Annotated in this window: 53 protein-coding genes (2 of these 53 cut by a window edge); 25 read left to right on the top strand and 28 right to left on the bottom strand. The window is 71.4% G+C overall.

Features of this window, described 5'->3' with window-relative positions; translation table 11 throughout:
• The 3 genes in view from BUQ68_RS00900 to BUQ68_RS00910 are tightly spaced (at most 6 nt apart) and all read left to right on the top strand, a layout consistent with a single transcriptional unit that may run on beyond the window.
• Positions 1 to 41 carry the 3' end of a cell surface protein gene (locus BUQ68_RS00900; RefSeq protein WP_075214050.1) on the top strand. It extends 1138 nt beyond the left edge of the window, so only the last 41 of its 1179 coding nucleotides appear in the window; its start codon lies beyond the left edge, outside the window; its stop codon occupies positions 39 to 41.
• Positions 42 to 45: 4 nt separating this feature from the next.
• Complete coding sequence (locus BUQ68_RS00905) at positions 46 to 1002, top strand: DUF6384 family protein (protein ID WP_075214051.1); 957 nt, start codon at positions 46 to 48, stop codon at positions 1000 to 1002.
• 6 nt (positions 1003 to 1008) lie between these two features.
• Positions 1009 to 2427: a coiled-coil domain-containing protein gene (locus BUQ68_RS00910; RefSeq protein WP_075214052.1), complete on the top strand. Its 1419-nt coding sequence runs from the start codon at positions 1009 to 1011 to the stop codon at positions 2425 to 2427.
• A 70-nt stretch (positions 2428 to 2497) separates the two neighbouring features.
• Here the strand turns inward: BUQ68_RS00910 and BUQ68_RS00915 are convergent, their stop codons facing one another.
• Both BUQ68_RS00915 and BUQ68_RS00920 read right to left on the bottom strand, forming a co-directional pair.
• The gene (locus tag BUQ68_RS00915) at positions 2498 to 2887 is read right to left on the bottom strand and encodes an EF-hand domain-containing protein (protein ID WP_075214053.1); all 390 of its coding nucleotides are present in this window, start codon (positions 2885 to 2887) and stop codon (positions 2498 to 2500) included.
• Between the two features lie 23 nt (positions 2888 to 2910).
• A complete protein-coding gene (locus tag BUQ68_RS00920) occupies positions 2911 to 3438 on the bottom strand; it encodes a hypothetical protein (RefSeq protein ID WP_083656062.1) in 528 nt (175 codons plus the stop codon).
• Between the two features lie 237 nt (positions 3439 to 3675).
• On the opposite strand from BUQ68_RS00920, the gene BUQ68_RS00925 reads away from it, so the two are divergent.
• The gene (locus BUQ68_RS00925; protein ID WP_075214054.1) at positions 3676 to 4395 is read left to right on the top strand and encodes a response regulator; all 720 of its coding nucleotides are present in this window, start codon (positions 3676 to 3678) and stop codon (positions 4393 to 4395) included.
• Entirely contained in the window at positions 4392 to 5726 is a 1335-nt protein-coding gene (locus BUQ68_RS00930) for an ATP-binding protein (protein ID WP_075214055.1), read from the top strand. Before BUQ68_RS00925 ends, BUQ68_RS00930 begins: the two co-directional genes overlap by 4 nt.
• A gap of 154 nt (positions 5727 to 5880) precedes the next feature.
• Here the strand turns inward: BUQ68_RS00930 and BUQ68_RS00935 are convergent, their stop codons facing one another.
• From BUQ68_RS00935 to BUQ68_RS00950, 4 genes are all read right to left on the bottom strand, one after another.
• Complete coding sequence (locus BUQ68_RS00935; protein ID WP_075214056.1) at positions 5881 to 6675, bottom strand: tellurite resistance TerB family protein; 795 nt, start codon at positions 6673 to 6675, stop codon at positions 5881 to 5883.
• A 110-nt stretch (positions 6676 to 6785) separates the two neighbouring features.
• The gene (locus tag BUQ68_RS00940; RefSeq protein WP_075214057.1) at positions 6786 to 7124 is read right to left on the bottom strand and encodes a hypothetical protein; all 339 of its coding nucleotides are present in this window, start codon (positions 7122 to 7124) and stop codon (positions 6786 to 6788) included.
• Complete coding sequence (gene ctaD / locus BUQ68_RS00945; protein WP_075214058.1) at positions 7121 to 9664, bottom strand: cytochrome c oxidase subunit I; 2544 nt, start codon at positions 9662 to 9664, stop codon at positions 7121 to 7123. The genes BUQ68_RS00940 and ctaD overlap by 4 nt, the downstream gene beginning before the upstream one ends.
• Entirely contained in the window at positions 9661 to 10314 is a 654-nt protein-coding gene (locus tag BUQ68_RS00950) for a cytochrome c oxidase subunit II (RefSeq protein WP_075214059.1), read from the bottom strand. Before BUQ68_RS00950 ends, ctaD begins: the two co-directional genes overlap by 4 nt.
• A gap of 108 nt (positions 10315 to 10422) precedes the next feature.
• Here BUQ68_RS00950 and BUQ68_RS00955 point away from each other — a divergent pair, with 108 nt between their 5' ends.
• Entirely contained in the window at positions 10423 to 10908 is a 486-nt protein-coding gene (locus BUQ68_RS00955) for a DUF2231 domain-containing protein (protein ID WP_075214060.1), read from the top strand.
• Here the strand turns inward: BUQ68_RS00955 and BUQ68_RS00960 are convergent.
• From BUQ68_RS00960 to BUQ68_RS00970, 3 genes are all read right to left on the bottom strand, one after another.
• Entirely contained in the window at positions 10872 to 11369 is a 498-nt protein-coding gene (locus tag BUQ68_RS00960) for a CopD family protein (RefSeq protein ID WP_075214061.1), read from the bottom strand. The genes BUQ68_RS00955 and BUQ68_RS00960 overlap by 37 nt on opposite strands.
• The gene (locus BUQ68_RS00965; protein WP_075214062.1) at positions 11366 to 12112 is read right to left on the bottom strand and encodes a cytochrome c oxidase assembly protein; all 747 of its coding nucleotides are present in this window, start codon (positions 12110 to 12112) and stop codon (positions 11366 to 11368) included. The genes BUQ68_RS00960 and BUQ68_RS00965 overlap by 4 nt, the downstream gene beginning before the upstream one ends.
• A 168-nt stretch (positions 12113 to 12280) precedes the next feature.
• On the bottom strand, positions 12281 to 13654 hold the full coding sequence (locus BUQ68_RS00970) for a lipopolysaccharide biosynthesis protein (protein WP_075214063.1): 1374 nt from the start codon (positions 13652 to 13654) through the stop codon (positions 12281 to 12283).
• A 370-nt stretch (positions 13655 to 14024) separates the two neighbouring features.
• On the opposite strand from BUQ68_RS00970, the gene BUQ68_RS00975 reads away from it, so the two are divergent.
• The 4 genes from BUQ68_RS00975 to BUQ68_RS00990 all read left to right on the top strand — a co-directional run bounded on the left by BUQ68_RS00975 (position 14025) and on the right by BUQ68_RS00990 (position 17954).
• Positions 14025 to 14669 carry a hypothetical protein gene (locus tag BUQ68_RS00975; RefSeq protein ID WP_139315117.1) on the top strand — a complete coding sequence of 215 codons (645 nt, stop codon included), beginning with the start codon at positions 14025 to 14027 and terminating at the stop codon, positions 14667 to 14669.
• A gap of 119 nt (positions 14670 to 14788) precedes the next feature.
• Positions 14789 to 15100 (top strand): acyl carrier protein, encoded by a 312-nt coding sequence (locus BUQ68_RS00980; RefSeq protein ID WP_075214065.1) that lies wholly within the window; start codon positions 14789 to 14791, stop codon positions 15098 to 15100.
• A complete protein-coding gene (locus BUQ68_RS00985) occupies positions 15097 to 16605 on the top strand; it encodes an AMP-binding protein (RefSeq protein ID WP_075214066.1) in 1509 nt (502 codons plus the stop codon). The genes BUQ68_RS00980 and BUQ68_RS00985 overlap by 4 nt, the downstream gene beginning before the upstream one ends.
• Positions 16602 to 17954 (top strand): type III PLP-dependent enzyme domain-containing protein, encoded by a 1353-nt coding sequence (locus BUQ68_RS00990; protein WP_075214067.1) that lies wholly within the window; start codon positions 16602 to 16604, stop codon positions 17952 to 17954. Before BUQ68_RS00985 ends, BUQ68_RS00990 begins: the two co-directional genes overlap by 4 nt.
• 87 nt (positions 17955 to 18041) lie before the next feature.
• Here BUQ68_RS00990 and BUQ68_RS00995 read toward each other — a convergent pair whose 3' ends face one another.
• A complete protein-coding gene (locus BUQ68_RS00995; RefSeq protein ID WP_075214068.1) occupies positions 18042 to 18971 on the bottom strand; it encodes a ring-cleaving dioxygenase in 930 nt (309 codons plus the stop codon).
• Positions 18972 to 19179: 208 nt separating this feature from the next.
• Here BUQ68_RS00995 and BUQ68_RS01000 point away from each other — a divergent pair, with 208 nt between their 5' ends.
• From BUQ68_RS01000 to BUQ68_RS01040, 9 genes are all read left to right on the top strand, one after another.
• On the top strand, positions 19180 to 20400 hold the full coding sequence (locus tag BUQ68_RS01000) for an MHYT domain-containing protein (protein ID WP_075214069.1): 1221 nt from the start codon (positions 19180 to 19182) through the stop codon (positions 20398 to 20400).
• A 368-nt stretch (positions 20401 to 20768) separates the two neighbouring features.
• Positions 20769 to 21638 carry an FAD binding domain-containing protein gene (locus tag BUQ68_RS01005; protein ID WP_075214070.1) on the top strand — a complete coding sequence of 290 codons (870 nt, stop codon included), beginning with the start codon at positions 20769 to 20771 and terminating at the stop codon, positions 21636 to 21638.
• 5 nt (positions 21639 to 21643) lie between these two features.
• Positions 21644 to 22165, top strand: a complete 522-nt coding sequence (locus BUQ68_RS01010; RefSeq protein WP_075214071.1) for a (2Fe-2S)-binding protein — start codon at positions 21644 to 21646, stop codon at positions 22163 to 22165.
• Complete coding sequence (locus BUQ68_RS01015) at positions 22162 to 24582, top strand: aerobic carbon-monoxide dehydrogenase large subunit (RefSeq protein WP_075214072.1); 2421 nt, start codon at positions 22162 to 22164, stop codon at positions 24580 to 24582. Before BUQ68_RS01010 ends, BUQ68_RS01015 begins: the two co-directional genes overlap by 4 nt.
• 509 nt (positions 24583 to 25091) lie before the next feature.
• The gene (locus BUQ68_RS01020) at positions 25092 to 25964 is read left to right on the top strand and encodes an AAA family ATPase (RefSeq protein WP_075214073.1); all 873 of its coding nucleotides are present in this window, start codon (positions 25092 to 25094) and stop codon (positions 25962 to 25964) included.
• 1 nt (position 25965) lies between these two features.
• Positions 25966 to 27165, top strand: a complete 1200-nt coding sequence (locus tag BUQ68_RS01025) for a vWA domain-containing protein (protein WP_075214074.1) — start codon at positions 25966 to 25968, stop codon at positions 27163 to 27165.
• A 9-nt stretch (positions 27166 to 27174) separates the two neighbouring features.
• Positions 27175 to 28047, top strand: a complete 873-nt coding sequence (locus tag BUQ68_RS01030; RefSeq protein ID WP_075214075.1) for an XdhC family protein — start codon at positions 27175 to 27177, stop codon at positions 28045 to 28047.
• A 96-nt stretch (positions 28048 to 28143) separates the two neighbouring features.
• The gene (locus BUQ68_RS01035; protein ID WP_075214076.1) at positions 28144 to 30096 is read left to right on the top strand and encodes a PAS domain S-box protein; all 1953 of its coding nucleotides are present in this window, start codon (positions 28144 to 28146) and stop codon (positions 30094 to 30096) included.
• 261 nt (positions 30097 to 30357) lie between these two features.
• Entirely contained in the window at positions 30358 to 31383 is a 1026-nt protein-coding gene (locus BUQ68_RS01040) for a diguanylate cyclase domain-containing protein (RefSeq protein WP_075214077.1), read from the top strand.
• A 32-nt stretch (positions 31384 to 31415) separates the two neighbouring features.
• On the opposite strand, the gene BUQ68_RS01045 is transcribed toward BUQ68_RS01040, so the two are convergent.
• The 13 genes from BUQ68_RS01045 to BUQ68_RS01100 all read right to left on the bottom strand — a co-directional run bounded on the left by BUQ68_RS01045 (position 31416) and on the right by BUQ68_RS01100 (position 45907).
• Positions 31416 to 32069 carry a response regulator transcription factor gene (locus tag BUQ68_RS01045; RefSeq protein ID WP_075214078.1) on the bottom strand — a complete coding sequence of 218 codons (654 nt, stop codon included), beginning with the start codon at positions 32067 to 32069 and terminating at the stop codon, positions 31416 to 31418.
• Entirely contained in the window at positions 32066 to 33409 is a 1344-nt protein-coding gene (locus BUQ68_RS01050) for a sensor histidine kinase (protein WP_075214079.1), read from the bottom strand. The genes BUQ68_RS01045 and BUQ68_RS01050 overlap by 4 nt, the downstream gene beginning before the upstream one ends.
• A 60-nt stretch (positions 33410 to 33469) precedes the next feature.
• Complete coding sequence (locus BUQ68_RS24405) at positions 33470 to 33604, bottom strand: hypothetical protein (RefSeq protein ID WP_280949690.1); 135 nt, start codon at positions 33602 to 33604, stop codon at positions 33470 to 33472.
• Between the two features lie 3 nt (positions 33605 to 33607).
• Positions 33608 to 34147 carry a PepSY domain-containing protein gene (locus BUQ68_RS01055; protein ID WP_075214080.1) on the bottom strand — a complete coding sequence of 180 codons (540 nt, stop codon included), beginning with the start codon at positions 34145 to 34147 and terminating at the stop codon, positions 33608 to 33610.
• A gap of 257 nt (positions 34148 to 34404) precedes the next feature.
• Positions 34405 to 35343: a carbohydrate kinase family protein gene (locus BUQ68_RS01060; protein ID WP_075214081.1), complete on the bottom strand. Its 939-nt coding sequence runs from the start codon at positions 35341 to 35343 to the stop codon at positions 34405 to 34407.
• 184 nt (positions 35344 to 35527) lie between these two features.
• Positions 35528 to 36247, bottom strand: a complete 720-nt coding sequence (locus BUQ68_RS01065; RefSeq protein WP_075214082.1) for an EthD domain-containing protein — start codon at positions 36245 to 36247, stop codon at positions 35528 to 35530.
• A gap of 26 nt (positions 36248 to 36273) precedes the next feature.
• A complete protein-coding gene (locus BUQ68_RS01070) occupies positions 36274 to 37215 on the bottom strand; it encodes an aquaporin (RefSeq protein ID WP_075214083.1) in 942 nt (313 codons plus the stop codon).
• Entirely contained in the window at positions 37212 to 37997 is a 786-nt protein-coding gene (locus tag BUQ68_RS01075; protein WP_075214084.1) for a bestrophin-like domain, read from the bottom strand. Before BUQ68_RS01075 ends, BUQ68_RS01070 begins: the two co-directional genes overlap by 4 nt.
• Positions 37998 to 38196: 199 nt before the next feature.
• Positions 38197 to 40335 carry an AGE family epimerase/isomerase gene (locus BUQ68_RS01080; protein WP_075214085.1) on the bottom strand — a complete coding sequence of 713 codons (2139 nt, stop codon included), beginning with the start codon at positions 40333 to 40335 and terminating at the stop codon, positions 38197 to 38199.
• A gap of 89 nt (positions 40336 to 40424) precedes the next feature.
• Positions 40425 to 42578, bottom strand: a complete 2154-nt coding sequence (gene glgX / locus BUQ68_RS01085) for a glycogen debranching protein GlgX (RefSeq protein WP_083656066.1) — start codon at positions 42576 to 42578, stop codon at positions 40425 to 40427.
• 34 nt (positions 42579 to 42612) lie between these two features.
• Entirely contained in the window at positions 42613 to 43173 is a 561-nt protein-coding gene (locus BUQ68_RS01090; protein ID WP_075214086.1) for a DJ-1/PfpI family protein, read from the bottom strand.
• Positions 43174 to 43247: 74 nt separating this feature from the next.
• Positions 43248 to 44948, bottom strand: coding sequence for a thiamine pyrophosphate-binding protein (locus BUQ68_RS01095; RefSeq protein WP_075214087.1), 1701 nt, complete (start codon positions 44946 to 44948; stop codon positions 43248 to 43250).
• A gap of 125 nt (positions 44949 to 45073) precedes the next feature.
• Positions 45074 to 45907 carry a type 1 glutamine amidotransferase domain-containing protein gene (locus BUQ68_RS01100; RefSeq protein ID WP_075214088.1) on the bottom strand — a complete coding sequence of 278 codons (834 nt, stop codon included), beginning with the start codon at positions 45905 to 45907 and terminating at the stop codon, positions 45074 to 45076.
• 693 nt (positions 45908 to 46600) lie between these two features.
• On the opposite strand from BUQ68_RS01100, the gene BUQ68_RS01105 reads away from it, so the two are divergent.
• From BUQ68_RS01105 to BUQ68_RS01125, 5 genes are all read left to right on the top strand, one after another.
• On the top strand, positions 46601 to 47098 hold the full coding sequence (locus tag BUQ68_RS01105) for a nuclear transport factor 2 family protein (protein ID WP_175577704.1): 498 nt from the start codon (positions 46601 to 46603) through the stop codon (positions 47096 to 47098).
• Positions 47095 to 47688: an EthD family reductase gene (locus BUQ68_RS01110; RefSeq protein ID WP_075214090.1), complete on the top strand. Its 594-nt coding sequence runs from the start codon at positions 47095 to 47097 to the stop codon at positions 47686 to 47688. The genes BUQ68_RS01105 and BUQ68_RS01110 overlap by 4 nt, the downstream gene beginning before the upstream one ends.
• 20 nt (positions 47689 to 47708) lie before the next feature.
• Positions 47709 to 49208, top strand: a complete 1500-nt coding sequence (locus tag BUQ68_RS24410; protein WP_075214091.1) for a GMC oxidoreductase — start codon at positions 47709 to 47711, stop codon at positions 49206 to 49208.
• A 91-nt stretch (positions 49209 to 49299) separates the two neighbouring features.
• On the top strand, positions 49300 to 50763 hold the full coding sequence (locus tag BUQ68_RS01120) for an ankyrin repeat domain-containing protein (protein ID WP_075214092.1): 1464 nt from the start codon (positions 49300 to 49302) through the stop codon (positions 50761 to 50763).
• Positions 50760 to 51236, top strand: coding sequence for a VOC family protein (locus BUQ68_RS01125; RefSeq protein WP_095407249.1), 477 nt, complete (start codon positions 50760 to 50762; stop codon positions 51234 to 51236). The genes BUQ68_RS01120 and BUQ68_RS01125 overlap by 4 nt, the downstream gene beginning before the upstream one ends.
• A 48-nt stretch (positions 51237 to 51284) precedes the next feature.
• Here BUQ68_RS01125 and BUQ68_RS01130 read toward each other — a convergent pair whose 3' ends face one another.
• The 5 genes from BUQ68_RS01130 to BUQ68_RS01150 form a co-directional block, all read right to left on the bottom strand.
• Positions 51285 to 51932, bottom strand: coding sequence for a TetR/AcrR family transcriptional regulator (locus tag BUQ68_RS01130; protein WP_075214093.1), 648 nt, complete (start codon positions 51930 to 51932; stop codon positions 51285 to 51287).
• The gene (locus BUQ68_RS01135) at positions 51929 to 53455 is read right to left on the bottom strand and encodes a tripartite tricarboxylate transporter permease (protein WP_075214094.1); all 1527 of its coding nucleotides are present in this window, start codon (positions 53453 to 53455) and stop codon (positions 51929 to 51931) included. The genes BUQ68_RS01130 and BUQ68_RS01135 overlap by 4 nt, the downstream gene beginning before the upstream one ends.
• Before the next feature lie 116 nt (positions 53456 to 53571).
• Entirely contained in the window at positions 53572 to 54093 is a 522-nt protein-coding gene (locus tag BUQ68_RS01140) for a tripartite tricarboxylate transporter TctB family protein (protein WP_075214095.1), read from the bottom strand.
• Positions 54094 to 54254: 161 nt separating this feature from the next.
• Entirely contained in the window at positions 54255 to 55274 is a 1020-nt protein-coding gene (locus BUQ68_RS01145) for a Bug family tripartite tricarboxylate transporter substrate binding protein (protein WP_075214096.1), read from the bottom strand.
• 260 nt (positions 55275 to 55534) lie between these two features.
• Complete coding sequence (locus BUQ68_RS01150; RefSeq protein ID WP_075214097.1) at positions 55535 to 56236, bottom strand: GntR family transcriptional regulator; 702 nt, start codon at positions 56234 to 56236, stop codon at positions 55535 to 55537.
• Positions 56237 to 56410: 174 nt separating this feature from the next.
• Between BUQ68_RS01150 and BUQ68_RS01155 the strand changes: the two genes are divergently transcribed.
• Positions 56411 to 56498, top strand: partial view of an ABC transporter substrate-binding protein gene (locus BUQ68_RS01155; protein ID WP_075214337.1) — the 5' end (the start) only. The gene runs 1526 nt beyond the window's last position; the window shows 88 of its 1614 coding nt (coding positions 1-88); the start codon lies at positions 56411 to 56413; the stop codon falls past the right edge of the window.

A 56498-nucleotide genomic window follows, 5' to 3' on the forward strand; every position in this document is an offset into this window, starting at 1 on the left:
GTCTCGCGGCCGAGGGCAATGCCCTCCTGATCGATGGCTGACGGGATGACGGCGCCCACGGCGGACGCGGCGGGCACGGCGTCCGAAGGCAAGCTCGACGAGTTGATGCTGGCGATGGACGTGGTCGACACGCTCCGCCACCAGGATGGGCTCGTCGCCAAGGAGCTCGGCCAGGATACCCGCGACGCGGCCCTCAAGGCGCGCCTCCGGCAGATCTACGAGGCCCAAGGCCTCGCGGTGACCGACCGCATCCTCGACGAGGGGATCCGGGCGCTCCGCGAGAGCCGTTTCACCTACGACCCGCCGAAGCCGAGCTTCGCCCTCACCCTGGCGAAGGCCTGGGTGAACCGGCGCAAGGTGGCCGGCGCCGTCCTGGTTCTCGTGCTCCTGGTCGGCGGCGTCGCCGGCTGGCAAGCCTGGCGCACGGAGGCCAACCAGGCCGCCGCGGAGGCGGCGCGTGTTGAGATCGCCGAGACTTTGCCGCAGGCGATCGGAACCGCCGAGGCCCTCCTTCTCGCCGAGGCGCGCGACGAACGCGCCCGGACCACGGCCGCGGCGGCGATCGCCGACGCGCGGGCCGCCCTGGCGCGGGGCGACGCGCCCGCGACCCGCGCGGCGCTCCAGGCCGTGGAGGCGCTGCGCCAGCGCCTCGTGCAGACGTACGCGGTGCGCATCGTCTCCCGGCCCGGCGAGAGTTCCGGCGTCTGGCGTGTGCCGGACGTCAACACCAACGCGCGCAACTACTACCTCGTGGTGGAGGCGATCGGCCCCGACGGCCGGCCGCTCGCCCTGCCGGTGACGAGCGAGGAGGACGGCAGCACCGCCACCGTCCCGGTGTGGGGGATCCGGGTCAGCGAGGCGACCTTCGACCGGGTCCGCCGCGACAAGCAGGCGGACGGCATCGTCGACGACGACCTCGTCGGCGAGAAGCCGCGCGGATCCCTCGACGTGGTCTACAGCATGCCGGTGCTCGGCGGCGCCATCACGGACTGGAAGGAATGACGGTTCATGATCTCGGCCCGTGAAGCCCTGACGTCGATCGAACGCGGCATCCAGACCTTGCGCCGGGACGAGGACCGGATCCTGGCGCTCCTCTCCGAGACCACCGCCGAGGGCGACCGGCTGCGCACCGAGCGGACGGATGGGTTCCGGGCGCTCGCGCGGCTGCGTCTCGACGCGCTGTCCCGCGACGAGGTGGTGGGCCAGCTCGACAGCGCCGAGCGCCGCGCCCTCGACATGCTGGAGCGCCGACGCGGCACCATGGACGCCCTCGCGGCGCGCCGGAAGGCTCTGCTCGACCGGCTGGAGACCGCCGAGGAGGACCGGGCGGCGCGCGCCGCCGCCCGGGACGAGGCCGTGGAGGCGATCGACGCCCTGCAGGCGCGCGTGGAGGCGGAGATCGCCGACGATCCCGCCTGGACGGCCGCCGAGGCCAGCATCGGCCATGCGCAAGCGACCGCCGCGGAAGCCGAGCAGAAGGCCGTGCAGGCGGAGGCCGATCGGGAGGAGAAGCGCAAGCCCTTCGAGGCCGACAGTCTCTTCATGTACCTGTGGACCCGCGGCTTCGGCACCCCCGCCTACCGGGCCGGCCCGATCACCCGCTACTTCGATGGCAAGGTGGCGGCCTTGATCGCCTACGAGGCGAACCGGCCGAACTACTTCATGCTGAACGAGATCCCCAAGCGCCTGCGCGAGCACGCCGACCGCGTGGCGGCGATGGTCCCGGCAGCGGAGGCCGCCCGCGAGGCGGTGGAGCGCGCGGCGCTGGAAGCTGCCGGCGTGGTGGCGCTGGAGACCCGCGCGACCACGATCGTGAGCCATCTGGCCGAGGCGGAGGCGGCCGAGGCGGCGATCAAGGCAGACCTCGACCGGCTCGACGCGGAGGCCCGCGATGCCCTCGACGAGACCACCAGCCCGGACGTGAAGGCCGCGCTCGACGATCTCGCCGCCGCCCTGTCGCGTGAGGATCTCCGCGCCCTCTACCGCGAGGCGGAGGCGACCCCGACGCCGGAGGACGAGCGGATCGTCCAGCGGCTCCAGGACATCGAGCGGTCGCTGGTGCGCGTCGAAGCGCAGATGGAGGAGTTGCGCAAGGCCTCCCTCGACCTCGCCGGCCGGCGCACCGAACTGGAACAGTCCGGCGACCGCTTTCGCAAGTCCGGCTATGACGACCCGTTCGGCGGCTTCGTCAACGAGGCGGTCATCGGCGGCCTCGTGGAGGGCATCATCCGCGGCGTGCTCACCTCCGGCAAGCTCAACGACGCCCTTTCGGACGGCTTCCGCCGCCGCACGCCGAAGTCGAACCGCGGTGGTTTCGGCGGTGGCTTCGGCGGAAGCGGCCGCAGCGGCGGCGGCTTCCGCACTGGCGGCCGGATGGGCGGCGGATCGGGGTCGAAGGGCGGCTTCAGCACCGGCGGCTCGTTCTGAGCCTCTGGCCGACGCCGCCCCCCGGCCGCGCCGGTTCACACCCGGACGCCGGCCTCTCCGTTGCCTTCGGTCAGAGCCTTGCCATTTCGTAGGCGTCGACCACGCCGTTGCCGTCCGTGTCGGCGCGATCGAACAGAGGCGTCGGCGCGGCCGCGAACTCGGCCCTCGTGATGCGCCCGTCTCTGTTCCGGTCGGCGCCGGCGACCGCGTCCCGCAGCCGGGCCGGGACCGGGCGCACGCCGGCCCGGTCCGCGCCGTCCAGCACGCCGTCGCGGTTGCGATCAAGACGGTCGAAGACCGCCTGGCGGCTGGACGCGAACTCCGCCCGCGTCACCATCCCGTCCCCGTCGCGGTCCGCCGATTGCAGCATCCGCCGCGCGTCGGGGGCGGCGGAGGCCGTGCCCGTCGCCGCGACAACGCCCGCCAACACCGCTGCGATCACCCATCCATGCGCTTTCATGAGGTATCCTCCGGTGTCAGCGATCAGCGGCTCGGGCAGGCGATGGCGGCGCCGGAGGCATCCCGGCAGCCGCCGCTCCGGGCAAGGCCCGTGGCCGGGTCGTAGGCGACCGTCCCCTGGTAGCTGTTGCCGTTCGCCGCCGTGACGCTGGTCTGGCGCGACCCCGCCATGGTGCCGTCGGCGGCGCGCGTGGCGCTGCCGGAGCTCGTCACGGTGCCCTTGGCGCCCGAGGCGGCGAACCCGCCGCTGTGGGCAGCGCTGCCGTCCGGCTGGACGGTCGTGGTGGCGGCCCGGGCGGCGGTGGCGCCGTTGCCGAGCCGGATGGCGCCACCGCTCGCCGCGGTCCGTGAGCCGTCCGCGTTCTGCCGATGGGTGCGGCCGCGCACCCAGGCGTTGCCGTTGGCGGCGCCGCCGGCGACGACGCCCTGCTCTCCGCGAACGCGCAGACGGCCACTCGCCGCTTCCGCAGGGGCGAGCGACAGCAGCACGGCGCCGGCGGCCGCAAGGGCAAGAAGCGTCCCGGTCCTGGTCCCGGTTCTGGTCATGATCATGATCGTCTCCTCGGCACGGGGACCGATACGGTCCCGACCGGGATCGGTGTGCGCCGGGGCTGTTACCGGGTTGTGGCCCGGTCGGGCGAAGATGTTTCAGGGTCTTGCGCCACGGCCGCTTCGTCACGGCCTGTAACATCTTCCAGCAAGACCCGGACCCCGGGGCGCCCTAACCTCTGCCGGACGGGAGCCGACCGCGGAGCCGGCGGCGGGGCATCGTGAATAAGGGGAAACGGCGTGTCGAAGTCAGGCGGACGCGTGATCGTGGTCGACGACGACGCCGAAATGCGCGCCCTGATCCAGCGCTATCTCGGCGAGAACGGGCTGTCGGTCCGTGCCGTGCCGGACGGTACCGGTCTCGACCGGGCGATCGCCCGGGAGCCGGCCGACGTGATCGTCCTCGACCTGATGATGCCGGGCGAGGACGGTCTCGCCATCTGCCGTCGCCTGCGCGCCGGCGGAGAGGAGACGCCCATCCTGATGCTGACCGCGCGGGGCGACCCCATCGATCGCGTGCTTGGCCTGGAGATGGGCGCCGACGACTACCTCGCAAAACCCTTCCTGCCGCGCGAACTGCTTGCCCGTATCGGCGCCCTCACCCGGCGCCGCGGCGGCGGATCGCCCCTCGGGCTGCCGGCGGAGGGACAGGTGGCCTTCGGGCCGTTCGTCCTCGACCTCGACCGGCTCCAGCTCACCCGCGCGGGCCTCCCCGTCGAGCTCACCACGCGCGAATTCGTCTTCCTGAAGACGCTCGTGCTCCATGCCGGCCGGCCGCTCTCCCGCGCCCAGCTCATCGACCTCGCCATCGGTCGCGACGCCGCCGTGACCGACCGGGCCGTGGACGTGCAGATCGCGCGTCTGCGCAAGGCGATCGGCGACGACGCGGACGAGCCGGTCTGGATCAAGACCGTCTGGGGGCACGGCTACATGGTCGTCAAACCGGGCGAAGCGCCATGACGGGCCTGCGCACCCTCTGGGGCCGCACGCTTGCCATCGTGGTGGCGGCGGTGATCGCAGCCGAACTCCTCACGGCCGTCTTGTTCAACGCGCTGGTGCTGCTGCCGGAGCTCAACCGCATCGCGCGGACCACCGCCGCGAGCGTGGCCGCGGTGGCCGACGCGCTCGCCGAGGTCGACCCGGAGCACCGGGGCCGGCTCCTGGCCCGGCTTCCGGAAGCGGGCTGGCTTGACCTTCGGCCGGACACCACCCCGCCGGACGCCGACGGCGGCCGGCCGCGGTTTCTGGAACGGGTGTTCATGGCCGCCCTCCTGGAGGCCCTCGGCGACCGGGCGGACCTCGTCTGGCGGACCGACGGCCGCGGCCGCCTCTGGGTGCACCTCACCATCGGGGAGGACGGCTACTGGATCGGCGTGCGGTCGCTGCCGCGCCTTTCCATCGTCGGGTTGTTCGCGCTCTGCGCGCTGATTTCAGCGGCCCTCGCCGCACTCGTCGCCACGCGCCTGACCACCGGGATCCTCAGCCCGCTCGCCGCGCTCGGCCGTGCCAGCGAGGCCCTCACCCTGTCGCGCCTGCCGGATCCCCTGCCGGAGGTCGGTCCGGACGACCTTGCCCGGGTGACGCGGAGCTTCAACCTGATGACGGCCCGCCTTCGCGCGGACGATGCGCGGCGCCGCACCGTGCTGGCCGGCATCTCCCACGACGCCCGCACGCCGGTCACCAAGCTCCGCCTCGCGCTCGCCCTGATGCGGCCGGAGGACCCCGCCCTGATGGCGAGCGCCGAGCGCCAGCTCGACGTCATCGAGCACATCCTCTTCCAATTCCTGACCTTCGCGCGCGGCTTTGAAGCCGAGCCGGTGGCGCCCGTCGCCGTCGAGAAACTCCTCGGCGATCTGGCGAAGCGTTTCGCGGCCGACGGGCTGGTGGTGACTCCCTCCGCCGCCGGCCTCCGTGCGCCCGGCCGGACGGAGGCGCTCCACCGGGCGCTCGCCAACCTGGTGGAGAACGCCCTCCGCTACGGCGCCCCGCCGGTCCGCCTGGAGGCGGTCGCCCGCGACGCTCGCGTCGATTTCGTCGTCACCGACGCGGGCCCGGGTCTCGACCCGGCCGACGTGGAGCGCCTGCGCCAGCCGTTCGCCCGCGGCGACGAGGCACGGACCGGCGATCGCGACGGCACCGGCCTCGGCCTTGCGATCGCCGACGAGGTCGCGGCCCTCCACGGCGGCCATCTGGCGTTCGCCCGGACGGCGGAGGGATTCCAGGCGACCCTCTCGATCCCGCGCCCGGCCATCCCCGCCCCGCTCGGCGACCGCACGGGCATCGCCTCCTGATCGTGGCGCCGGGCGTCGTGCTGCTGGGCGCCGTTAAGGCCGAGAAGCGGATCGCCGCAGGACGCGTCCCCGTCGACAGGACGCGCTCCACCGCCCGCGACAGCGGAGCGGCGGAGTGAGGTCCCGGATGGGGGCGGCCGTCCGGCGCCTCGCGTCAGGCGTCGTCGCGAAGCGCGTCCGCCGCGGTCCGCTCGATCTCGGCGGCGAGGGTCTTCTGAAGGCCGAGGCGCGCGGCGAGGAGGTCGAGCCAGGCGCGCTCGGCCGGCGTGTCCGGATCCATCGCCAGGAGGGCGGCCGCGTAGATCTCGATCCGCGAGGTCTCGTCCGTCGCCTGGCGGACAACGCGCTCGATGTCGGCGGGCGCGCGGAGCTCGTCCATGACGAAAGCCTTGGCGTCGGTGTCGAGCCCGAGCCCGTCCAGGTGGGCGAAGATCCGGCCCTGCTCCTCGGCGTCGATATGGCCGTCGGCCTTGGCGCCGGCGATCATGGCGACCAGGATATGCTCGGCGCGGGCGTTCGGCCCTTCCGGCGCGACCTCGGGGTTGAACGGGCTGTCGCTCGGCGGCGGCAGCAACTTCGGCGCGGTGGCGAAGGCGGGCGTGGTGCCGGGCGCGGCGGCGGCCGGCGCGCTTGCCGGGTTCTGCTGCCAGGTGGTGTAGGCCCGGTAGGCGAGGCCGGCGACGAGCGCCAGGCCGCCGATCTTGACGGCGGAGCCACCGAGCTTCATGGCGGTCTTGCGCGCCTTCTTGTTGGACAGGAGGAGACCGAGAGCGCCCCCGGAGAGGGCGCCGCCCGCAAGGTCCATGGCCCGGCTGCCGCCGGAAGCGCCGCCCTTCGAAAGGCCGCCCTGGCCACCAGTCACCTCCCCGAGAACCCGCCGCGCGGTTTCGCCGAGGGCACCCGACTGGGACCCGAGAACCTGATCCAGAAGCTTCTTCGCGTCGAACACGGGGGGCATCCTCTCTGATCGTCCATGCACGGATCACCGACGGCGCCATGCACGGCCCAAGTGGGGGGCGTGCCGACCAAGCGCAAGCGTTGGGCGCGGCCGGACGACGCTCAGGCGCACGCCGTGAGCACGGCACCCGGAACGCCGATGAAGACGGTCGCCGCGAAGGCCGCGCCGGTAATCCAGAAAGGCGCGTCGGCGAACACCGAACGGCGATCGCCGGGGCTGCCGCGGCGCCGGAGCGCCAGCCCGAGCGGCACGAAGGCCGCCAGATGGACGGACCAGACCCCGAGCAGCACCAGGCGCTGCAGGCTGAGCGGACCGACCATCTCCATCTGCCAGCCGAACGCGCACCCAGCCGAGGCGGCCGCGTAGAGCATCACGAAGGCGCTGCTCCAGATCAGGAAGCCGGCGGTGACGAACACCGGGAATGAGGTCTGCGCGTTCATCCGGCGAGCATCCCTTCAAGGCCGAACAGGGTCGCCAGCGCGATCGCGGCCGCGCCGGCCACATAGTCGTGCCAGAGCGAGCCGATTGACAGATCGCTGGTGCGGCGCGCCGACACGAAGCCGCGGCGAACCCGCACCAAGCCGTAGACCGCAAGGAGGAGACCGATCGCCGCATGGACGCCCACGTAGGCGAGAAGTGCCGTCGACACGGCCCCGAACGCGTGGGTGGTCGGATCCGGAAGCGCCGGAACGAGGCCCGCCACCCCGCCGAGCGCCACCACCCCGCCGGCCGCCGCACCGGCGAGGAGGAGCGACGGCGAGGCGCCCCGCCGCGCCCGGGCGAGCGCGCCGCGACCGGCGAGCGCCGCCAGGAACGCGCCGGCGGCAAGGGCCGCACCGGCCGCGACCCCGCCGTCAAGGCCGGCCGGCGGCGGCCAGCCGGACGCGATCACGGCGAGGAAGAAGAGGCCGAAGAGGAGCGACGCCAGCATGGTGCCGTCGGCAAGGAGGAGGAAGACCATGCCCCACCAGGACGGCGGGCGGGCCGCTTCCAGATGGGTCGGCAGCAACAGCCCCCGCCCGGCGGATAGCGGGCCGATGTCGGACCGGGCGCCGCCGGCGCGCGTCCAGGCGAGAAGAAGGCACACCGTGATCGCCAGACCGGCGAGCGCCAGGAGATAGACCTTGAAAAGCACGCTGACAAAGAAGACCCCCGTCGCCAGGGCGGAGACGAGCGGCAGGAGCGTCGGGCGCGGCAGCACGACGATCTGCTCCGGCCGGCCGCTCAGCGCCTCCACAGCGATCGTCTCCTGCCAGCCGTTGCGGGCGTGCGCCAGGTAACCCTCCCCTGCGGCGAGCTTGGCGCCAAGCTGCGGCGCGTCGGTGAGCGGCGCCCGGCCGTCCACATGGGGGATCGACAGGAAGGCGTAGCTCGTCGGCGGAAGCGGGATCGCCCATTCCAGGGTCTCGGCCTGCCAGGGGTCTCGTCTTGTCCGGGCACCGTAGCGGCGCTGCAGCGCCACGTCCACGACGAAGAGCGCGAACCCCATGGTCATCACGAAGCCGCCGATGGAGGAGACGAGGTTGAGCTCGGTCCAGCCGACGGCGTCGAGATAGGTATGCACCCGCCGCGGCATGCCCTTCAGCCCGGTCAGGTGCATCAGGAAGAAGGTGGCGTTCATGCCGAGGAAGATCAGCCAGAAGGCCGCCTTGCCGAGGCCGTAGACGGTCTGCCGGCCGGTGACCAGCGGCAGGTAGTAGTAGGCGGCGGCGAGCATGGGAAAGACGAAGCCGCCGATCAGCACGTAGTGCAGATGGGCGACCACGAAGTGGGTGTCGTGGGCCTGCCAGTCGAACGGCACCACCGCCACCATCACGCCGGTGAGCCCGCCGGTGACGAAGACGAAGAAGAAGCCGAGGAGGTAGAGCATCGGCAGATGGAGCCGGGGACGGCCCATGGCGAGGGTGCCGATCCAGGCGAAGATCTGGATGCCGGTCGGGATCGCCACCAGCATGCTGGCCGCGGAGAAGAAGGCGAGCGCCATGTGCGGGATGCCCACCGTGAACATGTGGTGGACCCAGAGGCCGAAGCTGAGGAAGGCGAGCGCGACGAGGCTCGCCACGATGGCCGTGTATCCGATCAGCGGATGGCGGGCGAGCACCGGGATCATGGTGGAGACGAGCCCGGCCGCCGGCACGAAGATGATGTAGACCTCCGGATGGCCGAAGAGCCAGAAGAGGTGCTGCCAGAGCAGCGGATCGCCGCCGCGCGTGGGGTCGAAGAAGGGCCAGTCGAAGGCCCGCTCCAGCTCCAGGAGGATGCTGCCGAGGATGAGCGGCGGAAAGCCGAACAGCATCATCAGGGCGGTGATCAGCATGTACCAGGCGAAGATGGGCATGCGGTCGAGCGACATGCCCGGCGCGCGCAGCTTCAGGATGGTGACGATGATCTCCACCGCCGCCGAGATGGCCGAGATCTCCACGAAGGTGACGCCGATCAGCCAGACGTCGGCGTTGATGCCGGGCGAGTAGGGCCGCGAGGAGAGCGGCGTGTACATGAACCAGCCGGCGTCCGGCGCCGCGCCCACGGCGAGCGCCACGATGAGGATCGAGCCACCGAAGAGATAGCACCAGTAGCCATAGGCGGAGAGGCGCGGAAACGCCATGTCGCGGCTGCCGAGCATCTTCGGCAACAGGTACATGGCCCATCCCTCCAGCATCGGGATGGCGAACAGGAACATCATCACCGTGCCGTGCATGGTGAAGATCTGGTTGTAGAGCGCCGGTCCGACGAAGGCGCTGTGCGGTGTCGCCAGCTGCGCCCGGATCAGCATGGCGAGCAGGCCGCCGATGGTGAAGAAGGCGAAGGCGGTGAGCATGAAGCGCCGGCCGACCACCGTGTGGTTGACGGCCGACAGCCGCCCCCAGCCCGGCGGCGTGCGCCAGATGGCGTCGAGCGCCTTGTGAAGCGCCACCGGCGAGGTCGGCGGGGCGGGATCGCCGGCGGTCCGGGCCGGGTGGGTATCGCTTGGCGCACTCATGGCCGCGCCTCCGTCAGCCCGGCGGCGTTGAGCCCGGCCGGGTCCACCGCCTCCACCACGAAGGGCATGGCCGCGTGGCCGAGGCCGCAGAACTCCGCGCAGGCGCCGTGATAGACGCCCGGTGCCGGCGCCACGATGCGGATGACGTTCACGTGGCCCGGGATGGCGTCCATCTTGCCGGCGAGCCGGGGCACCCAGAAGCTGTGGATCACATCCTCGCTGGTCACCGCCACATGGACCGGCCGGCCCGCCGGGATCACCAGCCGCCCGGCCGTCAGCGGACCGTCCGGCGGCCCGAACCGCCACTCCCATTGGCGCGCCACCGCCCGCACGGTCACCACATCTCTCTCCGCCGGATCGGCGATCAGGCGTTCGCCGGTCAAAAGAGCGTAGGTGACGAGCGCCGTCAGGGTGACGAGCGGAAACGCAAGGCCGAGGCCGACGATCCAGACGCGTCCGGGCACCCCGCGCAGGCGGTCCGGCGACAGGAACACGACGGCGAGGAGCACCAGCACGAAGGCGAGGATGACGGCGGCGCCCGCAAGCATCACCCACCAGATCCGGGCGATCGAGGCGGCGGAGGGTCCGGCCGGGTCGAGGGTGGAGAGCGGCCCGCCGCAGCCGGCGAGAAGGAGGCCCGCGCCCGCCACGGCGAACCATCCGGCCGCCCGGCGGGTTTCCCCACCGGCGGCCCGGCGCGATCCATCGCCCGGACCGGACGAAGGCCAGACCCCCAGTGTCAGACGAGGACGGACCGCATGAGCAACCCGGTCATCGAAGAGATCGAAAAGCACGACGTCGCATCGGTGGTGGCCGTGGCCGGGCACCCGATCCACGCCATGACGGTCGCCTTTCCGATCGCGCTCGTCGTCTGCACGCTCGGATGCGACGTGTTCTACTGGTGGAGCGCCGATCCCTTCTGGACCCGGGCGGCGCTCTGGTCGAGCGGTGCCGCCTTCCTGTTCGGCATCGTCGCCGGCCTCGCCGGCACGGCGGAACTGCTGCTCGTCCCCGGTATCCGCAAGCGCGCCGCCAGCTGGACGCACGCGGTGGCCGCCATGATGCTGCTGTCGATCGCCGGTGCGAACTGGGGCCTGCGCCTTCAGGATCCCGAAGGCGTCGTGCTGCCGGTCGGGTTGTTCCTGTCGGTCCTGGCGAGCGTGTTCGTGGGGCTCGCCGGCTGGCATGGCGGCAAGTTGGTGTTCGATCATGGGATCGGCATGAGCCTTTCGGACAAGGACTGAAGGCCGCCGGGGCGGAGCACCCAGTCCGGCAGGATGGCGAGATCGATCGCGGGCTTGGCGAGCACCAGCACCAGGATGGCGGTGACGACCGCGGCGGTCGCCGCGTGGGTGAACCAGCGCTCCAGGGCCGAATAGGCGCCCTCCGGCCGGAAAACCCCGACGATCACGTAGCCGGTCCGCACGTGGACCGCCGCCAAGAGTCCGACCGCCAGCAGCTTCAGGGCGAACCACGGGGCGAACACCTCGCGGGCGAAGATCAGCGCCGTGCCGGTCCCGATCGCCACGAAGGCCGCCGGGGAGACCACCCGCACGAAGGTCGCCCGCGCAAAGCGCTGCAGGCGCCAGAGATCCGGCCCCTCCTCGCCGACCGGACGGCGCTTGAAGAGGCCGGGCAGCACCAGGAGCCCGGCGCACCACACCACGAGACTGGCGATGTGGAGGATCTTCAGCCAGGCGATCATCGGGCGCGGACCCTGCCGTCGACACCGGCCCGACCGAGCACCTGGCCAAGGATCGCGAGCGCGGCCAAGCCGAAGGGAAGGTTGGCCGGCACCCACATGATGAGCCCGCCGAGCTGCTGGTCCTCCAGCGCAGATAGGCCGAAGGCTGCGGTCGTGGAAAGGTGCGGCCCGTAGAGAGGCGTCGGCGCGAAGGTGAGCAGGGCGCCGATGAGGCCCATCACGATGGTGGTGCCAAGGAGCGCCGCCAGCGCCGGGCCGGCGGCCGTCCGCCGGTCGAGCACCGCCTGCCAGAAGAGCACGGCGCTGCCGAGAAGGCTTGATTGCATCAGCCAGTAGACGCCGTCGGAGGCGAGCGCCACGGCGTAGGGCGCCGGCAGGTGCCACACCACGAGCGCGGTCGTCTGCAGGGCGAACCCGATCTGCAGGGCATCGAGCCCCTTCGGCAACGGCAGCCGCAAACCGCCGAGGACGAGGAGCGGCGCCGCGGCCGCGATCAGGAGCACGTGGTGGACCACGCGGGCGGAGAAGAGCGCGGAGGTGAGCGCGCAGAAGGGCGACACCGAGATGACGACGAGGACGATCCAGCCGAGCCGGAACAGCGCGGGTTCGGCGCCTGGCCCCGCCTGCTGGCGCGGCACGAGGAGCAGGCCGAGGAGAGCGGCGAACAGCACGGGGTCGCCGTTCCAGCGGGTCCAGATCTCGGCCGGAATCGGCGCCGGGCCGCAGTAGGGGAGCGTATCCATCCGCACTCTCGAGCCGGGGGTCGGAACGGGCCGTCCGGACGGGGTGACGGGGCTCGCGCAAGCACGGGCGCCGGCTCGACCACACGGACCTGCACGACGTGAACCGTCGGCGGACCCGGAAGGTTGCGCAGCTATTCTGGTTTGATCGCCGGCAACACCGATCGCCCGCTACGAACGGTCGGCGGCATTCTGCGCCGGTCTGGCGGCAGCGCGGCCGGGCAGGAGTGCGAGCACGGACGGGTCGGCTCCCACCTGCCGGCGGCAGACGACCGCGAGGAAGAGCGAGGTCGGGATCAGGACGGCGCTGACCGCGACCGCGGCCCCGAAGGCGCCCGCCATGGGGGCGGCCACCGCGAGCGCCGCCGCCCGAAGGGCAAGGGCGACGATGATGGTGGTGCCGTAGAGCCGCTCATGGCCCGTCGCCATCAGGACCACCGGGGATGGACCCATCAGGGCCGCGAAGGCGGTGCCGGCGGAAAGGACGATAAGGGTCGCGTACTCGCTTCGATAGCCCTCTCCGAAGAGCGAAAGGAGAAGCGGCCCTCCCACCGCCACCACGGCGGCCAGGACCGCCACGAGGGCGAACGCGACCGCGATGACCGTGCCGAGGAGCGCCTGGGCGCCCGCACGGTCACCCGCGTAGTGGAGCGTGGCGAAGCGCGAGGACGTATAGCCGTGGAGACCGCCGGCGATCATGGCGAACACGTTGGCGAACCGCGCTGCCACGAAGTAGGCGGCCGAGGCCGTCGGCGAGGCGAGGAGGCCGATCAGCACCACGTCGGCGTATTGGGCGGTGGCCTCCGCCGTGGTCGAGCCCGCCAGCCGGCCGGATCGGGCCGCCCAGGCCCTTGTGGCGTAGCGCGGGCACGCCGTGCGCACCGCGAGGGGCAGATCGCGCCGGATCATCGCCGCCTGGATCGCAGCGGCCAGGAGGGAACCGGCCGCCGCCGCGGCGAAGAAGACCGTCGCCGTCGCGGCCGGGACGACCGCGATGCCGATCACCAGCGCGGCGAGGGTGACGAGGCGCCAGGTCACCTCGCCGTGGGGTTCCGACACCCGGATGCCCGAGATCGCCCGGGCCGCATGGGCCGCGTAGGCAAGCACCGTCTGGCCGAACAGGAAGGCGGCCGCGGCGCCGAGCGCCGCCGGTTCGGTGGTGAGCGACAGGCGGTCCGGGCGGATCAGGCCGACCGCGACCCAGAAGCCGAGCGCCGCGAGGGCACCCGCCGCGAGGGTGACGCGCCAGCCGAACAGATAGGCCCCCCGGCTCGCGCCGTCGTCGCCGGCGCCCCGGGTTTCGGCCCATGAGCGGATGATCAGGGCGTCCTGGCCGAGCACCGCCACGGCTGCCAGGAAGGCGGCCACGTTGAAGGTGACGGCGAGGCGGCCGAACGCCTCCTCGCCGAGGCTCCGGGCCGCGACAGCGAAGATGGCGAGGGCGAGGACGGATCCGATCGCCTTGGCGGCGAGGGCAAAGACGGCTCCGGCGAGGGCCGGCGGCACACGGACACGGCCGCGGAAGGCTGCAAGTGGAACGGACACGGCCGATAGGTCTCCTCGGCCCGGCTGTCGACCTGGCGGCGGGCCTCGGCGTCCAAACGGCCCTGCACGGCCCGGCGAACCCCTCTCCCGCTTCGTTAATCAGAATATGCAAGAGGTACTACTATTCTGTTAGTGAAATCCTGTACAAGCTCGAACACGAATGGCTGGCGCCTCCCCTGGAGACCTGATGCTGGAACCCCTCTCCTCAGCGGACCTTGACAGAGCCGCGGATCTGCTTGTGGAAGGTTTTCCAGAACGGACGCCCGCGTTCTGGCGGCGCGCCATCGACGCTCTCAAGCGGCACGGCGGCAACGGGCCTGCCGAGTTTCCGCCGGCTTTCCTGTGGCTTAGCAAGGGAAAGCCGGTCGGTGTGGCGCTGACGCCCGCGGTCGTCCGGCGCTGTCCGGAGGGGACGCTGCGGCGCATCGTCAACATCTCCAGCTGGTACGTGCATCCGGACCACCGCTGGCGGGCGCCCTTGATGCTGAAGAAGCTGACCGATCTGCCCGACACGGTGCTGACCGACCTGACCCCCTCCCCGTCCGTCCGCCGCATGCTGCCGCAGCTCGGTTTTCAGCCCATCAACCGTGGAACCCGGTTCGCCTTCCTGCCGGCTGCGGCGCTTCATCGCGGTCGCGGCGAGGGGGTGGTGGAGCTGCCGCCGGCGGAGGATCCGGCGGTGATGGGGAGCCATCGGGCGCTCGGCTGCGTGCCGCTGGTGGTGGACGGGCCGGCCGGGTCGACCGTGGTGATCTACCGGCGGACGCGGGTACGGGGGGTGCCGGCCGCCGACCTCGTCTATGTGGAGAGCCACCGGGCGCTCGCGGGCGGATTTTCCGCGCTTTCGCGGCATCTTCTCGGCCGCGGCTTCCTGTTTCTGCGCGTGCCGGCGCTTGGCGAGACGGGCCGTTTCGGCACCGTCGTGCTGCCGACCGGCGTCTGGTACGCGCGCGGCGATTACTTCCACGACCGGACCGACGTGGTCGGGTCGGAGCTGACCCTGTTCGATCTGTAGCGCTTCGAGGCGGTTTGTCGTCCCCAAGTCGCCCGCATGTAGCCCGCCTGTAGCCCGCTTTAAGCGGTGATGTAGCCCTTGTAGCCCGTCGTGTAGCCGACCAAGGAGAGATGACGCCCATGAACGCCCCGACCGACGTCCGCGCCGTTTCGTCCGACAGCCTGGATCCCGCCGCCGTGACGGCGCTGAAGCAGCATCTGGCGCAGATATCCCCGGGCGCCGCCGCCGCCATCGACGCCGACACGCCCCTCCTCTCGGGCGGCCGGCTCGACAGCATGGGCGTGCTGCAGCTCGTCGGCTTCCTGGAGGAGACCTTCGGGATCGAGGTGGCGGACGACGACTTCACCGAGGAGAACTTCGCCACCGTCGGCACCCTCCTCGCCTTCGTGGCCCGCCGGACCGCAGCCTCCGGAGCCCCCGGATCCCGATGACGCCCGTCCGCCTTTTCGACCTCCTGTTCGATCCGGACAAGGACCAGACCCGCGTCGCCGTGGTCGACGGCGACCGGTCGTGGACCTATGCGGACCTTGCCGCCCGGGCGGCCGGGATCGCCGGCGCGCTCGCGGCCGCGGGCGTCCGCCGGGGCGACCGGGTGGCCGTCCTTTTGCCGAAGAGCCCGGAGGAGTGCGCGGCCCTCTTCGGGGCGAGCGCCGCCGGCGCCGTGGTGGTGCCGATCAACCCGATCCTGAAGCCCGCCCAGGTCGCCCACATTCTCGCCGACAGCGGCGCCCGCGCCCTCGTCAGCGACCGGGCGCTCGCGGCCGTCGTGCCGCCGGTCGATCAGGCCCCCGTGGTGATCCATGCCGAGGGCGTGGCGCCGGCGGACCCGTCGGCGCTGGCGCGGCCGGCGGCCATCGGCCAGGATCTTGCCGCCATCCTCTACACGTCCGGATCGACGGGTTCGCCGAAGGGCGTGATGCTCAGCCACGCCAACCTGATCGCCGGCACGCGCATCGTGCGCACCTACCTCGGCATCACGGCCGAGGACCGGATCCTCTCGGTCCTGCCTTTCAGCTTCGACTACGGCCTCAACCAGCTGCTGACCGCGGTGGAACAGGGCGCGACGCTGGTTCTCTGCCGCTTCCAGCTCGGCGACCAGCTCGTCAAGGCGCTCGCCCGCCACCGGATCACCGGCCTTGCCGGCGTGCCGACCATCTGGGCCATCCTGACGCGGGCGGCGCCCTCGCTCGCCCGGACGCCGCTGCCGGATCTTCGCTACATCACCAACTCCGGCGGCGCGGTGCCGGAGGCGACCGTGCGGGCGCTGCGCGGCCTGCTGCCGGAGACCCGGATCTTCCTCATGTACGGCCTCACCGAGGCCTTCCGCTCCACCTTCCTCGACCCGGACGAGGTGGACCGGCGGCCGACCTCCATCGGCAAGGCCATCCCGGAATGCGAGGTCTTCCCGGTGACGGCGGACGGGCGGCGGGCGGAGCCGGGCGAACCCGGCATTCTCGTCCACCGCGGCCCGACCGTGTCGCTCGGCTACTGGCGGCGGCCGGAGGACACCCTGCGGGTGCTGCGGCCGAACCCGCTGGTGCCGGCCAGCGAGGGCGCCGACACGGTGTGCTACTCCGGCGACCTGGTGGTGGAGGACGCGGAGGGATTCCTCTCCTTCGTCGGCCGCGACGACGCCATGATCAAGTCGGCCGGCTATCGGATCAGCCCGACCGAGGTGGAGGACGCGCTGATGTCGACGGGCGCCTTCCGCCAGGTGGCGGTGATCGGCTTACCCGACCCCTGGCTCGGCCAGAAGCTCTGCGCCGTGGCGGTGGCGGCGGACGCCGGGATCGGCCCGGAGGCGGCGCTGGGGCAGGTCGCCGAACGCCTGCCCGCCCACATGGTGCCGGGACGGGTCGACCTCATCGACGCCCTGCCGACGACGCCGAACGGGAAGGTGGACTACAAGCTGCTTGCGGCGGAGCGCCGGTCGTGACCGCCGCGACGGCGCCGGCTTCCGCGCCCTCCCCGACCCTTGCGGACCGGCTGATCGCCGCGCAGTTCGGCGCCCGCGACGGGGTGCTGACGGTCGGCGGCCTCGACGTGCGGACGCTTGCCGCGCACCACGGCACGCCGCTCTACGTCTACGACGCCGCCCTCGCCCGCGGCCGCCTGAACGCGTTGCGGGCGGCGCTCGACGGCTTTGCCGAGGTCTACTATTCCATCAAGGCCAACCCGGCGCTGGCGCCACTCCTTGCCGCCGAGGGCATCGGCCTGGAGGTCGCCTCGGGGGCCGAATTCCTGCTGGCCCGCGCGGCCGGCGCGCCGGCGGGGCGCATCCTCTTCGCCGGTCCCGGCAAAGGCGCGGCGGAGCTGGAACTCGCCATCGCCGGGGGCATCGGCGAGATCCACCTGGAATCCTTCGACGAGATCGCCCTGGTGGCCGACATCGGCCGGCGGCTCGGTCGGCAGGTGCCGGTGTCCATCCGGGTCAACCCGGCGCCGGCAGCCCAGGGCGGCGCCATGCGGATGGGCGGCAAGCCCACCGCCTTCGGCTTCGACGAGGAGATGCTGGCGGAGGTGGCGACCGCGGTGGAGGCCGAACCCGGCCTCGCGCTCGGCGGGCTGCACCTGTTCGCCGGCACCCAGATCCTCGACGCCGCCGTGCTCGTCGCCCAGTGGCGCCACGGCCTCGACCTCGCCGACCGGCTGGCGGGGCTTCTCGGCCGGCCCTTGACCAGCATCGACCTCGGCGGCGGCCTCGGCATCCCCTACCATGCGGGCGACGGCACCCTCGACCTTGAGATCGTGCGGGCCGGCGCGGCGGACCTCGCCGCCCGGGTCGCCGCCAGCCCGGCCCTTCGCGACGCCCGCCTGCTCGTCGAACCCGGCCGCTTCCTCGCCGGACCGGCGGGCGTTTATCTGGCGGCCGTGCGGACGGTGAAGACCTCCCGCGGCCAGCGCTTCGTGGTGACGGACGGCGGCATGCACCACCAGCTCGCCGCCTCCGGCAACCTCGGGCAGGTGATCAAGCGGGACTTTCCGCTCGTTGCCGCCACCCGGCTCGGCGGCGCGCCGATCGGCGACACCCAGGTGGTCGGCCCGCTCTGCACGCCGCTCGACACCATCGGCCGCCAGACCGCCCTGCCGGAGGTGGCGCCCGGCGACCTCGTCGCCGTGCTGCAGTCGGGCGCCTACGGCCTGTCATCGAGCCCGGTCGGCTTTCTCAGTCACCCGATGCCCGCCGAGGTGCTGGTGGACGACGGGCACGTGACGGTGCTGCGGCCCGCCGGCCGCTTCGAGGCGCCGCTGGTCAACCTCGCCGCCCCCATCGGCGGGCTCTGACGCCGCCGATGGGACGCCCGCCCGCCAGGCCCCGACCGATCGGGACCTGACGGGCCTGAGGCGACGGCCGGTCGGCGGAGACCGGGATCAGCCGTCGAGGGACGGCAGGGCCGCGGAGATCCGATCCCGCTGGGCCTCGTAGCGGGCCGGCAGCCTCAAGGCCGTGCCGAGAGCGTCCGGCGCCTCGTCGACCGCAAAGCCGGGGGTGTCGGTGGCGATCTCGAAGATCACGCCGCCGGGCTCGCGGAAGTAGACCGACCGGAAGTAGGCACGGTCCTTCTGCTCCGTCGTCTCGATGCCGAACCGGTCGCGCAGCCGCTCCACGAGGGCGGTCTGCTCCGCGTCGTCGGCGGCGCGGAACGCCACGTGGTGCACCGACCCCTTGCCGAGGGCGCCGCGCGGAAACCCGCCGACCGCCCGAACGTCCACCACGGCGCCGGCTGCCGCGCCCGGCGCCGCCAGGCGGGTCACCGACCCGTCGGTGCCGGACACCTCAAAGCCGAGGACTTCGGAGAGGACGGCGACGGTCGGACCGGCGTCGGCGACGAGCAGCGTCACGCCCTGAAGGCCGCGGATGGCGACGTCCGCGCCGATCGCGTCCGTGGTCCAGGGCGCGGCGGTCGGCGCATCGAGGGTTGCCACGAGGGCGAGGCGCATGCCGTCCGGGTCGCGGAAGGCGAGCCGGCGGGCGCCGAACAGCACCGTCGGGTCCTCGATGGCGACGCCCGCGGCGAGGAGCCGGTGGGTCCAGAAGCCGAAGGCGGCCTCCGGGATCAGGAAGGCGGTCTCCTGCACCTCGCCGACCCCGAGGCGGCCCGGGCGGGCGTTCGCCCACGGGAAGGTGGTGAAGAGCGTGCCCGGCGCGCCGGCCGCGTCGCCGAAATAGAGGTGCCAGGTGCCCGGATCGTCGAAGTTCACGGTGCGCTTGACGAGGCGGAGGCCGAGCACCCCCGTGTAGAAGTCGAGGTTGCCGCGGGCGCCGCCCGCGATGGCCGTGACGTGGTGAAGGCCTGCCATGATGGTCTCCCGTTCGCCCTTCCGAAAGGGCGTTTCGAAGTGACCGGAAGATAGGCCGGGACGGGCTGCCGCATCAGGCGCCGTCCCGGCGATGGACTGTCAACCGGATCCGCCACGATCGGCGCGGGGACGTCGCGCGCCTGGTCTCACCACCTGGCGCGGGATCTGCTATGAAGGCGGGAAATGTGCGGCAGGGAGGAGGCCGGACATGATCGCGACCCACGAGCCCTGGCTCGTGGCCCTTTCCGTGCTGGTCGCCTTCCAGGGAAGCTACGTGGGGCTTCACCTGGCGCGCGGCGTGGCGGGGGTCACGGGGCTGCGGCGCCGGCAGCGGATCACCGGGGCGGCCATCTCGCTGGCCCTGGCCATCTGGACCATGCATTTCGTCGGCATGCTGGCGATCCGCCTGCCGCTGGCGGTGGACTTCCTCGTCCTGCCGACGCTCCTCTCCTTCCTGATCTGCGCCCTGGTGGTCGGCTTCGCGGTCTTCTTCGTCGCCCTGAAGCCGCCGACGCGGCCGCGCCTCGTGCTGGCCGCCGCCCTGATGGGCGCCGGCATCGTGACCATGCACTATCTCGGCATGCAGGCCCTCCACGCGAGCCTCCACATGACGCACGACCCGGTGCTGGTGACACTCAGCATCGGGATCGGCGTGGCGGCGTCGGGCGCGGCGCTCACCTTCGGCTTCGGCCGCCACGGCCGGCGGTCGGCGGCGCTCTCGGCGCTCGTCATGGCGCTCGCCATCGCGGCCATGCACTACACCGCCATGGCGGGCACGCACCTTCACGGGGGGCACGGGGCGCCGACCGCAGGGCAGCCGGCGCTTTCGCCCGGGCTCCTGGCGGTGGTGGTGTCGGTGGTGGCCTTCCTGGTCTCCGGCCTCTTCCTCCTCAGCTTCGTGCCGGAGACCGACGCGCCCGCCGGGTTCGCGCCCGACCGGTCGGTGCCGGAGGAGGACGGGGCCGACCGCGCCGGGGCGATCGACGCCTTGGCGATGGGGGCCGGGCCGGCGGCGGATCCGGGCCTTGCGCCCCGGACGGCGGAGACGACGGCGGCGCCAGCCCCGGTGGCGGCATCGGCCGCGCAGGCGGACGGCCTGCCGGTGGAGCGCGACGGCTGCCGGCGGCTCCTCGACGTGGCGCGCGTGCAGGCGGTGCAGGCGGACGGACACTACACCCGCCTGTTCGACGGGGAGAGCCTCTGGTTCTGCCCGCTCTCCATCGGCGAGGTGGAGACCCGGCTGGACGGCGACCTCTACGCCCGCATCCACCGCAGCCACATCGTGCGGCTCGACCGGATCGCTGCCGTGCGCAAGGCCGGGGACGCGGACCAGGTGGCGCTGTCCACCCGCATGCCCTACCGCGCCCCGGTCGCCCGCGCCCGCCGCTCGTGGCTGCGCCAGCGCCTCGCCGACACCCGCATCGCCTGACGAAGGGCGGCGGGGGACGCCTCGCCGTTCGCAGTTCAGGGGCTTCGTCGCGCACGACGCCGGGGGCGCGCCTTCGCGGGCGCGGCGCTGGATGCTGGCGATCTGGTGCGGCGCGGCAGACCGGCCGAATGATGCAATTCAGAGCGGTATTCTTCGCTTAAAGATAGTTGCTTCTGCATGGGATGCGACAGCAAGACTGTCGCACTTGGTGCATCGGCGCCGCCGATCGTGCAATCGGCAGGCTTATGATGCATCGGCCGTTGTTGTGCGCCGCACCGCCCGTCACCCTCCGGTTCAATCGATTGAAAACGCGGCGTGCCGCCGGACACCCGGCGGCCCGGAACGCGTGCGGCGGAGGAGACCATCCCGTGATACCAGGGCCCTTCCACTATCACCGGCCGACGTCGGTCGCCGAGGCGGTGGCGCTTCTTGCCGCCCACGGGGACGACGCCCGGCCGCTCGCCGGCGGGCACAGCCTCATCCCCATGATGAAGCTGCGCATGGCCGTGCCCGATCATCTGGTGGACCTTGCCGCCATCCCGGATCTCAAGGGCATCTGCGAGGACGGCGACCGCATCGTGATCGGCGCCACCACCACGCAGCGCGAGGTGATCGGCTCCGACCTCCTCGCCGCGCGGCTGCCGATCCTCGCCGAGACCGCCCGGCAGATCGCCGACCCGCAGATCCGCACCAAGGGCACCTTCGGCGGCAACGTGGCGAACGGCGACCCGGGCAACGACATGCCGGCGCTGATGCAGTGCCTCGATGCGGTGTACCGGCTGGCCGGACCCGACGGATCCCGCACGGTGCCGGCGCGCGACTACTACCAGGGCGCCTACTTCACCGCGCTGGAGCCGGGCGAACTCCTCACCGCCGTGGAGATCCCCGTGCCGCCCGCCGGGCACGGCTACGCCTACGAGAAGCTGAAGCGCAAGGTCGGCGACTATGCGACCGCCGCGGCGGCCGTGGTGCTGACGCTCGACGGCGGCACGGTCGCCACCGCGTCCATCGCGCTCACCAACGTGGCGTCCACGCCGCTCCACGCGGCAGCGGCGAGCGCCCTCGTCATCGGCACCGGCCTCGACGCGGCCACCCTGAAGGCGGCCGCCGACGCCGCCAAGGCGATCACCGACCCCGCCACCGACGGCCGCGGCACGGCCGAGTATCGCCGCGAGATGGCGGGCGTCATGGTCGCCCGCGCGCTCGCCAAGGCCATGCGCCGCGCCAAGGGAGCCTGAAGCCCATGTCCGCAGACACCACGCCCATCGCCACGCTGCCGGTCACCCTCACGGTGAACGGCCGGAAGGTGCAGCGCTTCGTGGAGCCGCGCACCCTCCTCATCCATTTCCTGCGCGAAGAGCTCTCCCTCACCGGCGCCCACATCGGCTGCGAGACCAGCCACTGCGGCGCCTGCACGGTGGAGATCGACGGCCTTTCGGTGAAGAGCTGCACCCTGTTCGCCGTCCAGGCGGACGGCGCCGCCGTCAACACCGTGGAAGGGCTCGCCAACCCGGACGGCACGCTGCACGCCCTGCAGGAGGGCTTCCGGCAGATGCACGGCCTGCAGTGCGGCTTCTGCACCCCCGGCATGCTGATGCGCGCCAAGGTGCTGCTGTCGGAGAACCCTGACCCGACCGAGGAGGAGATCCGCCACGGCATCGCCGGCAACCTCTGCCGCTGCACCGGATACCAGAACATCGTCAAAGCCATACAACACGCCGCCGCCACGCTGAACGGCCGCGTCTTCCAGGAGGCCGCGGAATGAACGAGATGGTCATCACCCGCGCGGAGCGGGAAGCGCGGCTGGAAGGCATGGGCTGCAAGCGGAAGCGCGTGGAGGACGTGCGCTTCACCCAGGGGCGCGGCCAGTATGTGGACGACATCAAGCTGCCCGGCATGCTGCACGGCGACTTCGTGCGCAGCCAGTACGCCCACGCGAAGATCACCCGGATCGACGCCTCGAAGGCGCTGGCGCTGCCGGGCGTGATCGCCGTGCTGACGGCGGAGGAGCTGAAGCCGCTCGGCCTCCACTGGATGCCGACGCTCGCCGGCGACGTGCAGGCCGTGCTGGCCGACGGCAAGGTGTGCTTCCAGAACCAGGAGATCGCCTTCGTCATCGCCGAGGACCGCTACATCGTCGACGACGCCCTGCAGCTGATCGAGGTGGAGTACGAGGAGCTGCCCGTGCTCGTCGACCCGTTCCGCGCCCTCGACCCGGAGGCGCCGGTGATCCGGCCCGACCTCGACGGCAAGATGGTCGGCGCCCATGGGCCGCGCAAGCACCACAACCACATCTTCGAATGGACCATCGGCGACCGGCCGGGCACGGACGAGGCCTTCGCCGCCGCCGAGGTGACGGTGAAGGAGATGATCTCCTACCACCGCACCCATCCCTCGCCGCTGGAGACCTGCCAGTGCCTCGCCGCCTTCGACAAGGTGAAGGGCGAGCTCACCCTCTACGGCACCTTCCAGGCGCCGCACGTGATCCGCACGGTCGCCTCGCTGCTCTCCAAGATCCCCGAGCACAAGATCCACGTGATCGCGCCCGACATCGGCGGCGGCTTCGGCAACAAGGTGGGCGCCTATTCGGGCTACATCTGTTCGATCGTCGCCTCCATCGTCACCGGCCTGCCGGTGAAGTGGGTGGAGGACCGGATGGAGAACCTCTCCACCACGTCGTTCGCCCGCGACTACCACATGACGACGGAGATCGCCGCCACCCGGGACGGCAAGGTGACGGGCCTGCGCGTCCACGTGCTCGCCGACCACGGCGCCTTCGACGCCTGCGCCGACCCGTCCAAGTGGCCGGCGGGCTTCATGAACATCGTCACGGGCTCGTACGACTTCCCGGTGGCGCATCTGGCGGTCGACGGCGTCTACACCAACAAGGCGCCGGGCGGCGTCGCCTACCGGTGCTCGTTCCGGGTGACGGAGGCCGCCTATTGCATCGAGCGCGGCATGGACATCCTCGCCCAGAAACTCGGCATGGACCCGGCGGACCTTCGAATGAAGAATTTCATCCGCCGCGAGCAGTTCCCCTACCAGTCGGCGCTCGGCTGGGAATACGATTCGGGCGACTATCACCTGGCCATGCAGAAGGCGATGGACGCGATCGACTATCGCGCGCTCCGCGCCGAGCAGAAGGCCCGCCAAGAGGCGTTCCGACGCGGCGAGACCCGGGAGATCATGGGGATCGGCGTCACCTTCTTCACCGAGATCGTCGGCGCGGGCCCGTCGAAGAACTGCGACATCCTCGGCGTCGCCATGTTCGACAGCGCCGAGATCCGCATCCACCCGACCGGCTCCATCATCGCCCGCATGGGATCGAAGAGCCAGGGCCAGGGTCACGAGACCACCTGGGCGCAGATCATCGCCACGGAGCTCGGCATTCCGGCCGCCGACATCATGATCGAGGAGGGCAACACCGACACCGCGCCCTACGGCCTCGGCACCTACGGCTCGCGCTCGACGCCGGTCGCGGGCGCGGCGATCGCCCTTGCGGCGCGCAAGATCCGCAACAAGGCGCAGATGATCGCCGCCCACCTCCTGGAAGTGTCGGAGTACGACCTGGAATGGGACATCGACGGTTTCCGGGTGAAGGGCAACCCGGAGCGGTCGAAGACCATGACGGAAATCGCCTGGGCGGCCTACAACAGCCCGCCGCCGGGCCTGGAGCCGGGCCTGGAAGCGGTGAGCTACTACGATCCGCCGAACATGACCTATCCGTTCGGCGCCTACTTCTGCGTGATGGACATCGACGTGGACACCGGCGTCGCCGCGATCCGCCGCTTCTACGCCCTCGACGACTGCGGCACCCGGATCAACCCGATGATCATCGAGGGCCAGGTGCACGGCGGGCTGACGGAGGCCTTCGCCATCGCCATGGGCCAGGAGATCAAGTACGACGCCATGGGCAACGTGCAGGGCGCGTCCTTCATGGACTTCTTCCTGCCGACCGCGGTGGAGACCCCGAAATGGGAGACCGACCACACGGTGACCCCCTCCCCGCATCACCCGATCGGCGCCAAGGGCGTGGGCGAGAGCCCGAACGTCGGCGGCGTGCCGTGCTTCTCCAACGCGGTGAACGACGCCTTCGGCTTCCTCGGATCGACGCACATCCAGATGCCGCACGACGCCTGGCGCGTGTGGGAGGCGGCGAAGCGGCTGGGCGCGCACGGGTAGGAAGAGGTGACGGGCCGGTCGGAACGGTCGGACCGATAGGGACGGTCGAAAGGATAGGGAGGGGTATGGCGTGCGTGGACACAAGCGCCGCCACCCCCGAACTCACTCCGCCGTCATGGTCCGCGCAGGCGGACCACCCACGCTTTTCGAAGTGATATCAATATGCTGCTGATCCGCGAGGCGATTCCGACAAAAGCGTGGGTGGTCCGCCTGCGCGGACCATGACGATCGGGGGTGGGTGTGCGAAATGCGTGTCCGGTTCGCCTGCGCGGACCATGACGGGGCAAGCGGGGGTGGGTGTGATGGGGGTGAGGTGCCCTCGCCGATCGTTCCCGCAAACGTCGTCATGGTCCGGTTCTGCCGGACCATCCACGCTTTCCCTGGAGCGCGTGAGACATGCGTGGGTGGTCCGCCTGCGCGGACCATGACGGCGAAGATGACCCGCGTCCCCTGGGCACCCACCGGTCCCAGTCACCGCGCCCCTCCCCACCGACCAACCCGAGGCCCCCATGCTGGATCGCCAGGCCATCGCCGACCGCCTTGCCGAGACCGGATATGTCGCCGACGGCGGGCTTGCCACCGCGCTCGCGCTGATGGACCTCCTGAAGCGGCCGTTGCTGCTTGAGGGCGAGGCGGGCGTCGGGAAGACGGAGGTGGCGAAGGCGCTGGCCGCCGTGCACCGGACGCGGCTCATTCGCCTGCAGTGCCACGAGGGGCTGGACCGGGCGGACGCGCTCTACGAGTGGAACTACCAGCGCCAGCTGCTCGCCATCAAGGCGCGGGAGGGCGCGGACGCCCGCGAGAGCGAGGCGGCGGTGTTCCAGGAGGCCTATCTGCTGGAGCGGCCGCTGCTCGCCGCCATCCGCCAGCCGGTGGCGCCGGTGCTTCTCATCGACGAGATCGACCGGGCGGACGAGGCCTTCGAGGCCTTCCTGCTGGAGCTCCTGTCGGACTTCCAGGTGTCGATCCCGGAGCTCGGCACCATCACGGCGGTGACCATCCCGCGGGTGATCCTCACCTCCAACAACACGCGGGACCTGTCCGACGCGCTCCGCCGCCGCTGCCTCTACCACGCGCTCGACTATCCGGACGCGGACCGGGAGGCGCGCATCCTGATCGCCCGCGTGCCGGGCCTCGACACGGCGCTCGCCCTCCAGATCGCCCGGGTGATGGAGCGGATCCGCAAGGAGGACCTGTCCAAGATCCCCGGCGTCGCCGAGACCCTGGACTGGGCCGCCGCCCTGGTGGGGATGGGCGTCGGCCGGCTCGACGGCGACCGGGAGGCGGTGTTCGAGACCCTCGCCTGCGTGCTGAAGACCCGCGAGGACCGGGCGCGGATGAGCCGCGCCGTGGTCGAGCGGCTGATCGGCAAGGTGGCCTGAGATGACCGCCGGACCCGCGGCCGCACCGGAGGTCGACGCCGAGGCGATCGGGCCGGCCGTGCGCCGGCGGCTGGCCGGCTTCGTGGCGACCCTCCGGCAGAACGGCTACCGGGTGGGGCTCGCCGAGACGAAGGACGCCGCCCGCCTGCTCGCCACGCCGGGGCTGGAGCGGCCGGCGGCCGTCCGGCAGGCGTTCCGGGCGCTCTTCTGCGGCCGGCGTTCGGACGTGGACGGGTTCGATGCCCTGTTCGACGCCTATTGGCGGGGCGAGCGGGTGCGCCAGCGGGTGGCGGTGAGCGGCACCGCCAAGGCGAGCCCGCAGACCCGCCGGACCCTGGCGCCCGCCGGCGGGGGCGGCGACGCGGGCGCGCCCGTGGACCTCACCACCGGCGACGGGGCCGCGCCCGCCGGCGCGCCGAGCGGCCGGCGCGAGGGCGCCAGCCGGGCGGAGAGCCTGGAGCGCACCGACTTCCGCCATCTGGCCGATCCGGCGGCACTCGCCGAGGCGCACGCACTCGCCGGGCGGCTCGCCCGGGTGATGCGCGCGCGGCTGACCCGGCGCAACCGGGCGGCGCGGCGCGGCAGCGGGCTCGATCTTCGCCGCACGGTGCGGGCGAGCCTTGCGACCGGCGGCACGCCGATCCGGCTGGTGCGGCGCCGGCCGCGCCATCGGCCGCTGCGGCTTGTGCTCCTCATGGACGCGTCCGGGTCCATGAGCCTCTACACCGCGGTGTTCCTGCGCTTCGTGCACGGGGTGCTGGACAGCTTTCGGGAGGCGGAGGCCTTCCTCTTCCACACCCGCCTCGTCCACGTGTCGGCGGCGCTGAAGGAGAAGGACGCCGGCCGGGCGCTCGACCGGCTCGGCCTGATGGCGGAGGGCGTCGGCGGCGGCACCCGCATCGGCGACAGCCTCGCCACCTTCAACCGCTGGCACGCCGCCCGGGTGATCCACGCCCGGACCGCCGTGATGATCCTCTCCGACGGCTACGACACCGGCGCGCCGGAGCGGCTCGGCGCAGAGATGGCGGCGCTCGCCCGCCGGTGCCGGCGCATCGTGTGGCTGAACCCGCTGATCGGCTGGGACGGCTATGCGCCAACCGCCCGCGGCATGGCCGCCGCCCTGCCGCACGTGGACCTCTTCGCGCCGGCCCACACGCTTGAAAGCCTCGCCGCCCTGGAACCCTATCTCGCCCGCCTTTGAGGCCCCGCCATGCCGCAGACCGACGTGATCGACCGCGCCGCCGCCCTTCGTGCCAAGGGTGAGGCCTTCTGCCTTGCTACCGTCGTGCGCACCGTCTCGGTGACCGCCGCCAAGGCGGGCGCCAAGGCGATCGTGCGGCCGGACGGGACGCTGTCGGAGGGCTGGATCGGGGGCGGCTGCGCCCGGGCGGCGGTGGTGAAGGCGGCCCGGGAAGCGCTTGCCGACGGCGAGCCGCGGCTCATCTCCATCATGCCGAAGGACCTCCTCGCGGCGGAAGGCCTGAAGGCCGGCGACGAGCGCGACGGGGTGCGCTTCGCCCGCAACATGTGCCCGAGCCGGGGCACCATGGACGTCTTCATCGAGCCGGTGCTGCCGCGGCCGGAACTCGCCGTGCTGGGGGCGAGCCCGGTGGCGGTGGCCCTCGCCGACCTCGCCCCGCGCCTCGGCTACCGGGTGACGGTGGCGGCGCCGGCGGAGGACCAGGCGCTGTTTGCGGCGGCCGACCGGCGGCTGGACGGGTTCGCGCTGGGGGATGCGCCGGAGGGCGCGCGCTTCATCGTGGTCGCCACCCAGGGCCGCGGCGACGAGGCGGCGCTGAAGGCGGCGCTTGCGGCGGAGGCGGTGCACGTGGCCTTCGTGGGCAGCCGGCGGAAGGTCGCGGCGCTCCGCGACAGCGTGATCGAGGACGGCGTGCCGGCCGAACGGTTCGACCGGCTGAAGGGGCCGGCCGGCCTCGACCTCGGGGCGATCGGCCCGGAGGAGATCGCCCTCTCCATCCTCGCCGAGCTTCTGGCGATCCGCCGGCGCGGCCAGCGGGATGGGGCGGCCCCGGTCGCGGCGACAGGCGCGATGGAGGCGATGGGAGCGGTCACGGCGGCCTGACCGCGGAGCGTGGCGATGGAAAGGCAAGCGGGCGCGACGGCGTGGAACCGTTCCGGCACGCGGACGTTTCCAAATGTCAGGCTTATCGGGGAAGCCATGCTGCCAAAAACAAGAAAACCGCCGCCGCCGGGCGATCGGTATCGCATGCTCGTCGACGCGATCACCGACTATGCGGTGTACATGCTCGACCCGAACGGGATCGTGTCGAGCTGGAACCCTGGCGCGCGCCGCTTCAAGGGTTACGAGGAGGCCGAGATCGTCGGCCGTCACTTCTCGTGCTTCTACACCGAGGAGGAGCAGAGCGCCGGCGTGCCGGCCGCCGCCCTCAGGACCGCCGAGCGGAACGGGCGGTTCGAGACGGAAGGCTGGCGGGTGCGCAAGGACGGCGGCCGCTTCTGGGCCTTCGTCATCATCGACCCCATCCGCGACGCCGACGGCCACCTGGTGGGCTTCGCCAAGGTGACGCGCGACCTCAGCGAGCGGCGCGAGGCGGAAGCCGCGCTCCGGCGGAGCGAAGAGCAGTTCCGCCTGCTGGTGCAGGGGGTCTCCGACTACGCCATCTACATGGTCGACCCGCAGGGCACCGTGGTCAGCTGGAACCAGGGCGCCGAACGGATCAAGGGCTACCGGACCGAGGAGATCCTCGGCCGGCACTTCTCGCTCTTCTACGCCGAGCCGGACCTTGCCATCGGCCTGCCGCGCACCGCCCTTGAGACCGCCGCCCGCGAGGGCCGCTTCGAGCGCGAAGGCTGGCGGGTGCGCAAGGACGGCAGCCGCTTCATGGCCCACGTGGTGATCGACCCGGTGCGCAACGCGGACGGCCAGCTGATCGGCTTTGCCAAGGTGACGCGGGACATCACCGAACGGCTGGAGGTCCAGCGCCGGCTGGAGGAGGCCCGCGAGGCCCTGTTCCAGGTGCAGAAGATGGAGGCGGTCGGCCAGCTGAGCGCCGGCGTCGCGCACGACTTCAACAACCTGCTCGCCGCCATCCTGGGCGGGCTTGAGCTCCTGCGCAAGCGCCTGCCGGACGACCCGCGCGCCCACCGGCTGCTCGACACGGTGGTGCAGGCCGCCGACCGGGGCGCGGCGCTGACGAGCCGGGTGCTGACCTTCGCCCGCCGGCAGGAACTGGCCGTGCAGCCGGTGGACGTGGGGCGGCTGTTCGACGGCATGGCGGACCTCCTCCACCGGTCGATCGGGCCGCACATCCGCATCGAACGGGCGATCCCGGCCGACCTGCCGCCGGTCTCCACCGACCCCAACCACCTGGAGACGGCGCTTCTCAACCTGGCGCTCAACGCCCGCGACGCCATGCCGTCCGGCGGCGTCCTCGGCGTCACCGCCGCCGTCGACGCGGACCTAGCGTCCGGGCGGGACGGCGGCACCCGGTTCGTGCGGATCTCGGTCACCGATACCGGCGAGGGCATGGACGCGGCGACGCTCAACCGGGCGATCGAGCCCTTCTTCACGACCAAGGGCGTCGGCAAGGGAACCGGCCTCGGGCTGTCCATGGTGCACGGCCTCGCCGCCCAGTCGGGCGGCCGCATGGTGGTGGAGAGCCGGCCCGGCAGCGGCACGCGGGTGGACATCATCCTGCCGGTCGCGAGCCCCATCACGCCGGCGGCGAGCCGCGCGGCGCCCGTCGACGCCGGACAGCGCCCCGCCGCCGCACCGGTGCGCGCGGCGCGGCGCCTCAGCGTGCTGGTGGTCGACGACGACGACCTGGTGCTCGCCAGCTCCTCCGCCATGCTGGAGGACATGGGCCATCAGGTCGAGCCGGCGGCCTCGGGACCTGCGGCGCTGGCGGCGTTCGCGGCCCGATCGTTCGACCTGGTGCTGACCGACCAGATGATGCCCGGCATGACCGGGCTGGACCTGATCGACCGGCTGCGGGCGCTCGACCGGCACGTCCCGGTGATCCTGGCATCCGGCTACGCGGACCTTCCGGCGGTGGCCGATCCGACCCTCGTGCGCCTCGCCAAGCCGTTCACCCAGCAGGCCCTGGCGGACTGCCTCGATCGGGCCACCGGGTCCCAGGGGCGGGCGTGAAACGTCCGGCACGCGGCACCCGCCGGGAGTGCGGGCGGCCGGGCCTCGAGACACGGTTTCACCGATTAGAATACGTTAAACTCCACAATGATATGCTCTTCGCATGCAATTCAGGCAGCGACAGTGATGGGCAACAGCAATGAGCCGGCCACGCCGCGGGTCGGAGCCGATCGAGAGGCCGACGACGCGACCCGCGCCACCGGCGAGGTCGGGCGCCTAGAGCATTGTCCGACCGAGTTGAAACACTTGGTCGATGAGACAATGCTCCAGGATATTGAATCTGGAGCGATTTCTTATCGACCTGATGATTCCATCAGGTCGGAAAGCGCTCTAGCCGACCTGCAGGCGGAACTGGCCGAGAAGGTGCGCCTGATCGAGGCGCAGACCGCCGAACTTGCCCATTTCCGCAAGCTGTTCGAGCGCGCCTCGGCCGCCGCCCGCATCGGTGTCTGGCAGTGCGCGCTGCCGAGCGAGGACCTGACCTGGACGGACGTGGTCTACGACCTGTTCGAACTGCCGCGCGGCGCGCCGCTGGACCGGCGGCAGATCCTGGACCTCTATCCGGAGACCTCGCGCCTTCTCCTCAACCGCGTCCGCGGCGAGGCGATCCGCAACCGCACCGGCTTCCAGCTGGACGTCCAGATCGTCACCGCCAAGGGCGCGGTCCGCTGGATCCGCATCACCGCCACGGTGGAGTGCGAGGGCGGCGAGCCGGTCCGCATCTTCGGCATGAAGCAGGACATCACCGAGGAGCGGACGCTCGCCGAGCGGATGCGCCACATGGCCGAGTATGACGCCATGACCGGGCTCGCCAACCGCGCCCGCTTCCAGATCCGCCTCGCCGGCTTCGACAATCCGGCCGACATCCTGGCCGCCGGCGGCAGCCTGATGATCGTCGACCTGGACGGCTTCAAGCAGGTCAACGACACCTTCGGCCACGAGGTGGGCGACGGCTGCATCTGCGAGGCGGCGCACACGCTGCAGAGCGTCTGCGCCGAGGCCGAGATGGTGGCGCGCATCGGCGGCGACGAGTTCGCGGTGATCTGCCGGCCGCAGCCGCGCGCGGCCATCGAGGCCACGGCCCGGCGCCTGGTGGCGGCGCTGCAGACCACCGTGTCGGGCCGCGGCACCACGCTGCCGATCGGCGCCTCCATCGGCATCGCCATCGCGGCGGGGACCGGCTCCACCGAGCTCTTCCGCCGCGCCGACCACGCCATGTACGCCGCCAAGGCCGCCGGCCGGAACACCTACCGGTTCGCCGACACCGCGGCGGCCTCGGCCGCCTGAGGCGGCGGGCACGGGGCCGATACTCCGGTCGTTCAGCTCTTCTCCCCGGCCGAGCCGAGCGGCACCGCGCGCAGATGGCGGTTCTCGATGGCGAAGCGGATCAGGTCGGCGGTGCGGTCGACGCCGAGCTTCTCCTTGATGCGCGTGCAGGTGTTGGCGACGGTCTTGTAGGCGACGCCGAGGGTGTCGGCGATGTCGGAGAGGCTCTTGCCGTCGGCGAGCATGCGCAGGATCTCCACCTCCCGGTTGGAGAGCTGGTTGGTGTGCTCGGCCGGCGACATGGCCGTGAGGGCGATCTCGCCGGCGATTGCCGTGTCCACGTAGGTGTCGCCGCGCGCGGCGCGCCGGACGGCGAGGAGAAGCTGGTCGGACGAGGCGCTCTTCGACACGTAGCCGAGCGCGCCGGCCCGGCGCGCCGAGGTGGCGTAGACCACGTCGGAATACATGCTGAAGATGACGACGCGGGCGCGGGGATCCTCCTGGCGCATGCGGCGCAGGAGCTCCAGGCCGCTGCCGTCGCGCAGGTTGATGTCGAGCACCACCACGTCCGGCTTCAGGCGCCGGAACAGCGCCATGGCCTGGTGGGTGGTCTCCGCCTCCACGATCTCCACCGGGTCGAGCGCGGCGAGCAGGCGGCCGATGCCCTCGCGGACGATGACGTGGTCGTCGACGATCAGGATCCTCATCCGGCCATCCTCCCGTTGCGGCGCGCCCCGCCGCGGAGCGGGATCAACCCCGACACGGTGACGCCCCGGCCGCCCGGCCGGTCGGCCACCGTGAGGGTGCCGCCGAGCGCTTCAACCCGTTCCCGCATGCCGATCAGGCCATAGCCGCCGCCGCCGCGCCGCGAGAGGCCCGGCCCGTCGTCGGCCACGGAGAGGGCCACCTCGCCGCCGATGTCGATGGCCGACACCTCCACGGTGCAGGGCGCCGCGTGCTTGACCGCGTTGGTGATCGCCTCCCGGATGACGGCGAGCACCGCCGTGTCGGCCTCCGGCCCGAAGGAGGCGTCCGGAATGTCGATGACGAAACGGACCTCCGGGTGCCGGTCCCTGTGGAAGCTGGCGATCTCGTCCACGGCGGCCGCGAGGCCGAGGCTGCCGACGACGCCCGGCCGCAGCCGCCCGAGCAGGTCGCGCACGTGGGTGCGGGCGTGGGCGGCGGCCATCTTGACGGCCGCGGCCCGGTCGGCGACGAGCCGCGCGCCGGATCCGGGCAGCCGCGCCGCCTCGGTCTGGATGGTGGAGGCGTCCACGTCGATGGCGAAGAGGAAGGGCCCGACCTCGTCGTGCAGGTCGCGGGCAAGATCGGCGCGCTCCTCGTCCTGGACCCGGGCAAGCTGCTCGGAGAGCTGGCGGTTGCGCTGGTCTAGGTCCTGAAGCCGCTCGGCCATGGCGTTGTAGGCCCGGCAGAGGCCGGCGAGTTCCGGCGAGCCGCTTTCGCGCAGGCGCGTGCTGTAGTCGCCTCCGCCGATCCGGCCGAACGCCACCGTGAGGGCGTCGATCGGCTCCAGGGAGCGGCCGATGATCCACAGGATGAAACCGAAGGCCGCGACGAAGAAGGCGGTGAGGACGGAGAGGCTGACCACCACGTCGGCCCAGACCTCGTCGACCTCGCTGCGCGGATCGGGCGCCAGCACGAAGGCGACCCCGTGGTCGGGGAGCGCGATGCGGTCCACGGGGATGGCGGGGGCGATCAGGCCGACGAACCAGTCCGGCACCCGGTTGGCCGGTGCCGGCACAGACGAGCGGGCGATCTCGGACCCGTCGGCGGACAGGAGCAGCGCCTGCAGGTGGCGGTCGCCGTCGAAGATGCGCACCGTCTCCACCAGGTGGGCGGCCGGATCGGCGGCGCGGCCGATCTCGTCGAGGCGCCGGTCGACGGTGTTGCGCCCGACTTCGCGGGCGGCCGCCATCTCGATCTCCACCTTGCGCTGGGCGTGCCAGTAGGAGAGCCCGCCGCCGAGCACGAGCACGGCGGCCAGAACGAGCGTGATGGCGCCGACGAGACGCACCTTCAGCGACACCCTGACCCTCCACGCGCTTGCAACGGTTCAGTCTTCGACCGGAGGACGGCGGAGATCACGTTAAATCATGTTCATGATGGTGAGGAGGGTGCCGGCGCGGGTGCCGGCGAGGGCGGCCTGGAACGGCGAAACCGGCATGCCCTTGCGGACATGCCGGCTGCATCCGGTGGCGGCGATCGACCGGTGGAGGGACACCGCTCAGTCGTCGTCACCCGGAATGGTTTCGCCGAGTTCCCAGTACTCCACGTTCACGAGCTTGAGGAGCCCCGTGGCGGCGTCCACGTAGACGTTGTACTCGCCGCCGGCGCCGGCGATCTCCACGTCGACCTCGTAGGCGGCGGTGCCGTCGGCCAGAAGCAGGCGCTTCACCTCCTCCACCTCGCCCGCATAGCTGGCGGTGGCGGTCTTGGTGGCGTCGGCCTCGGCCACCTTGGCGAGCGCCGTCCAGCGCGGATCGTCGTCGTCCACGATGACGTCCACTTCCGAGACGAGGCCGGTAAGGCCGGAGACGCCGACGTAGTAATTGCCGGCCTTGGTCTCGACGACGAATTCGTAGGTCGGCACGCCGTTCCGGCTCTCGAACTCCAGGTGGGTGATCTTCGAGCCGATGGTGGACATCACCACGTCCATGGCCTGCGGCAGCGACACCGGAACGTGGGCGACGGAATCCATGACCGGGCCGGCGGCGGCGCCGGAGGCGGCGGCAAGCATGACGGAAAGGGCAAGCGGAAGGCGCAAGTGAGGCTCCTGGATCGGGGGGCGTCGCACGCGAAGGCTCTTCCGGCCTTGGACCTTGCGCGGGATCGCCCTTGAAGGTTGTCTCTCCCTGTCCCGATCCTAGGACCTGCTGCCCGGTGGCGGAGGGGGAATACTTCCCGATCGACCGGGAATTTTTCCGATGCCGTCGCCCAACACAGCGGAGCGCACCCGAACCTCGCCCTCGGCACGCGAGAGACTGATGGTCCGGAGCGTCTCGCGGCCGCCCGAGCGCCGGGTCATGCCGACGAGGTCGAGGGTGCTTGAGGCCGGTCGTCCTTGCCGGCGCGGCGGGGCCGGCTCGACACCGCGGCGGACGCCGTGGCGACACCGTGGGCGAGCGCCGCCTCTAGGTCGCGGCCCTCGGCGAGGGCGGCGAGGAAGCCCGCGTTGAAGACGTCGCCGGCCCCGATGGTGTCGACGACCGCCACGGGGGGCGCGGGCACCTGGACGGTGACGCGGTCCGGACCGACGCCGATGGCGCCGTTCGGCCCGCGCTTGGTGACGACGATGGCGCCGGGGGGCATCAGGGCCCGGAGGGCGCCGGCTGCTTCGGCCACGTCGTCGATGCCGGCAAGAGCCGCGGTCTCCACCTCGTTGAGGAGGCAGAAGGTGGAGCGGGCGAGCCAGCCGCGGACCTCTGCCCGCACCATGTCGGTCCAGTCGGCGAGCGGCCAGCCGGTATCCAGCGCGACGGCGATGCCGCGCGCCTCGGCCCAGTCGAAGAGGGCGGGGTAGTCGGCGGCGAGCCGGTCGGTGAGGAAGCTGCCGCAGAGGAGGAGGATGCCGCCGGCAAGCCGTTCGCCGTCCAGCATGGCGGCGACGCCCGGCCAGTCCATGGCCGGCAGGTGGCCGCGGGTGGTGAGGAAGGTGCGCTCGCCGTCCGGATGGGTGATGCCGACCGACAGGGTGGTGGGGCCGGGCTCCATCCGCCAGCGCGCGGCGAGCGGTCCGAAGCCGGCCTTCAGCCAGGCCCCGAAGGCGTCGTCGCCGACGGTGGCGGCGATCTGGTGGTCGACGCCGAGCGCCCGCCAGGCGAGCGAGGTGTTGCCGGCGGCGCCGCCGACCCGGAGGTCGTCGTCCGGCACCAGGATTTCCGTGCCGGTGCGCGGCCACGGGGCGACCGGACCGACGATCAGGTCCACGTTGACGTTGCCGACGACGGCGAGGGGGCGCATGGGCTCGCTCCGGGCGGGGGGCCTCTGACGAGGCGGGCGCCGGCCGTCATAGCACAGGGGCGGGCAAGCCGGGGAGGACGCCGCACCATCCGCCGCCGAAGTCGCGGCTTGCGGCGCCCCGTCGAAGCGGGGCGCCGCAAGATCGTCGTCGGGCGTGCGGCCCGTCGGGCCGCACAGACCGCCGTCAGGCGGCGGCGGGCACGTAGGGGCGCGCGGCGGGGCCGATCACCCAGTGTTCCTGAAGCGCGATCGGGAAGACGTAGCGCGGCTCCACCAGGGTCGGGTCGGACGGCAGGATGCCGCCGCGGCCGGCCATGGCGGTGGTGGCGGCTTCAAGCGCCTCGCGGCTTTCGAACCAGAAGTGGACCGCCGCGTCGAAGCGCGGTTCGCCGACCACGTACCAGCCGTCGCGGGTGGTGCAGACGTCGTGGCGCAGGAGCCCCGGGATGGCGGCCGCCTGCGGCACGGCGGCGTCGCGCAGGCGCATGCGGAAGTCGTCGATCGAAAGCCCGTTGGTGCGCTTGACGAGGGCCATCAGCTTCACGCCGCCGGCCGGCGCCACCTCGCCCATGGTGTCGTGGATGACCGCCTGGTCGGTGTCGAGCACCTGGGTGTTCCAGAAGGCGGCCCAGCGCGGCTCGTCGAGGCGGGCGCCCTCCAGGAAGGGCTTGGACTGCAGGGAGGCGAGCTGCTCGGCCTCGTTGGCGATCCAGATCTCCGCCATGCCGCTCCAGAGGGCCGCGCCCGGCGCGCCCGACCAGTCGACGCGTAGATCCACCTTGTAGCGGCGGATCTCGGCGATCTTGCTGGCGTACTGCACCGCATGGATGTTGAGCCAGTAGTCCTGGAACGCCGCCTCGGTCATGCCCGGACGGGGGCTCGCCAGGATGTGCTGATGGATCATGGGATTATGCTCCGCAAGGGTTCGGGTCAGGCGGCCCCGCCGGCCGGACGGCCGGTGGCGCGGTTGAGGATCCGGCGCGCCATCGCCACGAAGGCGTGGTGGCGCGGCGGGCCGAGGTGGTGGTGGAGCGGCCGGGGCAGCCGGGGCACGAGGCCGCAGGCGAGCGCGGCGGTGGCGGCGCCGAGGAGGGAGGCCCCGGCGTAGAGCGTCACGCGGTCGAACTCGCCGGCGATCACCGCCGGGGCGAAGGCCCGGAGCGGGTTGAGCCCGGCGCCGGTGGCGTCGCGCAGGATGAGGGTGGCCATGAGGAAGTAGCCGGCCTTCATGGCGAAGGTCCACCGGGCGAAGGCCGGGTGGCTCGTCATGGCGAACAGGGCGAGGACGAGAAGGCCGGTGGCGGCGAACTCCAGGCCGAACACGGCCGGATCGGAGAGGCCGCCCGCCGGCGCCACCAGCATGCGGCCGCTCGCCGCGAAGGCCTCCGGCATCAGGGTGGCGACGAAGGCCGTCGCCGCCACGGCGCCGACCGCCTGGCCGGTCACGTAGGCGGCGGCGTCGCGGGCCGTCAGCGTGCGGTGGAGGAGGAAGGCGAGCGTCACCGCCGGGTTCATGTGGGCGCCGGAAATGCGCCCGAGCGGCGACAGCACGACCAGGGCGATCGCCACGAACACCGCGCAGGCGGCCGCCACGGTGGCGGCGAAGCCGTCGAGGCCGGGCGCGATCACCAGGGCGCCGAACGCCTGCAGGCTGGCGGTGAGGAGAAAGGTGGCGGCGGCCTCGGAGAGGCCGTGCACCAGGAGGCGCCGGGCCGGGACGACGGCGAACGCGGGGACGGGCGCGGCGCGGTCGGGCGCGGCCGGGATCGCCGGAACGCCGGATGCGGCCGGGATCGCCGGAACGCCGGACGCGGCCGGCGGGGCGGCGGCGGGCCGGCCGTCGGCGCGCTCGAGCGGGGAGAGCGCGCTCATGCGGGCGCCCCCGCGGCAAGCCGCTCGGCGATCAAGCGGAACATCTCCGGGTCGACCGCCATGTCGCCCATGAAAGGCCGGTCGAGCTCCACGATCATGAAGACCACCAGGGCGACGGACACGGCGAGAATGCTGGTCAGCACCTGGTGGCGGCGGCGCTCCAGGCCGAAGAAGAAGCTGAGCGCCACAATGAGCAGGGTGCCGAGGACGATGACGCTCCAGATCACCGGATGGATGCCGTAGTCGGCGAGATAGAGCCGGTCGCGCCGGGCGTCGATGAGAGCGGTGACCTGGTCGAGGAGGTGGTCCTGCACGAGCGTCTCGGCGCCGTTGGCCGGCTGGTGCGTCAGGATGAGGGCGCGCATGGCCTCGGCGGCGGCCCAGGCGGCCTCCGGGCGCTCGCCGCTGGTCATGGCGTCCCATTCGGTGGAAAGCACCGTCTCCACGTAGGCGGCGGCCTCTGCCCGGATGGCGACGCCGGTCGCGCCGAGACCCTCGGCGAGATCCGCCACGTCGGCGACGAGGCTCGCCTCGCGTTCGACGGCCATCTCGGCCCGGTCGTGGGTCTCCCAGGCGGCGATCGCCGCCCAGGCGAGGAGCACCGCGTAGACCACGCCCACCACGGCGATCACGAAGCCCACGATGTCGTTGTAGGTGTGGCGCGTCTCCGGCGGCTCGACCCGGCCGATCACCGCGATGCCGGCGACCGAGTAGCCGATGCTGGCAAGGACGATGAGGAACCCGAGAACGACGGCCGGAAGGTCGTGGAAGAATGCGAACACGGCGGGCAAGCTCCGGAACCGGCGGGGCATGGGGCGGCCGCCCCGGATCAGGGACGGTCGGCGAGGTCTGCGGGAGAAGCGGTGGAGGGACGGCCGCCCGCACCCCGGGAAGGGCGCGGGCGGCCTCGACTTCGGGCCTTCAGACGAGGGCGGCCTCGACTTTGGACCTTCAGACGAGGGCGGCCTCGACTTCGGGCCTTCAGACGAGGGCGGCCTCGTCCAGGATCTCGCTCTCGGCGAGGAGTTCGCGGATGGCCGGGTTGGCGCCCTCGAAGACGAGGGCGAAGGTGGCGCCGCGCTGCTGCTTCAGCATGATCAGCGTGCGGACCGCCTCGCTCGACAGGGCGGTGAGCCCGCCGATGTCGAAGCGGATGCCGGCCGGCTCCGTCTCCAGGGCCTCGGCGATGGCCTCCTTGAAACGCGCCATGGTGGCGGGCTTGACCTCGCCCTCCAGGAGCACCGTCGCCAGGCTGTCGCTGACGCCGGCGAAGGCGGCCGTGCCGGCCACCGCCGTCGGCACCAGGCGGACGTGCACCTTGATCTCCCCATGGTTCGCCGGCAGGCGGACGAAGAGGCCGCTGGCGTCGAAGTCATGGTAGGGCACGCCGTCGATCGACACGCTGTCGATGCGCACCGAGCCCGGCGGCAGCAGATCCGGCGACACGCGCAGGATGCCGTCCTTGAACCCGCCCTGCCGCGGCTTGAACCAGAGGTTCATCGGCTGCTTGGTGACGAGCAGGTTGGTGTAGACGGTGGCCAGATACGCGAGCTCGAAGGAGTGGTAGCCGGCCATCGAGTGGCTGCCCTTCAGCCGCTCGGTGCCGAGGGCGAACGGCATGCCGTTGGCGAGCACGTTGAAGTAGATGCCGCCGGCGTCGTTGTCGAGGAACCAGGCATTGTAGAAGGCCGCGCTCTCACGGGCGTACTTCAGGTAGACCTCGTCGCCGAAGGTGCCGTTGAGGATCAGATAGGCGAGGATCGCCTGCTCCTGCTGCCACCAGGCCTTGCGGTCGTGCCAGGCGAAGCGGTGATGGCGCTGGCCGGGCTCCAGGGTGCGCTCCACCACGTCGTACCAGCCGCCGCGCTGCGGGTCGCTGCCGGCCGCCGGCATCAGGCCGGCGATCTTGCGCGACAGGTCCTCGTAGCCGTCCTTGGGCTTGAGGTTGTGCATGCGGATCAGATTCCAGGCGATCTTCAGGTTGTGGCCGACGACCGCGCGGTTCTGCTGCCAGCCCCAGCTCTGGTCCTTCGACCAGTCGGCGAAGAACTTCTCCTGGACGAACGGGCTGTGCTCGTAGTCCGGGAAGCGCTCGGCGATGGTGTCGAAGGTGTACTCCAGGAACTCCTTGTACTCTTCGGCGCCGGTGGCGAGGTAGAGGTTGATCAGGTAGGCCGGGGCGTGGTCGCCGACCGAGTTCCAGTTCTTGCGGCCCTGGTTGTGGCCGAGCGTCGGGCTCTCCGGATCGAAGGTGATCGGGTCCAGGTGGCTGAAGTAGCCGCCGTTCGGGCCGTGGTCCTTGAAGAACTTGTTGAACAGCCGGATGGTGCCTTCCGCGTCCGCCAGGATCTGCGGATCGCCGGTGATGCGGTAGGTCTGCATCGGGCCGGCGAGGGCGTAGATCTGCTCGTAGCAGGGGATGGCGTTGAAGTCGTCGCCGAACTCGGAGGCGAAGATCTTCTGCTCCGAGCCGTCCGGCTTGATGTCGACCGCGTGGTACCAGTAGGTGACGTTCTCGGTCTTGTCCTCGGCGCGGAAGTGGTCGCGCAGGTACCGGGTGCCGGCGTCGGCGGCTTCCAGGAAGCGGTCCTCGCCGGTCATCATGAAGGCGCTGGCGAAACCGTAGACGAGACGCGAGATGGTGTCGGTCTCCTGGCGGGCGGTTCCGAACTTGGTGCCGAGGGCCGAGATGGTGGTGCGGTACTCGGTGTAGTCGTAGACGCCCTCGGGGAATTCGGCCTTCAGGTAGAAGTCGCCGAGCTGGGCCACCTGGCGCACCCACCAGTCGGACCGCTCGAAGGCGTATTCGTTCTCGGTCCGGCCGAGCATCACGATGTGCTTGGCGTCGAACGCATAGCCGTCGTTCGGCGCATCCGGATAGAAGACGCCGTAGGCATAGAGGAAGCGGCCCGGCACCAGCATGGAGCGCAGGTTCGCCGTGGCGTCGTGGTAGGGCTCGCCAAGATTGCGGACGAGCTCCGCGTAGACGTTCGCCGAGAGATGGATCTCGAAGTCGCGGCCGTCGGAGGTGACGAGGCCGAAGCTTTCGCGGTCGGCGTCGTAGCCGGTCACGTAGCCGGCGACGAGGTCAGAGAAGGTGAATTCGATACGCGAGGTCATGGCAGGTTGTTCCCTTTTTCCTCGAAGGCTGGGTGTTGGGCGGAGGGGGCCGGGCGGCGCGGCCAGGGCCGGCCGCCGCGGCGGTCGTTTCAGATCGGGCGGTTGACGAGGACCACCACCGAGCGGCCCTCCACCCGGTAGGTGGCGGCCGGGTGCGAGACCTCGGCGCCGGGGGCGGCGATGTCCTGGGGCGCCGCAAGGGCGGTGTCGACCGCCCGGCACCAGCCGTGGCCGGCGACGGACGGGAGCTCGAAGTCGAGCGGCTCCCAGTACATGTTGAGGATGACGTGGAGGTCGGACCCGTCGTCGGGGCCGGCGAGGGTGAAGGCCAGCACGCGGCTGTCCGCGCTCCAGTCGGGCGCGCCGACGCGGGTGCCGTGCCAGGTGATGTCGGCAAGGCCGCGGGCGTTCACCGGACCGGCCGACCCTTGCAGGTAGCGCGAGCGGTGGATCGCCGGATGGCGCTTGCGGAAGGCGATCATCTCCTTGAAGAAGCGGAAGATGTGGTCGTTGGCCGAGACCTTGGACCAGTCGAACCAGGAGATGTCCGTGTCCTGGCACCAGCCGTTGTTGTTGCCGCCCTGGCTGCGCCGGACCTCGTCGCCCATGAGGATCATGGGCACGCCCTGGGAGAGCATCAGGATGGCGGCGAAGTTCTTCACCTGCCGGTCGCGGAGCGCCTCCACGTCCGGACCGGCGGGGCCTTCCACGCCGCAGTTCCAGCTCATGTTGTCGTCGACGCCGTCGCGGTTGCCCTCGCCGTTCGCCTCGTTGTGCTTGCCGTCGTAGGAGACGAGGTCGTTGAGGGTGAAGCCGTCGTGGCAGGCGACGAAGTTGACGCTGTTGACCGGCAGCCGGTTATTCCAGGCGTAGAGATCGGCGCTGCCGGTCATGCGGGCCGCCACCGACCCGACCAGCGAGCGGCCGCCCTCGGCGCCCGCGTCGCCGCGCACGAAGCGGCGCACGTCGTCGCGGAAGCGGCCGTTCCACTCGGCCCAGCGGGCGCCGGGGAAATGGCCGACCTGGTAGAGGCCGGCGGCGTCCCAGGCCTCGGCGATCACCTTGGTGTCGACCAGCACCTCGTCGAGCTCGATCTGCCAGAGCACCGGCGGGTGCGGCAGCGGGGCGCCGTCCTCGCCGCGCGACAGGACCGAGGCCTCGTCGAACCGGAAGCCGTCGACGTGCATCTCCTCCACCCAGTAGCGCAGGCAGTCGAGGATGAACTTCTCGCCAATCGGATGGTTGGTGTTGAAGGTGTTTCCGCAGCCCGTGTAGTCGTAGTAGAAGCGCTTGTCCTCCGGCACCAGGTAGTAGTAGGCACTGTTGGCGAAGCCCTTGAAGGAATACATCGGGCCCTGGTGGTTGCCCTCGTCGGTGTGGTTGAACACCACGTCGAGGATGACCTCGATGTCGGCCGCGTGGAGCGCCTTCACCATCTCCCGGAACTCGTTGACGTGGTCGCCGATCTCCGGCTTGACGCAATAGCCCGGGTGCGGGGCGAAGTAGGCCATCGTCGAATAGCCCCAGTAGTTGGTGAGGCGACGGCCGTCGACGATGCGGGATTCGGTGTCGTCGAACTCGAACACGGGCAGGAGTTCGACGGCGGTGACGCCGAGTTCCTTCAGGTAGGGGATCTTCTCGACCACCGCGCTGAAGGTGCCGGGGTTCTTCACCCCGGAGGTGGGCGAGCGGGTGAAGCCGCCCACGTGCATCTCGTAGATGACCGTGTCGCGCATGGGCTTGCGCAGCGGCCGGTCGCCGGCCCAGTCGAAGTCGCGCGGGTCGACCACCACGCTGCGGATGGACGAGCCGAGGTTGTCGCCCGGCCGGCAGGCGTCGCCGCGGTTCCAGAGCGTCTTGGAATTGGCCCTGGAGTAAGGATCGATCAGCACCTTCTCCGGGTCGAAGCGGCGGCCGGTCGCCGGGTCGTCCTCCCCGTGCACCCGGTAGGCGTAGTGCGCCCGGTCGCCGAGGCCGCGCAGATACACGTGCCAGAAGTGGAAGGTGCGGTTGACCTCCGGGTCGAGCCGCACGGTGGCGATCGGCGAGCGGTCGTCGTGGCTGGCGAAGAGGAGAAGCTCCACGGCCGTCGCGTCCGGGGCGAAGATGGCGAAGTTGACGCCATGGTCGTCCACGGTCGCGCCGAGCGGATACTGGCGGCCCGGCTCCACCGCGTAGGCCGGACGCGGCAGGGCGTCGAGCTCGGTCGCGTCGAGGAGGGCGGGAAGGGTCATCACGGTCATGGGGCGGTCCTTTGGCGGGTGGCGGCGGGGGCCGTCAGACGGCGCCGAGGCGATTGAGCACGGCGCGGGCGAGCAGGTGCGCCTCCGCGCCGGTGCGGGCGGTGATCAGGTCGCCGTCCTCCACCACGTCGGCGTCGACGAACTCGGCCCCGTAGGCGATCGCGTCGCCGTGGAGGTTCGGATGGCAGGTGAGGCGGCGGCCGCGGACGAGATCGGTGCGCGGGGCGGCGAGCCAGAGGCCGTGGCAGATGATGCCCTTGACCACGTCCGGCCGGGCGAAGGCGCGGGCGAGGAAGGCGGTGGCCGGCGGGATTTCGCGGAGATCGGCGGTGTAGCGCAGCCGGTCCGACACGTAGCCCGACGGCACGATCACGGCGCCCACGTCGTCGAACGCGCCGTCCGTGACGGTCTCGAAGCTGTCGCGGCACTCCAGCGGGGCCTGGTGTTCGTGGCCCTTGAAGGTGAGGACCGACTGGCCCCACAGGCGCGACACGAAGCGCAGCGGCACGCCGCTCTCGCGGAAGCGATACTGGTAGTACCAGATCTCGTGTTCGTAATAGTCGCTCTCGATGAGCACCAGGACGGACTTCGGCACGGCGGCCTCCCAAGCGTTCGGTGTGTCGGTTTGGCGTGTCGGTTCGGCGGTCGGGGTCGAGGCGCGCTTGCGGCCTACTGGCCGCAGCGCACGCCGATGAGTTCGGGATGGACGTCGCCCTCGATGGCGACGTCGAGGAGGAAGGGGCCGGGCTCGGCGAGCGCCGCCGCGATGGCCGGGGCGATGTCGGCGGGGGTCTCCACCCTGATCGCCGGCACGCTCATGGCCTTGGCGAGGTCGGCGAAGTGGAGCGCCGGCTTTGAGAGGTCGAAGCTCAGCGGGAAGGGCCGGCCGTCGATCGCCGCCTCGGTCCAGAACTGCTGGATGTTGAGCTGCAGGAGCCGGTAGGAGCGGTTGTTGCAGATCACGTACTTGACGTTCAGCCGGTGGCGGGCGGCGGTCCAGAGCGCCTGGATGGTGTACATGGCGCCGCCGTCGCCGGAGACCGCCACCACGGGCCGGCCGGGACGGGCCGCCGCAAGGCCGACGCCGCCGGCAAGCGCGGAGCCGAGCGAGCCGCCACGGGTCTGGAAGAAGGCCGACGGGTCGGTCGGCGGCAGGTAGCGGGTGAGCGTCGGCGAGTTGGTGAGCGCCTCGTCGAACACCGGGGTGCCGGGCGGCAAGGCTTCCGCGAAGGCCCGCATGAAGCGGCTGAACGGCATCGGCGTGCGGTCGGCCTTGGCGTCGTCGGCCGCGACGGCGGCGGCGAGATCGCGCCGCTTGGCGAGCGCGGCCGCCTCCATGCGGGCGCTGGCGGCCGAGCGGGCGGCCGGCGCGAGCCGGGCCTCCAGGGCGTCGGCGAGGGCCGAGAGGGTCACCTTGGGGTCGGCCACCATGGCGATCTCGACCGGGTGGTTCTTGGCGATGGCGTCCGGGTCGAGGTCGATGTGGATGCCGACCGCGTCGGGGGCGAAGATGGTGCCGAGTTCGGGGAAGACCTCCGGCACCATGTAGGTGCCGACGATGAGATTGACGTCGCCGCGCTTCAGGATCGGCAGGCTCTGCTCGCCGAACATGTGGCCGGTCTGGCCGCGCCAGAGCGGGTGGGTGGTGTCGAGGTTGACCTCGCCGCAGTCGACGCCCCACACGTCGGCGCCGAGGAGTTCGGCGATGCGGGCCACCTCCCCTTGCGCGCCCGACCAGGCGACGCCGTCGCCGACGTAGAGGGTCGGCCGGGCCGCCTTGGCGAGCGCATCGGCGGCGGCGGCGACGAGGGCCGGGTCGCCGGCGCTGCGGGTCGACGGGGTGAGGCTGGCGACGACGGGCTCCAGCGCCTCGGCGTCCAGGATGTCCTGGGGCAGGCAGACGTAGACGGGGCCCATCGGCGGGGTCAGCGCCACCTTGACGGCGCGCCGGAGCACCCGGAGCAGCGACGAGGGGTGCTGCACCATGGTGGCCCACTTGGTGACGGGCTTGGCCATGGCGACGAGGTCCGCCGCCATCTGGGCGTCCATCGCCTGGTAGCGGATGCCGGCGTCGCCGCCGAGCACCAGGATCGGGCTGTGGCCGCGCTTGGCCTGGTAGAGGGCGCCGATGCTGTTGCCGAGGCCCGGCGAGGAGTGGATCTGGGCGACCGCAAGACCCCTTGTGGCCCGGGCGTGGGCGTCCGCCGCCATGATGGCGACGGTCTCCTGCAGCGTCAGCACATAGTCGACGCCGGGAAAGTCGCCGAGCGCGTCGAGCAGGCCCTGCTCCACCGTGCCCGGGTTGCCGAACATGTGGGTGACGCCGTCGGCGACCAGTTGCTCCACGACGGCTCGATGTCCAGTGCGCACGAATTCCCCTCCCCGTCGGCCGCAGCCGGGTGAATGTGCCGGCAGCCAGGCTGCCGGAGATCCGCCGACAGCAAGGCTGTCGGAGCTGCCGGTGTCCCGGCGGCGATGGTCAGGTGGCGGTGGGCTTACCAGCCGGAACGGACGAGGCCGTTCTTCATCACGTCGACGAAGCGGTCGCCGAACTCGTGCGAGCACTGCAGCGAGCGCGCGGTGATGAACGGATAGTCGACGATCACCGAGGTGCGCTTGCCGAAGTTCCCGTGGTAGGCGCCGGTCGGGCCGACGGCGTCGGCGAGCAGGTATTCCAGGACGTAGGGCGGCGGGCCCATGTTGAAGTCGGTGCCGACGAAGCCGGTGCCGTCGTGATAGTCGTATTCGATGCAGTGGCCGGTGACGTTCTTGCCGGCGATGATCGCCTTGCGCTCGTTGAAGTCGCGGGCGAAGACGAGGGCGGCGACGCCGTAGCAGATAGCGCCGATCGGCCGCTGGGCGGCGTGGAAGCCGAGCACCAGGTCGTGGACGCGCTGGTTGTTGACCATGTCGACGATCGGGCCGCTGCCGCCGACGAGCAGGATGGCGTCGTAGCGCTCCAGCATGGTGGCCTGGGCGATCCGGCGGTCCTCGTAATAGGCCTCCAGGCGGCGCAGGAAGTTGTCGGCGCTGTAGTAGGGACGCTCCGGGAAGAGCTTGGCGAGGCTCTGGGTCGCGTCGAGGCGGTTGGTGGCCTCGAAGGCCAGCACCTCGGCCGCGTCGTCCTCGGTGGTCACGCAGGTGCCGAGCGGCGGGTCCATGTAGCGGGTGTCGGTGCTCGGCGGCAGGACCGGCGAGCGCTTGCCGTTCGGCGTGGCGAATTCCAGCTGGTAGCCGGCGGCCTCCAGTTTGAGGAGCGGCCCGACGAGCTCGATGCCCCAGTAGCCCCACTCCGACATCACGGCCAGGATCTTGCCCGTCTTGCTCATGTTCACTCCCCCTCGTTGCAAGAGACGGCCGGATGGTCTGGCCGGAGCATTTAATTTAGTCCTACGAAGACCAGATTAAATTCTCGGCAAGTCAGTGATTCCCCGATACCCAACAAGACAAACCGACGTTCCTTCACCGTTTTTGGTCTATTAAGTGCTGGTAACCATCGATTTGAATCCCAATGAGATCAATTGTTTCGTAATCACGGCGGCGTTCAACTTGGATTAACCACGAACGCCCCGGTATAAATGCAGTGCACATATGTACACTGCAGACGTTTCGGTTTGGTCTGAGTTTTCAGCCGCGTAGCCGACCCGTGTCGCCCAGGGAGCGTGATGATCACAGAGAAAAGCGCGGTTAAATCGTTTCGGATTCATCGGCGTCAACAGTATGGAAAGCATGTTTTCCTCTCCGGCGGCTCTCGACGAAAATAAAACGGCTCTGGTTTTAACGGCTTGTTGGACATGATCCCCTAGTCTTGCTGCCAAGAAGCGCCGGTCCGGCAGAATGCCTGGAGCCGCGTTGCTGTCGGCCAGCTCCGTTCTTTTCTTGGATGCGACGTCCGACAACACGGCGACCGGCCGAACGAGACACGGCCCGCTCGCGCGCCGCACCGGTCGGGACCGCACCGGTCGGCCGACGGTCTGCCACACACCTTGGGGGAGGATGCGATGATGGATGGGACACCGGCCATGGGTGCCAGCCCACGCGGAGAGACCGGCGCCGGCCTCAGCGGACGAACCGGCGCCGCCATGCCGGTCGCCGACCAGTTGGCGATCCGGGACCTCTTCGCCCGGCACTTCTATGCGCTCGACGGCCTCACCACCCTGGTGCCCGGCGCGCCGGCCCGCAGCTGGGCCGGGACCTTCACGCCGGACGGCCGCTTCGCCATCGTGCGCGCCAGCGGCGAGACCGTGGTGGAGGTGGCCGGCAGGCCGGCGCTGGAAGCTTTGTTCGCGCAGTTCCCGGACGTGGAGCGGACGCGCCACTGGATCAACGACCTCCTGATTGAGCCGATCGACGCCGACACGGCGGACGCGGGCTGCTACATCATCGCCCTCGACATCGGGACCAACCCGGCGCCGATCATCCGCACCGGCGTCTATGTGGACCGGGTGGTGCGCCAGGACGGCGCCTGGCTGTTCGCGAGCCGCCGCCTGATCCTCGACCCGTCGAGCCCGGCCGCATGAGCGCCGCGCTCGCCGCCCTCCCGGCCGAAGTCGCCGGCGCCTGCGTCGTCGACGCGTTCGACCGGACCGACGCGGCCGCGCTCGCCGCCGTCGGCGCCGACGCCGCCCTCGACCACCACCTGCCGTCCTTCCTCGACCCGCCGTCGCCGGTGTTCGCCGGGATCGTCACGCGCCGGGACGCCACGGGCGAGACCCCCGCCGGCATGCGGCGCCTCAAGGCCGCCTTCCACACCTTCGTGCCGCTGGCGGCGCCCCTGCCGGCGGACGCGGTCGGCCTCTTCGCCTTCGTGCGCCGCAAGCCCGGGATGACCCTGGAGGCCTTCCGCCGCCACAGCCTGACGGTGCACGGACCGATGGACGCCCGCATGCCCGGCCTCCTCGGCTACGTGCAGTGCCACGCGGACGATGCGGACGCCGCCGGGTTCGACTGCGTGTCCGTCTTCCGCTTCGCCGACCTCGCCGCGCTCCAGGCCGCCCTTGCGGCGCCGGGCAGCGCCGCGTCGGCCGCCGATCTCGACGCCTTCGTGGACCTTTCCTCGGCGGTCGTCCTCGCCACCCGTCCGGCCGCCGGCCGCGCCCTTCTCTTCTGACTTCGTTGAGGCCATTCACCATGGATGCTGAAGCCATCGTCATCGGCAGCGGGTTCGGCGGCGCCGTCGCGGCGCTCCGCCTCGGGGAGGCGGGAATCCGCACCCTCGTGCTGGAGCGCGGCCGCCGCTGGGACATCACCGACCCGACGACGGACGCCACCTTCTCCACCTTCCAGGGCCTCGACAAGCGGGCCGAGTGGATGAACAGCGTGTCGCGGACTCCCGCCTACGAGGGCCGGCCGATCGAGCCCTACGTGGGCGTCCTGGAGATCGTCGAGCACGGCGAGTACAAGTTCCTGGTCGGCTCCGGCGTCGGCGGCGGCAGCCACGCCTACGGCGGCATCCTGATCGCGCCGCCGCGCGAACTCTGGGGCGACGTCTTCCCGGCCATCCCCTTCGACGAGATGGAGAACACCTATTTCCCGCGGGTGATCGAGACCATCGGCGCCTCGCCCATCCCGGACGACATCCTGGACACGCCCTACTATCTCGGCCTCAAGGTGTTCGACCGCCAGGCCGAAAAGGCCGGCTTCCCGCTCGCCGCCTCCACCACCAACGGCATGAAGGACGGCCGCACCCGCTTCATGATGGGCATCGACTGGGAGAAGGTGCGCGAGGAGATCGCCGGCAAGCGGGTGGGCTCCACCATCGGCGCCCAGTTCTGGTTCGGCCAGAACTCCGGCGCCAAGCAGACGCTCGACCAGAACTACCTGAAGCGCGCCGAGGAGACCGGCGCCGTCGAGATCCGGCCGCTGCACCTCGTCCGCCGCATCGAGGCGATCGACGGCGGCTACCGGGTGGGCGTCGACCGGATCGACGAGACCGGTTCTGTCCAGGAGACGGTCTCGCTCACCTGCCGGTCGCTGTTCCTGGCCGCCGGCACGCTCGGCACCACGGAATTCCTCTTAAGGGCGAAGGCCCGGGGCGACCTGCCGCGCCTCAGCGACGCGGTCGGCGAGGGGCTCGGCAACGACGGCGACACCTTCACGGTGCGCACCAACCTGCCGGAGACCACCAATCCGCACCTCGGCGGCCCCGGCGCCATCGTGGTGATGAACTACGAGAACCCGGTCTATCCGTGCGTGATGATGCGGGCGCCGCTGCCGCGCTTCGAGCAGGACTTCCCCAAGCTCGACGTGATGGGCACCTTCATCTTCACCATGACGCCGCACCGCGGCCGCATGACCCTCGACCCGGCGACCGACCAGCTGGTGCTGGATTTTGCGAGCGACGATCTTTCCAAGGACGCCGCGCGCCACCTGGCGGAGCGCATGGCGACGGCGACCGGCGGCGTCGCCGGCCAGCCGTCGAGCCAGATCACCGGCCACCAGCTGGGCGGCGCCGGCATGGGCAGCGTCTGCGACACCGCCGGCCGGGTGAACGGCCACCCGGGCCTCTACGTGGTGGACGGCGCCCTGGTGCCGGGCTCCAGCACCTGCGTGAACCCGGCGCTCACCATCGCGGGCCTTGCCGAACGCTGCATGGACCAGATCCTCGCCACCGACCTGAAGCGCGCCTGAGGCGCCTTCCGCCGACCCTCCTCCGGCGCGCGGCGGACCCGACGCGCGCGCCGGCCCCTTCCATCACGGACCGCTCCGAAGGGAGACCCCCATGAGCCAAGACGAGACCCGCCGCGTCGCGACCGCCTGGTTCGACGCCCTCGACCGGGCCGACTACCCGGCCGCCATCGCCCTCCTGGACCCGGCGATCGAATGGGTGAACCTGCCCCAGGTGCCGGGCGTCACCGACATCATCCCCTGGATGGGCACCGCCCACGGCATCGATCAGGTGCTGAACCAGTTCTCCACCCGCAACGGGGTGGTGGAGGTCAAGCAGTTCAAGCCGGTCGATCTCGTCGTGGAGGGCGAGGTGGCGGTCGGCACCGTGCACGACATCTCCACGGTGGTGGCCACCGGCCGCGACTTCGAGATCCTGTTCGCCAGCTGGATGGTGGTCCGCGGCGGCAAGATCGTGAAGTGGAAGAGCTATTGCGACGCCGCCCCGGTGGTCGCGGCCTTCATCGGCGGGGTCGCCGAGAAGCTGGTCGACGCCGTCAAGGCGGGCGACGCCAAGACGGTGGAAACCCTGCTCGTCCGCCACCGCGGCGACCCGGACACCCGCGACCCGGCGACCGGCCTCACGCTCCTGATGACGGCCGCCGCCCGCGGCGACGCCGCCATCGCCCGGCTCCTGGTGGAGCGCGGCGCCGACGTATTCACCACGGACCCGCGCACCGGCGCGACCGCGCTCCACAAGTGCGGCCAGGGCGGCAGCGTGGAGGTGGCGCGCCTTCTCCTCGACGCCGGCGCGCACCTCGACGCGGTGACGCCCTCCATGGGCCACACGCCGCTGATGGACGCGCTCTGGTACAAGTGGCCGGACCTCGTCCGCTTCCTGATCGACCGCGGCCAGAACCTGGAATTCGGCACCCACTACGGCTTCCGGCTCGACGACCACATCGCCTTCGAGCTGAAGGTGAACCAGGGCGCCGAGAAGGCGGTGTTCGAAAAGATCGCCGAGACCGTCCGCATGGCCCGCGCCCGCCGGCAGGAGGCGATGGAGGACCAGGCGCTGATGGGGGCGGTGAACGCCGGCGACACGGCGAAGGCCAAGGCGCTGATCAAGGCCGGCGCCGACGTCAACGCCACCTGGCCGCACGTGAACTCCTTCCTCGACGGCCACACGCCGCTGCTCGTCGCGGCCCGCGACGGCCACACGGACATCGTCCGCGAACTCCTGGCCGCCAACGCCCGGCTCGACATCTCCGACTGGGTGTTCAAGGGCTTCCCGATCCACAAGGCGACCTACAACGGCAACGCCGAGATCCTCGCCATGATCGTCAGCCAGCCGGGCGTGAACCTCGACGTCCAGGGCTGGATCAACGGCTATACGCCGCTGCACGACGCGCTCTGGCACGGCTTCGCCGACTGCGCCGAGATCCTGGTCCGGGCCGGGGCGCGCCTCGACCTGGAAGGTCACGACGGCAAGCGCGTGCTGGACATCGCCCGCCAGGTGCTCGGCCCCGACGCCCCGGTGACCCGCCTCATCGCCGACAAGCTGGAGCTTTCCAAGTGACCCCGATCCAGCTCTTCTACGTGACCATCTCCACCCCGGACATCGACCGGATGATCGCCTGGTACACCGACGTGCTCGGCTACCAGCTGTTCACCCGCAAGGACTTTCCGGAGTTCAACACCCGCATCGCCGTGATGGAGCAGGCGGGCTTCCGCCTGGAGCTCCTGCAGCAGGGCAACGCGGTGCCGATCTCGCCCGGCCGGCACGATCCGCCGGACCACACCAACATCCACGGGCTGTCGCAGTTCGCCGTGCTGGTGGACGACCTCGACGCGGCGCTCGCCGATCTCGCCACGAAAGGCGTGGAGCCGGTCTGGGTGAAGCGGGTCGACACGGACTTGAGGCTCTCGTTCCGCTTCATCCGCGACTGCGACGGCAACCTGATCCAGCTCGTGCAGCTGATGGACGACGCCGCCGCCCACCGCCGCGACCTGATCGCGGCCCGCCACGCCGCCGGCGGCCCGATCGGCTGAGACCGGGTCGGAACGGGCGCAGGCCGGTCCCTACCCGACGCCCGGCGTTCAGGCCCTGAGGAAGCCGAGGATCACGGCTTCCACATGGTCGCGCCGGGCGGCCACCTCCGCCGGGTCGGTCAGCGGCACGGCGAAGATGGCCGACAGGGTGTGGATGTTGGAGAAGTAGAAATAGCTGAGGCCGGCGATCGAAATGTAGAGATGGACCGGGTCCACCCCCGGCCGGAACTGGCCCGCCGCCTCGCCGGCCTTCAGGAGCGTGGCGATCTGCTGGACGATGGGCGAGTGCATGCGCGGGATCTCGGCGATCTGCCGCACGAACTGGCCGCGCAGGATGTTCTCCGTCGCAAGGAGGCGGATGAACCACGGATTGGCGTGGAAATGGTCGAAGGTGAAGCGCACCAGCCGGCGCATGGCCTCGTCCGGCGCCAGCGCCTCCAGGTGGAGCGCGCTCTCGCCCTCGCGGATCTCCCGGTAGGCGTCGAGGAGGACGGCCGCGTAGAGGTCCTCCTTGTTGCCCAAATAGTGGTAGAGGAGCCGCTTGTTGGCCGCCGCCCGAAGGGCGATGCGGTCCACCCGCGCGCCGCCGAGCCCGTGCTCGCAGAACTCGAGCCGCGCGGCATTGAGGATGTCGCGCTTGGTGTTCTCCGGATTGCGCCGGCGCTGCTGCTTGCGCGCCGGCGCCTTCGCGGTCACCGGGTCTGCGAATGGGCCATCGGCCAAAGGCGCCTCCCCAAAGCGGCCAAGCGCGTCCTGACCCCCTTGATGCCGATCAGCACGGTGAGCGCGATCACCAGGACGAACACCAGGCTGATCGGGCGCGTGAAGAAGGGGGTGAGGTCGCCGTCGCTGACGCTTAGCCCGCGCCTGAGGTTCTTGTCCATCAGATCGCCGAGGATGATGCCAAGGACGAGCGGCGCCATCGGGTAGTTCATGCGGCGCAGAAGGAAGCCCGCGACCCCGAAGAAGAGCATCACCCAGACGTCGAACAGGCGCTGGCTGATGGCGAACGGCCCGATCACGCAAAGGACGAACACCACCGGCATCAGCCGCTCGCGCGGGATGGCGAGCACGGTGAGGAGCGGCCGGGTGAGAAGGAGGCCGAACACCGTGATGCCGACGGTGGCGAACAGCATCATGCCGACGATCGAATAGACGAACATCGGCTGCTCGATCATGATCATCGGCCCCGGCCGGACGCCGTGGATGAAGAGGGCGGCGATCAGCACCGCCGCCGGCGCCGAGCCGGGCACGGCGAGGGTGAGGGCCGGGATGAGCGCGCCCGGCACCACGGCGCTGTTGCCGGTCTCGGCCGCGGTCAGGCCCTCGATGGACCCTTTGCCGTACGCCTCCGGCGTCTTGGAGAAGCGACGCGCCGCCGCGTAGGACGCCCAGGCGCCGATGTCCTCGCCGACGCCCGGCAGAACGCCGACGAAGGTGCCGATCACGCCGGAGCGGAGCGCCGTGACCTTGTGCGCCCAGATGTCGGCGAAGCGGGGGACGACCCGGTCGACCGTGTTGGCGACGAGCTGCGCCCGGCGCTCGTACATGACGTTCAGCACCTCGGCGAAGCCGAACGCCCCCACCATGGCCGGGATGAGGCCGATGCCGCTCGCCAGCTCGCTGAAGCCGAAGGTGAAGCGCAGGTGGGCGTGGATGCCCTCCATGCCGACCATCGCCACCATCAGCCCGAGAATGCCGGCGATATAGCCCTTCAGCGCCGACCCGGTGGTGGTGAGCTGGCCGGAGATGATGACGCCGAAGAGGGCGAGCCAGAAGAATTCGAAGGAATGGAAGTCGAGCGCCACGTCGGCAAGGAGCGGGGCCGTGGCGGCGAGGAAGAGGATGCCCACCAGTGTGCCGATCGCCGACGAGGTGGTGGCGATGCCCATGGCGTAGCCGGCCTTGCCGGCCCGCGCCAGCGGATAGCCGTCGAGCGTGGTGGCGGCGCTCGCCGGGGTGCCGGGGATGTTGAGCAGGATGGCGCTGCGGCTGCCGCCGTAGATGGAGCCGACGTACATGCAGATGAGCGCCAGGATCGCCTGCTCGGCGCCCATCCGGTAGGTGAGCGTCGTCAGGAGCGCGACGCCCATGGTGGCGGTCAGCCCCGGCAGCGACCCGATGATGATGCCGAGGAGGACCGACCAGGACGCGGTGATCAGCGACTGGACGGAGAGGAGCGCCCAGAGGGCCTCGGCGAAAAGCTGCAGACCTTGCATGAAAGTCCCTCGGGCGGGAGGCGGTGGACCGGGGCGGAGACGGGCGGCGGTCGGGACGGGTCGTGGGCCGGCGCGTCATGTCGCTGGCGGGACGGCGCGGCCGCGGGGCGCTTGCCTCAGGGCAGGCGCACCAGGAAGAGGTCGCGGAAGGCGTAGGCGATGCCGAGCCCCGCCGCGAGGCCGATGCCGACCGCCCAGGCGGCCGTGAGCGCCTTCTGCCGGCCGCCGGTTCGGAGCGGCCATTCGAACACGATGACGAAGCTGCCGACGAAGAGCGCGGTGGCGAGCCAATAGGGCATGCGGCCGACGAGGCCGAGGGCGTAGACGAGGCAGAGCGTCGCCGCCAGCGTGAGCGTGCCGGCGGAGCCGCCGGTGTCGGCGGGCGCGGCGGTGTCTTCCGGGACGGTGTCCGCCGGGCCCTTGCGGCGGGCCGAAAGGGCCTCGGCGATGAGGAGAAGGCTGCAGATCCCGAGGGCGAGGGCGAGGAGCCCGGGAAGGAGACCCGGCGCCGTCAGCGGGTGGATCTGCCGGATCTCCAGGCGGCTCATGGTCCAGGCGCCCCAGAAGACGGCGACGGCGAGGGCAAAGAGGATCACGCCCGTCAGGAGATCCCAGTGGGCGGCGCGCCGGTCGGTCATGTGGGCCTCCAGGGCATGGGCGAGGGGATGGGCCAGGGCAAAGGAAGGCGCATCGCGGCGCGCGTCGCGCGGCCGGCGGACGCGGGCCTTCCAACGGTCGGAGCGTGGGGGACCCCGGCGCGCGACGGGGCGCCGGGGCTGTCGTCGTCCCGATCGACGGATCAGGGCGCCGCGGGCGCTTCGCAGTCGATGCCGAGCTCGGACGGCTGCACGACCGCCTCGCCGCGATCGACCCGGGCGCAGGCCTCGGCGATGATCACCGGCATGGCCTTCTTCATCGCCTCTTCGCCATAGGCCGGGTCGAACACCGCGCCGCGCTGGGTGGCGTAGCTCTTGAACTCGGGCGAGTTCATGATCTTCTCCTGCCAGATGCGGTCCACGGTGGCGTAGACCTCCGGCGGCGCGCCGGTCGGGATCAGGATGCCGAAATAGTCCGGCGCCACGTGCATGTCGGGCAGGAACTGGGTGATCGGCGGGATCGGCGCGATGCCCTCGATCTCCAGGGGCTTGTCGGAGAGGGCCGCGAGCGGACGGAGCTTGCCGCCCTTGATGAGCTCGGCCTGCTCGGAGGCGAGCTGGGTGGTGACCTGCGCCTCGCCGCCCGCGGCGGCGATCGCGGCCGGGCCGCCGCCGTCGTAGGTGATCATCCGGCCGTCGCCGCCGGAGGCCTCCCGGAGCGCAGCGAGCGCCATGCCGCCGGAGGAGTTGACGCCGGCCGTCGCCACGGTCGGCTTGGTGTCGCTCTTCATCGCCTCAAGGAGCGCGGCCATGTCGGCGAAGGGCGCGTCCGGGTTGACGCTGATGACGGGGATGTTGGCGACGTGAAGATAGATGCGGTAGTCCGCGATCGTGGTGTCCGGCACCAGGCCGGTGACCGCGTAGGTGGCGTTGTTGGCGACCGCGTTGGCGGTCCAGGTATAGCCGTCGCGCGGGGCCGCGAGGGCGGCCTGGGTGCCGGTGGCCCCGGAGGCGCCGGGCTGGTTGACCACCACCACCGGCTGGCCGAGGGCCTCCTCCAGGAGCGGGGCGGCCACGCGGGTAACCTGGTCGGTGGAGCCGCCGGCCGCCCACGGCACGATGATGTTGATCGGGCGGTCGGGCTTCCATTCCTGCGACACGGCGGCGCCGACAAGCGCGACCGAGCAGACCGCGGCAAGCGCGGTCACGGTGAACGTCTTCATCCTGTTCCTCCCATCAGACTGGGCGCGGCTCTTGTTTTTCGGCCGTCGACAGGATGGTAGGGGACAAGCCGCGGGCTTGTAAATAACCAAACGGTTATTTCGTGGCCGGCCCCATGGGTGCGCCGACACAACCGACGGTCAGGGACACCGCTGACCTGCGGCCGCGCGCCGATTCGCCCGGGCTGTGGCCGGGGCGTGCGACGGATCGCCCGATGGCAGAAGGAGCGACAGTGGGGAGCCGCCCGTGCGGGCGGGCCGGATCAGCGGGAGGAAGCGTCCGGATCCGCGTCGGGGCCGGCGCTCTCGGGGCCCGCGACCGAGAGGGGGAGGCGCTCGAAGGCGTCCTCCACCAGGCTCACGTGGTGGAGCATGGCCGCGTGGGCGGCGGCGGCGTCGGCGGAAAGGATGGCGTCCACCACCTGGCCGTGCTCCTGGTGCGACCGGGGCAGGCGGCCGGGGCTGCGGAACTGGGCGCGCCGGAACGGCTCCAGCCGGCGGCGCAGACCCACCGCCATCTCGATGAGGACGCTGTTCCGGCTGCCTTCGTAGATGAGGCTGTGGAAGCGCTGGTTGCCGCCTGCGTAGGCTTCGCCGTCGTCTGCCGTCACCGCATCCGCCATGGCCTCGTGCAACGCCTGCAGCCGGCGGCGCTCCACCTGGCTCATGGAGAGGGCGGAGAGGCGGGCGCAGGTGGCTTCCAGCTCGGCCATGGCGCCAAACAGGGTGTCGAGCTGGCCGGGGGTGACGGACGCCACCACGGTGCCCCGGCGCGGCCGGCTCTCCACGAGGCCGGTGGCGGCGAGCTGGCGCAGCGCCTCGCGGACCGGCGTGCGGGAGACGCCGAACTGGTCGGCGAGCATCTGCTCGTCCAGCCGCGCGCCCGGCTTGAACTCCCCGCGCAGGATGGCGTCGGCGATGCTGCTCGACAGGGTTTCGGTCCGGGTCGGCATGGAGGCGGTCATCAGGATGAGGTTCCGGCGAGTCTCTGGGGCACGGCGATCGATGCCATTCCTCTCACATCAGCACAGGACGGGTTGAGAACAAAGTATGTGCATGGTCGACGCGCATTTTGGCATACGGAAAAGCCATCGTGTATGCAATCCTACTTCTAACGCATGCACACCCGGAGATCGACCGTGAACCGTCGCGAATTCCTTGCATCCGCCGCCGCCGTGACCACCGCCACCGCCCTGCCGCTGCCCTGGTCCGTGGCCTTCGCCCAGT

The sequence above is a fragment of the Mongoliimonas terrestris genome (genome assembly GCF_001927285.1).
Classification (GTDB): domain Bacteria; phylum Pseudomonadota; class Alphaproteobacteria; order Rhizobiales; family Pleomorphomonadaceae; genus Chthonobacter; species Chthonobacter terrestris.

What these genes read in the sequence shown, in the direction of transcription:
- BUQ68_RS00905 (WP_075214051.1), top strand. Translation starts at nt 46, where the DNA reads ATGACGGCGCCCACGGCGGACGCGGCGGGCACGGCGTCCGAAGGCAAG.
- BUQ68_RS00910 (WP_075214052.1), top strand. Translation starts at nt 1,009, where the DNA reads ATGATCTCGGCCCGTGAAGCCCTGACGTCGATCGAACGCGGCATCCAG.
- BUQ68_RS00915 (WP_075214053.1), bottom strand. Translation starts at nt 2,887, where the DNA reads ATGAAAGCGCATGGATGGGTGATCGCAGCGGTGTTGGCGGGCGTTGTC.
- BUQ68_RS00920 (WP_083656062.1), bottom strand. Translation starts at nt 3,438, where the DNA reads ATGATCATGACCAGAACCGGGACCAGGACCGGGACGCTTCTTGCCCTT.
- BUQ68_RS00930 (WP_075214055.1), top strand. Translation starts at nt 4,392, where the DNA reads ATGACGGGCCTGCGCACCCTCTGGGGCCGCACGCTTGCCATCGTGGTG.
- BUQ68_RS00940 (WP_075214057.1), bottom strand. Translation starts at nt 7,124, where the DNA reads ATGAACGCGCAGACCTCATTCCCGGTGTTCGTCACCGCCGGCTTCCTG.
- ctaD (WP_075214058.1), bottom strand. Translation starts at nt 9,664, where the DNA reads ATGAGTGCGCCAAGCGATACCCACCCGGCCCGGACCGCCGGCGATCCC.
- BUQ68_RS00955 (WP_075214060.1), top strand. Translation starts at nt 10,423, where the DNA reads ATGAGCAACCCGGTCATCGAAGAGATCGAAAAGCACGACGTCGCATCG.
- BUQ68_RS00960 (WP_075214061.1), bottom strand. Translation starts at nt 11,369, where the DNA reads ATGATCGCCTGGCTGAAGATCCTCCACATCGCCAGTCTCGTGGTGTGG.
- BUQ68_RS00965 (WP_075214062.1), bottom strand. Translation starts at nt 12,112, where the DNA reads ATGGATACGCTCCCCTACTGCGGCCCGGCGCCGATTCCGGCCGAGATC.
- BUQ68_RS00980 (WP_075214065.1), top strand. Translation starts at nt 14,789, where the DNA reads ATGAACGCCCCGACCGACGTCCGCGCCGTTTCGTCCGACAGCCTGGAT.
- BUQ68_RS00985 (WP_075214066.1), top strand. Translation starts at nt 15,097, where the DNA reads ATGACGCCCGTCCGCCTTTTCGACCTCCTGTTCGATCCGGACAAGGAC.
- BUQ68_RS00995 (WP_075214068.1), bottom strand. Translation starts at nt 18,971, where the DNA reads ATGGCAGGCCTTCACCACGTCACGGCCATCGCGGGCGGCGCCCGCGGC.
- BUQ68_RS01000 (WP_075214069.1), top strand. Translation starts at nt 19,180, where the DNA reads ATGATCGCGACCCACGAGCCCTGGCTCGTGGCCCTTTCCGTGCTGGTC.
- BUQ68_RS01010 (WP_075214071.1), top strand. Translation starts at nt 21,644, where the DNA reads ATGTCCGCAGACACCACGCCCATCGCCACGCTGCCGGTCACCCTCACG.
- BUQ68_RS01015 (WP_075214072.1), top strand. Translation starts at nt 22,162, where the DNA reads ATGAACGAGATGGTCATCACCCGCGCGGAGCGGGAAGCGCGGCTGGAA.
- BUQ68_RS01020 (WP_075214073.1), top strand. Translation starts at nt 25,092, where the DNA reads ATGCTGGATCGCCAGGCCATCGCCGACCGCCTTGCCGAGACCGGATAT.
- BUQ68_RS01025 (WP_075214074.1), top strand. Translation starts at nt 25,966, where the DNA reads ATGACCGCCGGACCCGCGGCCGCACCGGAGGTCGACGCCGAGGCGATC.
- BUQ68_RS01030 (WP_075214075.1), top strand. Translation starts at nt 27,175, where the DNA reads ATGCCGCAGACCGACGTGATCGACCGCGCCGCCGCCCTTCGTGCCAAG.
- BUQ68_RS01035 (WP_075214076.1), top strand. Translation starts at nt 28,144, where the DNA reads ATGCTGCCAAAAACAAGAAAACCGCCGCCGCCGGGCGATCGGTATCGC.
- BUQ68_RS01040 (WP_075214077.1), top strand. Translation starts at nt 30,358, where the DNA reads ATGCTCCAGGATATTGAATCTGGAGCGATTTCTTATCGACCTGATGAT.
- BUQ68_RS01045 (WP_075214078.1), bottom strand. Translation starts at nt 32,069, where the DNA reads ATGAGGATCCTGATCGTCGACGACCACGTCATCGTCCGCGAGGGCATC.
- BUQ68_RS01060 (WP_075214081.1), bottom strand. Translation starts at nt 35,343, where the DNA reads ATGCGCCCCCTCGCCGTCGTCGGCAACGTCAACGTGGACCTGATCGTC.
- BUQ68_RS01065 (WP_075214082.1), bottom strand. Translation starts at nt 36,247, where the DNA reads ATGATCCATCAGCACATCCTGGCGAGCCCCCGTCCGGGCATGACCGAG.
- BUQ68_RS01070 (WP_075214083.1), bottom strand. Translation starts at nt 37,215, where the DNA reads ATGAGCGCGCTCTCCCCGCTCGAGCGCGCCGACGGCCGGCCCGCCGCC.
- BUQ68_RS01080 (WP_075214085.1), bottom strand. Translation starts at nt 40,335, where the DNA reads ATGACCTCGCGTATCGAATTCACCTTCTCTGACCTCGTCGCCGGCTAC.
- glgX (WP_083656066.1), bottom strand. Translation starts at nt 42,578, where the DNA reads ATGACCGTGATGACCCTTCCCGCCCTCCTCGACGCGACCGAGCTCGAC.
- BUQ68_RS01100 (WP_075214088.1), bottom strand. Translation starts at nt 45,907, where the DNA reads ATGAGCAAGACGGGCAAGATCCTGGCCGTGATGTCGGAGTGGGGCTAC.
- BUQ68_RS01105 (WP_175577704.1), top strand. Translation starts at nt 46,601, where the DNA reads ATGGGTGCCAGCCCACGCGGAGAGACCGGCGCCGGCCTCAGCGGACGA.
- BUQ68_RS01110 (WP_075214090.1), top strand. Translation starts at nt 47,095, where the DNA reads ATGAGCGCCGCGCTCGCCGCCCTCCCGGCCGAAGTCGCCGGCGCCTGC.
- BUQ68_RS24410 (WP_075214091.1), top strand. Translation starts at nt 47,709, where the DNA reads ATGGATGCTGAAGCCATCGTCATCGGCAGCGGGTTCGGCGGCGCCGTC.
- BUQ68_RS01120 (WP_075214092.1), top strand. Translation starts at nt 49,300, where the DNA reads ATGAGCCAAGACGAGACCCGCCGCGTCGCGACCGCCTGGTTCGACGCC.
- BUQ68_RS01135 (WP_075214094.1), bottom strand. Translation starts at nt 53,455, where the DNA reads ATGCAAGGTCTGCAGCTTTTCGCCGAGGCCCTCTGGGCGCTCCTCTCC.
- BUQ68_RS01140 (WP_075214095.1), bottom strand. Translation starts at nt 54,093, where the DNA reads ATGACCGACCGGCGCGCCGCCCACTGGGATCTCCTGACGGGCGTGATC.
- BUQ68_RS01145 (WP_075214096.1), bottom strand. Translation starts at nt 55,274, where the DNA reads ATGAAGACGTTCACCGTGACCGCGCTTGCCGCGGTCTGCTCGGTCGCG.
- BUQ68_RS01150 (WP_075214097.1), bottom strand. Translation starts at nt 56,236, where the DNA reads ATGACCGCCTCCATGCCGACCCGGACCGAAACCCTGTCGAGCAGCATC.